The sequence below is a fragment of the Flavobacterium sp. WG21 genome (genome assembly GCF_000335775.1).
Lineage (GTDB): Bacteria > Bacteroidota > Bacteroidia > Flavobacteriales > Flavobacteriaceae > Flavobacterium > Flavobacterium tructae.
The window spans coordinates 1-57,671 of record NZ_AMYW01000027.1 but is presented as its reverse complement, the minus strand read 5'-3'; the positions used below and the strand labels follow the sequence as shown (position 1 = coordinate 57,671).

Sequence of the window (57,671 nt, the reverse complement as noted above, 5' to 3'; positions counted from 1 at the left end):
CGGAAAAGCACAGGAATCAGACGAGACCTATTACAAACGGGTAAGTGAACGTCTTCGCCACAAAAACAGAGCAATAACGCTATGGGATTATGAGCATCTTATCCTTCAGGAGTTTCCGGAAGTTTTCAGAGTAAAATGCCTGAACCATACCAATAATGAAAAGGAATCCTTTCTTTCACCCGGAGATATTACTCTTATAGTGGTCCCGGATATTATAAACAAAAATGTATTTGATCTTTATGAGCCGAGAGTAAATACGGCTACCTTAAATAAAATTCGAAATTACATCAGCAATCTCAACAGTATGCATGTCGAAGTCGCTGTAATTAATCCGGAATACGAGAAAGTGATCATCAAACTCAATGTGCGGTTTTATGCCCAGTACGATGAGAACTTTTATAAAAAACAGCTCAATGAAGATATCACCAAATTCTTGTCGCCGTGGGCATTTGACACCACTCAGGACATCCTTTTTGGGATTGAATTACACAGAAGCACCATCATTGACTATATCGAAAAATTATACTATGTCGATTATTTAGCAGAGTTAGAAATGGCGAAGCTCAAAGACAATACCGAATCAGAAAATCCGAACGATATTACTTATCAGGCAACACTGGATTTCTTGCCGGTACTGTCACCGTCTAATCCAAAACGCATACTGGTATCGGTAAAAAATCATATCATTTCTACAAAAATCAACAGTTGTAAAGAACCTAATTTCCAATCCGAAGAGTCATGTCAATACTAAATCCACATAATACAATTCCTAAAAAGGTTGCGACCGAAGATGACCTGGATTTTTTCTATCTCAGAAAAAAAGGCATTGAGTATATCGAACAGCTGGGTGGCAAATTATGGACTGATTTTAATTCGCATGATCCCGGTATCACGATGCTGGAAATGCTTTGTTATGCTATAACCGACCTCGGCATGAGAACCGATTTGCCGATCGAAAACCTCCTTGCTTCTGACGTAAAAGAAAAAGATATTCCCAACCAGTTTTTTAAGGCTTCGGAAGTATTGACTACAAGTCCCGTAACTGCACTGGATTACAGAAAACTGTTTATCGATATTGACGGCGTTAAAAATTGTTGGCCGGCCAAACACTACAAAACCGTTTACGTGAATTGTAAAGACGAGCAATTATCTTATAATTATCAGGATTTTAGCGAACTCCCAAGCCGCCTTAAAAAACAATTTCAGCTCAAAGGTTTATACGATCTTTATGTTGATTTTGAGAGCAATAAACTTTCTGACATTAACAGCGTCAAAGACCTCATCAGAAAAAAATTCCATGCCAACAGAAACCTGTGTGAAGATCTGATTAACATTATAAAAGTCGATGAATATCCTATAAAAATATGTGCCAGTATTGAGATCGATACTCAAGCCGACGAAGAAATGGTTCATGCCCTGGTGTTAACCGCATTGGATGGTTATTTATCGACCACCGTTAATTTTTATTCGGTTAAGCAAATGCTCGATAAGGGATACACCTCCTTAGAAATTTTTGACGGGCCGGTTTTGGAACATGGTTTTATTGATACCAAAGAATTAATCGAAGCCGAATTGACCAGTGAGGTGCGATTATCGGATATTATCAAACTGATTATGAATGTACCCGGAGTGCTGACCATCAAAGATATTTCTCTTGGGAATTGCGGCGATGATGAAGCGGTGGCGAATCAGTGGCTGCTTTGCCTCAAAGAATACCAAAAACCGGTAATCTGTAATAAAAGTGTTTTCAACTACAATAAAGGCGTACTACCTCTGAACATCAATAAAACTCAGGTGGATCTTTATCTGAAGGAAATTAATGACGTAAAAGACAAAGCGACCGAGTATTCCAGCCATCACAAAGAACTGAAAATACCAAAAGGCACTTATTTAAACCCAAACAGTTATACCACCATACAAAACGATTTTCCGGATACGTATGGTATCGGAGAAGTTGGTTTACCGTCAGGAGCCACAGTCGCCCGACAATCGCAGGCCAAACAGCTTAAAGCCTATCTATTATTCTTCGATCAGATTCTGGCCAGTTATTTTAAACATTTGGGAAAAGTCAACGAGATACTTTCGGTAAGCGGCAATCTCACTAAAACATTTTTTACCCAGGCGGTAAAAGACATTAAAGGCTTTAGCGAACTGGTAGAGGGCTATCCTGAAAACAATGATGATTATCTGACCGAAATTCTTTTTAAAGAGCTGGACAACAATATTGAAAGACGAAATTCTATTCTGGATCATCTTTTAGGGCGATTTGCAGAACGTTTCTCTGAATATGTTTTCATTAACAAAAGTATCTATGGCAGTGCTACGGATGAAGTGGTGCTGAAAAACAAAGAAGACTTTTTGAAAGATTATAAAATCGTAAGCAAAAACCGCGGCAGTTCTTTTAACTATTACCGACAACCCAACAGTAATCTGTGGGATACTGATAATGTCTCGGGGGTAAAAAAGAGAATTGCAAGGCTTTTGGGGATTAAAAACTACAACAGAAGACATCTTTCGGATTCCTTTGTTGATCTCTATCATTTTATTGATTCAGACAATCAACTGGTATACCGATGGAGAATCAGGGATGATAAAAACAAAATCGTACTCTCTGCCACAACAGAGTATTACGACACCTCTATTGCCAATCGGGAAATGTATTTTGCTATTTTACAAATCATTCAAACCCGCGAATACAATGTCGAAGAGGCTTTTAAAAAAGGCATCACAGATCCGCAGGTCATCGATAACATCCAGATACACCGGTCTCCTTCCGGAAAGTATTCGTATGACATCATTAATCCGTTAATTACGGATGTGAACAATAAGGACCGTATCATTGCCAAAAGGTACACTTACTACAGTTCTTTGGCTAAAGTAAAGCAGTCTATTCTTGATTTGATTCATTTTATGAAAGAAGTGTTTACCGAGGAAGGTTTATTTATTGTCGAACACATGATGCTTCGCCCGGATGTGAACCAAACTATTGTGGATTCGGCAACATTTTTACCGATCTGTACTGATGAGTGCAAGAGCTGTGAGCCTTTGGACCCTTACTCCTATCGCGTAAGTATTATTTTGCCCGGATATACTTTGCGTTTTGCCAACATCGATTTCAGAAATTATATCGAAAAAGTAATTAAGGAAGAATTACCGGCGCATGTTCTGGCAAAAATCTGCTGGATCGGACATCGGAAAAATGAAATTCAAAATCCGGCAGAAAACGAACTTTTGCGGTTTGAGAACTCTTACAAGGATTATTTATTTGCCAAAACCTTATTGAATCAGAATCAGCCGGAAACAGACCTGATAAAGCTTATCACATCTCTATCGAACCTCAGCAATTTATATCCTACAGGAAGATTATTTGACTGCAACGACGAAAACGAAAATCAATTCGAGAAAATAATACTGGGAAAAACAAATTTAGGATCACTATAAATACCATTCAAAATGTTAGTAAAACTTTCAACCATAACAACGCTGTACCGAAGATTCACTAAAAATCAGGTACTAACAGAAGGACATCTTAACGAGATTGTAGATTATTTTGATGATCAGGATCGTATTTCCAGAATTGGTCTTAGTGGTGTCGGCATCATTTGCGGATTTAAGGTTTCGTACAGCCCCGTTTCAAAAGACATTACCATAACACAAGGCAGCGGTATCACAACCGACGGTGACCTTATACAGTTGTACAAGTCTACTCCAAACGGCGGAAAAATTATTGATTTTGAAAGTAAACAATACACGCATTATAAAGTATACGACAACAAAAAAGCGGCTTACAAACCTTATTTTTACGATGGTTCAAAACAGCTTGATATCTTCGAACTTTTAACTGCCGAACAGCAGCTTACCGAAAGTGCCAATACTTATCCGATACATTATCTTAAAAAAAATACCGGATTAGAGGTAACCGATGCTGTCGTTCTTTTGTATATCGAATCTTATGAAAAAGATTCCGATCTCTGTGTCAGTCTCTCCTGCGACAATCAGGGACTGGAAATCATCGGCAATCACAAAGCCTTATTGGTAAGCAAAACCGTTGCGGCGCAGATAAACACTCATGATAAGATCATTAGCAAAATCAAATTCTCTAACCTGTATTACAAACTTCCGGAACTGGTTTCTAACCGCATTGTATTACAACCCGAAGATTTTAGCAGTTATTATGAAATCAAAAGAAAATTCACCAATGGTCTGTTCCGAAACAATGTAGTGGCCAGACTGCAAGACGGTTTTGAGATCCTATTGACCCCATTAAAAATGCCAACTATATTGGATTCTATAAAAAAGAATCTGGCTTCTCTGTACAGTTTTGATGAAAAAAATGTCCCACCTGATTTTCAGTATCGATACGATCTGCTCAACGATTTAATTGATACTTACAATGAAATCAGACTTTTATTGTCCAATATGGACTATGATTTTTGCTTTCCGGACATCAAATCATTTCCCAAACACTTAATGCTGGGAGAAGTGCAAAAAAGCGGCCCTTGTTTTGAATACCGACATTCTTTTTACAAATCACCGCTGCTCACGGGACAGAACCTTAGTACCTGTAACGATTGTCTGCCTTTCGATACGCTTAACGAACCTGGCAAGAAAGACACCATTAACGAATTTATTGTTGATTTAGAAGGTAAAGAAATTACAATCTGTTATGGGAAAAATACAGATTTACAGCAATTGTACAGTCTGATAAAACGCTGCGTACAATTATTAGCGAATTACAATGTAAACTATACTTATATCAAAATCACTCCTAGTTTTGAATTGGGTTCGCTTGGTAAAAAAGCAATTCCATTTTACAATAATGTGGGCGATCATCTTATTGAGCTTTGGGATTACGAAAAAACCACTATCGGACAACAACGCAATAACAGAAGTTATCACGATAACTTATTGAATACAAAATGGCCTAACGAAATGGTCTCAGATCACAACTTCTACAGAATCGAAGGCCATCAGGGTACAGACTATAAAAAAGCACTAAAAACGATTCAGGCCATCAGACGTCAGTACGGTTTAGGATTCAATGTTGTTGTACTTGGAGTAAAAGCCCATGACGCAAAAAAAATAGTTGAAAATTATACCTCCTACTATCTGAACAAAAATCACGGATACGAGCACAAATCAGGTGTGGCACCGGGCGGCACATTTGTCATGATTTATATTGAAGGTGAGTACAGTCAATATCCTTATTATTACGGCTATGGTTATCCGTACGAATATCCGCGAGGAAATTCTCTCGCAGGTGATTTTGAAAAAGAAGGCGATAAAAAAGAACCCGGAGAATCTATCGTGCTAAATCCGGTGATAGCCGACTTTACCTTGCCGTATTTATGCTGCGATGATAATTTCATCACCCTGTCTTTACCTGTAAACCATATCTGCTTTGATGAAACAACCCCTTACTTCCCCTTTCACGTAACACCAACCGGAGGTTTTGTAAAAGCCGATGTAGACGAAGATTTGAATGGCGGAGTAACCAAAAATCAGTATGGAGAATTTGTTTTTGATCCAAAATTGGTCAGTGAAGAACTCATCGGAAAACCGATAACTTTTACGGTGAATAATTTTGAAACCAACTGCCAAATAACCATTTTCAGAAAACCAAAATTTGATTTCACTTTTGTCTTCCCGAAATCGCTTAATAAGGATGGAGTTGTGGTTGATTTTAGTATTAGCGGTGAGAATCAGAAAGACATGAAATATGTTTGGGATTTTGGTGATGGCAGTGAACCTGTTGCCACTACTGAAGCAAAAATTCAACATATTTATGCCTATGAGGTACCCGCCAAAGAAAGCTATAGTTTTCAGGTAAAAGTTACAGGTGAAAACGGAAACTGTAATGCTCAGGCACAGCATCCGGTGACTTTTGAAGTGCCTGTAGTTGTAGGTATCGACACCAGAAACATCTGCAGAAACGACCTTAAACCACATGTTTTAACTATTGAACCAAATAGCAAAAAAACGGTCTTATCAGGCCCCGGAGTTTCCCAGAATGATGCCGGTCAATACATTTTTATCGGCAATAATGTTCCTAAAGATGTAGATCAGGTGGTTATACTAATAAACGGTAAACCTTCGAACCTTACCATTCTAATGCAAAATCCGCCTGTAGCTTTATTTAGCTATGCAATCAGAAATAATCAGATTGCCTTTAGCAATAAATCTACGGATGCTCTAAAATACATCTGGAACATCGAAGAAGAGGTAATCGAAACCGATGCTACAGAAGCCATCATACGACCAACTTCACTGTACAAAAACGACGTGATCAAAGTGTCGCTTTCTGCACTCAACAAAAGATGCGGCGAATCTGTCGACGGTCCGAGAGATATCCGAATTCGTGAAAAACCGACTGAAAACCCCTGTCTGACTAATGCAGTAGAATTCGTCAAAAAAACGAACCTGACTTTTGAAAAAATCAACCAACAGCCTGAATTACAAAAATTCAGTAAAGAGACTCTTTCGCTGATTACTGAAATTCAGAAACAATTTGCAAGTGTTGAAAAAGAAACCAGTGCTTATATCAATGGAGATTTTAATACTGCATTACCCGAGATGTATAATGAGCTTGTATACCACAATTTATTACTGGGTTCAAAAAATGCAAGAATGGAAGAGGAAAAAACAGTACTGAGTTTCCTTACCGAAAGTCATATCTCGCTTTTCTATACCATCATAAAATGTCAGCCCGCAGAACTCATAAATAAATTCGAAAAACCATTTACAACCATTACGGCACGTATAGACAGCTTGTTACAAGGTTTTGTAAAAAATCAGTATAAGACCGATCCTAAAGGAACCTTAAAAGCTTTCTTAACCGATCAGAAGATTCCGTTTAAGGACATCAAATTTATTCTGGAAGCCATCGAATCACAACTAAAAAGTTTAAACTAAGTGCAGCACCTTGGAAGCCATATCATCAACAAGCTGTTTCTGGAGGTCAATACCCAATCTAAAGAGAAGGCGTATTACCTCAAAGACCATCTGGATACGTTTCTAAAAGAAGAACTCCTTCCTCTTTTAGAAACCTATTTTGATACGCTCCATACCCAAATACCGCTGTACAGTATTCAGATCGAAAAATTAGACCTGAACCTTTCTGTCGCTTCTGAACTTAATTTTAATGCCCTAAAACTGGAAATTTTAAATCAGATTCAAAAACAAATTGACGATCAGATTCAAAAAGGTTTTCCCGATACGGAGCGTTACAAATTAATGAACCGCGAAGAAAAAAACAGTGATGAATTCTTCATTTTTCTGGAAACGGGAACCAGTCCCTGGTGGGTGATTACCAGTGACAATAACTATGGTAACGGCAATGGTAAGAGCAATGTTAATGGTAATACTCCCCTTGGTCCGGAAGAGGACCCTCAATTACAAAAAAATATTGGAGACAAAACTTTCGGTTCAAAATTGCGAAATGCATTGAAAAACTCCCAAATCAGAACCCGTTTCATCAAACAATTATCAGACGCACAGATTTATGATATCCTTAAAAAAACACTTCTTTTAGCCGCTGATGATAAAGAAACAGCTACCAAAATAATTGAGAAGATCCATCGCAATATGCGCAAACTTGTTTCGAAATCGAAACAGGGCTTACATCAGCGCAATTTAATTTGGGAGATCGTCTTTTCGGAATTATTACAGCATGATGAGGCTCTGACAAAAGAAAAATTAGTGCAGCTAATTGCTTCTTTTGTTTCTATAACTCAGGAAAACCTGAAAATCATATTGGAACAAATCAGGCAAAATGTATCCGATAAATCAGTACTCTCCGTACTAAGCAATCTTGCTCCCGAAATAGCCGCTATAAAAACTCTTTCTGAACAAATCGCTTCCGAAATTCTTCCGGAAAGCGCTAAAGAAGAATTCTTAAAATTAAAATTTTCAGAAACTGACAGATCTCCTGAAGTTGCTAACAAACCTCAGCCTGATACTAAAATGGAAGCTCAAAATAGGGAAGCTCGAGATTTAGAATCTGGAAATAAGGAAAAGGAAAAAATTCATAAAGTTGGTGATCCTGATAAAAAGAAGAAAACCGAAGAAAATCGAAATCCTTCTTCAAAATCCCCGGAAACCGATGCTAAAGAAACGGCAGAGATCAATGCTCTTTTGAATCGTAACAAGGAAATCGAAGGTAAAAATGAAAAAACCAAAGATCTGGAAGACTGGCATTCGGCATTATTCCCTGCTGACGGAGCAACTTCAGATGTTCCTTCTTCACACTATGTAAACAATGCGGGACTAATACTGGTGCATCCTTTTTTGAAACATCTTTTCGGAAATTGCGGTTTACTCCGTAAAGACAATACGATCAACGATCCCGAAACTGCCGCCCATCTGCTACATTATATCGCGACAGACCGGGAGCAGGATTACGAATCTCAAATGCTGTTCGAAAAAGTGTTGTGCAACACCCCCATAAACCGACCTATAAACCGAAACATTATACTCTCGGAAGAGTTAAAAGATCAAGGCAAAGAAATGCTGCAAGCCGTTTTAGACAACTGGCCGATTATGAAAAATTCTTCTATAGCCCTATTACAAAATGAGTATTTACAAAGACCCGGCAAAATAATTCTTAGCGAAGACAACCCCAAAGTCATTGTCGAAAGAAAAACACAGGACATTTTGTTAGATAAAATTAACTGGAATCTGGGAATTGTAAAACTCGCATGGAAAGACAAGATCATTTTTGTGGACTGGTAATACGATATAAAACATGGAAACCGAAAAAAACACATTTCTAAAAGAGGATGAACAAAATATTTTCTACGAGCAAAAACAAGCTCTCAAAAATATTTTTAAGAACCTCGATATTACAAAGATTGCCTTTGTAGGCGGAATTGCGGATTACATTAACCTCCGTGCTTATTATGATATGCCCATAAATGATATTGATATTATTTATGAAAATGAAGACGATTTATCACTCATTAAAGAAAGTGAAGTGATCACCCGTTTTTTCAACCGCTTTTATGATCTGCAGGGAGAAGTTTTGGTTTCAGAATACCAGATCAACGATAAAAATGTCCATACGGATTATTACAAAAGAGATTTCTCTAAAATAGGCTTGACACAGTCCTATTTATTAGGCGAAATGGTATGGCATGCCACCTTTGATGAAATGAAAACATTTCATAATGACCAGATTCCGAAATTGACCTCAGAAGCAACAGGTGAAAAATACGAATGGAAAAGACTCTATAAACACAGTAAAAAAGCTTCGTTATACAACAACGTCTGCTATCTGGATGAAAAACAACAGCTGCAAACCTTAAGCGATATTTTATGGAAGAACCAAGAATAATATACAGCCTGAACGCTTTTCCTCTAATCAATAATCGTTGGCAAATGGGCAATAAACTTAAGGAAACCGTTTACATGACCGCTCTGAGTATTTTGTACAGTCATCTTTGGTACAAGGACATTGAGCTTTATGCAGACGAAACTGCCTATAATTTTTTGTATATGCTGCCCTGCAGAATCACAAAAATGGATCAGGAACACAATAAAGAATTGTGGATGAAATCAAAAATTCATGCCATCGAAAAACAAACCAAACCATTTGTTCACCTCGATACGGATGTATTTATAAAAAAGAAAATCAATTTCAATTTCGACTCCATTATTCTCGAACGCAGAGAATGCGGTTATGAAGCGCACTATAAAAAGCAAATCGATTTTTTTAATCAATACACACAAAATTTACCTTACTGGCATCCTGATTTAGGACTTTCCTACAGCTGTGGCATACTGGGATTTAATGACCTCACACTGCGCGATAAATTTATAAATGCCTATTATGATCTGGAAAAAATCTATACCACAAACCGTAAGGAATTTGAACCATTAAAGCAACAAGGTTTTGAGCCTTGTATTGTTATAGAACAATACAATCTGGCTTCTGTATTAGACTATAACAATATTACGCCTACCCTGCTTCTTAAAGGAAAAAATATAACAGAACAGAGTAAATATGCCAGTGAAATAAGCTACAGTCATCTCTTTGGTATTAAAAAGTACAAAAAAGACATTACGGAAGAAATTGAATATCGATTGTTTAAAATATTTCCATACTGGTACGCACAAATAAAGATCGAGCTCGAAAAACATCAGATCATACCAAAAGAAGAAATCAGCTCTCCAACGATGCTCGCATCGTAGCACCCTTTATTCCGGAAAATTGATCCCGCAAAGGGTAAGAAATATTTTTTTATTTCAAATAACAAAACAATGAAGTGATGAGAACGCTAGAAAATAAAAAGCCAATTGCTCAATCCTCCTCTTCTGCTTTTTTTTGGACCTAAAATCCAGAAAAAACTGAAAACCGGAACAGTCGGTGACCAGTTTGAGGTTGAGGCAGACCGGGTTGCCGATAAAGTAGTGAATAATAATTCGTCCGGAGGAAGTCTTCTGCAGTCGAAAGAAAACGTACAGCAAAAACCAATTGCAGAGACCATCTCTTCTGTTCAGAGTAAGGAAATCAAACAAGAGGAACCTGTACAGAAAAAATCCGATAAGAAAGAAGAAGAAAAACCAGTACAAAAGAAATCGGATAAGAAAGAGGAAGAAAAACCGGTACAAAAAAAATCAGATAAAAAAGAAGAGGAAAAGCCAGTACAGAAGAAATCCGACAAGAAGGAAGAAGAAAAACCGGTACAAAAGAAATGTGCCGATTGTGAAAACGAAGAAAAAGTACAGTCTAAAGAGCAAAAAGAAGAAGACAAGGCTGTACAAAAGAAAGAACAAAATCCCAATGCCGAAATCGAGAATAACGAACTCGAAGGAAAACTGGACCACTCAAAAGGCAGTGGAAACGACTTAGACAAAAAAACTAAAAAAGAAATGGAATCCGGTTTTGGTGCGGATTTCAGTGATGTAAAAATTCACACTGATACTAATGCTGTCCAAATGAGTCAGGAATTGGGAGCTCAGGCTTTCACCAACGGCAACGATGTCTATTTTAACAAAGGAAAATACAACCCCGATTCCCGGGAAGGAAAACATTTGCTGGCACATGAATTAACCCATACCATTCAGCAAACCGGAGCTGTACAAAAATCCGTCGAACCTTCTGCAACTGCAGCTGAAGATTTAGAATCTCCTCGGTTTAAAGGAGATTACAAGTTAGAGCAAACACACGATGATTTAGATTATCTCGCTACCGGATGTAAGGGAGAACCTGTACAAAAAGTACAATCGGGTTTAATGGATTTAGGTTATCAGCTTCCTAAATTCGGTGCTGATGGTGATTTTGGCAGTGAAACACGAGCAGCTGTATTTAAATTTCAATCCGATAATGGTCTGAGCTACGATGGAGTTGTTGGCGTACAAACCATTGGCCGTTTAGATGATATTTATGTTGGAAAAGGCTCAGGCCCGGGCAAAGACAAAAAGAAAAAACCACCAAAGAAAAAAGACAAAAAGACCTGCGATATAACGAATATATTTCATTTCTCCTCAGATCCAGTTCATATTGAAACATTAGAAACAGATGGTGCTTGTAAATCGTTTTCTATCTCATTAACAACGACAAAAAATAAAGGTGAGAACCCGTGTTCAGGTTACATAGTCGAAATTACTGATTCCGCAGGGACAAGTTTAATGGGACCAACTTCGTTCAAAATTGGCGGTACAGTTCCGATTAATTTCACCGCCCCAACAGCAGGCAAGTTCAGGATGATCATTGGAACTCCGGCTTCCTGTGGAGAGAATGCTTTTAAAGGTGTGGGATCAAAACACAGACATTAATAAAATCAAGTACCGTTAACGACACATGGGAGCTTTTAACCAAAAATCAAAATCCAATCCTTCCGGACCATCCGCCTTTAATTCAAGGCAGGGTGAGGATTTTTTTGGCGTACAGACCAAACTCAGTATCGGAAAATCGAATGACAAATATGAAGTTGAAGCCGATAAAGCTGCCGACCAAATCGTTTCGCAAAAACAAAATGCCAAATCGGAATCTTTTTTTAGTCCGTCTCCTGTAGTTCAAAAAAAATCCTTAGCAGAACGAAGTACACCTGTCACGCAATTAAAAACAGAACAGGAAGAAACACTTCAAAACAAAACGGAAACTGTTGTAGCCGAAACGCCTAAGGCAGTCGAAAAAAATCCGATTTCAAAACCACTGATTCAGCAGAAAAAAACCGAGGAGGAAGTTCAAACCAAAGAAGAGGAACAAGAAATCCAAAAAAGTGCTGAAACTGAAACAAGTCCAACAAATACGGCATCGCTGGAAAGCAAACTTCAGAGCAGTAAAGGCGGTGGTTCTCCCATGGCCAATGCCACTCAAAACCAAATGGAATCCGGTTTTGGAGCCAATTTCAGCAAGGTGAGAATCCACAATGATTCTAATGCTGTTCAAATGAACAAGGAATTAGGTTCTCAGGCTTTTGCCAATGGTAATGACGTCTATTTTAACGAAGGAAAATACAATCCCGATTCTCAGGACGGAAAACACCTGTTAGCACACGAGCTTACGCACACGATACAGCAAGGCAATAAACCCAACATTCAAAAACAAGATACGCCAAGCAATTTAGACAGTCTAAACGAAATGCTCGACAGTTTTAATGTTCCTGAAGATGAAGTCATTTTAATGTGTGCTCAGCTTAACGATACTGAAAAAGCAACTGTTTTAGGTAATAGCAGTTACAAAACCAGAATGGCTGCAGCACTTGATGTAGCCGAAATGATCAGGGCAGTTAATAATTTAGGAGCTCCTCTGAATACAAAACTGGAATGGGTAAATGCCGCCGCTACCTTTGGAACATTTTTCATGGCGTACAGTGAAATCAAAGGAATGGTAACCGCCGCCGATCAACCGCAAAGAGATGTTTTAAAAACCGATGTATGGAAAAGCTTTTTTGTTGGCGTTTGTACGAATGCCAATATGATTGAAGCTCTCGACGACTTACAATTTGATTTAATAACAAAATTAGTATGGCTTAAAGCAGAGATCTATTCAGCCAGTTGGTCAATCGTCTATTCAGAGATAAAACCCTGGATTACAAGCACCACGACTAACCAAACCGAAAGAGATGCCCTAAAAGTACATTCCGAGGTGGGCATGAATTTCTTTGTAGGCGTTTGCGACAATATCACTATGATTGAAGCCTTAAACGATCTGCAGTTTGATTTAGCTACTAAATTGACCTGGCTGAACGACGAAATGTTCACAACGAGATTCGAACTCGATTATGCTACTATAAAACCATGGATCATAAATTCCAGTACAGATCAGGCACAAAAAGACGCTTTAAAAACGCCTCTTTGGAAAACATTCTTCAGCGTAGTCTGTGATAATACCACTATACTCGAAGCAGTAACCGATCTCAATTTCGACATTGCCACACAATTAGAATGGATTACCGGTGAAGGTGTTGATTTTGTTCCAAGACTTACCTGGCTTCTCAATCACAGCACCGATTATGATGCCATTAGAAATGAAATACTAAGCGTTTCTAACGGTGACAGACAAGCTGCACTGGCAGATGCAAGCATCAGAAGTTTAATCAATTCGAAACTGACAGCTCCGGTTTCTGTTGCCGTTTTCTCTCATCTGCTATTAGGCTCAATGTATTGGAGAAACCCTCCAAATAATGATTTCTTTGCTTATTTTGTAAGGAATGGAGGTACAGGAACACTTCCGGCTGCTGCTACTATGAATTGCTGGGAAAGTATCATGTACGCTGCTTATCTCTCTAACAAAATTAGTGCTTCCTGGATTCAGAATTTTTATAATACTGCCTTCGGTGCCTCTGATCCCAATGTATTAATATGGAGTCAATTAGGTTGGAACAGCGGCCTGCCTGTCTATCCGGGTACGACGCCAAAAGTCGGGCAGTTAATTTTTTATACTGCATCCGGCGACCCTTACCCGGGACACGTTGCAATGGCAATCGACGGAACTCATGCCATCAGCCTCTGGTCAAAACCTAATAATAACTTTTTTATACAACGTGTCAATATTAACGTGTTTCCGGGAGTAATTCAAATTTCTAATCCTCCATGGTAAATTATACAATCCAATATGAAAAAGGCTTTATCTTTATTATTATTTTTAGTATTTACCAATTGTCAAAACGTTTCTAAAATGAATCCGGAAAACAAACACGACCTTACTTTTAAAATTGTCTATAAACAATCGATAGATTCCGTACCCGCTTTATCAAAGTATCCTGCAATCAGTAAAAACGGACACGAATATTCTCGTATAGACATCCCAAACCCTGAACTTTCATTTCCCAGAAAATATATGGAATTGTATGGAACTTCAGAGGCATTAATTGGTCGATATGTTTCTGAGAATGGCACACGGGACAATCATTTCTTCTCTGTCCTCAATGATTCTTTTAACTACCATTCCGATTCTGATGTTATTGATGTAGCTATTACTGCAAACGGAGACTTTCTGAAGTTAACTTCTGACTTCCTGTATATCGTAAAAAAAGATGCTGTAAAAATTCAGCATCCTTTAAAAGGAATGAAAATTATTCTCTCAGAAAACAAAGACATTTGGGTAATAGGAATCAGTAATGCGTGGCTGATTGAGGGTGATTATACAAAAGTCAAAGTCCTTGAATGGTTCGGTGGTATTCATACTGTTTCTTATCAAAATGCGCTCCATTGCATCGATAATTCTAAAAGTGTAATTGTTTCTTTAGACACAAAAGGTACTGTTACAAATGAAAAAGCAAAAGAAAACTTTGGTCCCTTTGAAAAACTCGTCGGCTTCTGGGGCAGCAAATACATCACGCTGGAAGGTGCTACTTTCAGATGGTACGAGAAAGCTGTTTTGAAGGGAAAAATAGCACTTCAATCTGCCGGTGTTTTAAATAATGGAGAGGTATTTATTTCTTATACCGAAAACAAAAAACCTACCTAAAAACCAATACCATAGCCAAAGAATGGAATGTTCCCGAAGATTCTAAAAGTTACATTCTGCCCATTGTTTTCGAAAAAGGAGATTCCTACTTCGGTTATCATTTGAACAGCTTTGGTGAATTCAGTAAAAAAGATCAAAAGACACAAGAAACAAACCATATCGACGAAAAGGTATATGAAAAAACCGTATTGCCTTATCGATGGAAAATTGGACAAAGCCGTTATTTCAATATTCCGAACTACAATAAGTTACTGGTATCCCTGGTTGGACCTAAAGAAATTATTTTAATGGAAATCCATAGTTCTTTTTAAATTTTAAAACGATAAAATATGACTTAATTATGGGTGCTCTTGCTAAAAAAACAGCTCATTCCTCCAATCAGACTACCTCAACGAATGAGCGAGGCAGCAGCCCTTTTTTTGGTCTACAGGCAAAACTCAGCATTGGCAAATCAAATGATAAATATGAAGCGGAAGCCGACAAAGCAGCCGACAAAATAGTCACTAAGACTCCTGAAAATAATCCTGAACCGTTTTTCAGCCCATCACCCATAGTTCAAAATAAATTAGAGGAGGTACAAAAAAAGGATGTGACCGCTCCTCAAAAATCAATAGCAGAAAACCTCTCTCCTGTTGTTCAGTTAAAATCAGAAAAAGAAGAAAAGGAAACCGTTGTTACTGAAAAAACAACCGTAGAAGAAACCCCTCAGAATAAAACCGAAGTTCCTCAAAACGAAACGGTCAAAACCACCGAAACCATTTCTGTTCCAAAACCAATTGTTCAGCAAAAGAAAGCCGAAGAAGAAGTTCAAACTAAAGAAGAAGAGGAAATTCAATCCAAAGAAGACGAAAAAGAGCTTCAAATGAACGCTGGTGCCGATGCAAATCCTTCTGATGATTCTAATCTGGAAAGCAATTTAAACCATAGCAGAGGTGGTGGTTCTCCCCTTTCTAAAAACACTAAAACGGAGATGGAATCTGGTTTTGGAGCAGATTTTAGCAGTGTAAGAATCCATAACGATTCAAACGCCGTTCAAATGAACAAAGAACTGGGCTCCCAAGCCTTTGCCAGCGGCAACGACATCTACTTTAACGAAGGCAAATACAATCCGGGGTCACAGGGAGGAAAACACCTTCTGGCACATGAACTAACCCATACGGTTCAACAAGGAGCCAGTGCTGTTCAGCCCAAAATGATCCAGAAAACGACAACTCCATCTACCGCTGGCAGTGCTGTAACACCTCCAACCGGCGTGACACCCCGCGACGAAGCAAACGGTCAATTCAGTTATGAAAAAGATGGTCGTACCTATCGTATTAGTACAAGCTCATCACTGGCTCTGACACTTCCCCTGATAAGCATTTCTGATTTCAAGATTAGAAATACAAGCTTATTCACAAGACCTCTGGTCATGCCGCCTCCCGGACGTAATACGCAGCAGCCCCAGAACTGGGATACAGGAACCGCAGTACAGGCAAACCATAATTTAGACACTAAAATAACCGAAGCAACCCAAAGCGGAGGTTATAGCAGGGCCGAAAATGAAAACGAACGGGTCTATTTCTTTAAAGGGAAAAATAAACCTGAATTAAATATTTTCGGAACACGAGCAGAATTACTGCCACTGGCAAAATTACCCATATGGGATAGAGAGAAAAACGGAACTACTTTTCAAATCGACCATATTGTCGAACATCAATTAGGAGGTAATGACACTGTCGCCAATTACGAATTATTGGAAGCTTCAGCAAATGGAAGCTCAGGTTCTTCTATTGCCTGGGAAATGAACCGTAAAATAAAAGAGGCCTATGATGTGTTTATGTCTCCGTATTATCAGACTAAAACAGACAAACCCGTTTTACCCGCACGGCCAGGCAGAGGGAACCAATATGTCAATCTTTTCAAAGACATCGGCTATAACATTTCCTTTTTAGATTTTAATTTTGGACTACGCACACAATCCGGAATGCCCGATCGATACTGGTCTTTCGATGAGATTAATCGAGGACTTCATTTGGATAAAATTGAGTCGCTAACTGGAGATGAAATGAGGAGAATGGGTACTGAAGACGATCCTGCCCTGTTCATCTCTCCAAATGGAGGCGAGCGGCTAACAATTCCTCAAGGTAACCGATATCCTGTCGAAAGGTGGCTTCCAAGAGTCGATTTAAAAGAGCGTCCCGATTTTCAAAATCTGACTCTGAAAGTCGATGCCTACAAATCATCAGACATGAGAAATACCAACAAAATATCGGCTTCTTATCCGGATATGACCTGGAATTTAGTACGAATTCCAAATACCTATATCTTTTATGTCGACAAACAATCCACTATAAATAATGCCGTAACCGGTACAGGAGGTGTTTTCCAAAGTTTGCGTTTACCCGGAATGAGTCCGATTCAAATCGACCAGATGGACCTTACTCCTGCCGGATTTGCCGGAATCGGAAAAGTATTACCTACTGTTCCCTTAATAAGCGATGCTGATATTGATATTGTAATCGATGGAGACGGTGTTCGCTTAAGAAAACTATTTACCGCAGATGAATTTCATTTCCCTTCCCCATTCGTTATCGAAAATGCTTCACTTGAAGTCTCGTTCGGAACAAACGGATTGGGAGTTGCCGGAAGGGTCGATTTTGGAATCAATAACGTAGGAAGTGGACACATACAGGCAGCAGCTTCCATGGCCAACGGATTTGCCCTCGAAGGAGCCTTTAATTTTGACAGTACCTTATTTAATCCTGCCGAGATCAATGTGGAATACAAAGATAATATTTGGACGATAGGCGGAAGAATTGGCATTACGCAAGGGACTATCAGAGGGGTAAAAAGTGCCACAATAGAAGCCCGCTACAGCGAAAATACCTTTACGGCATCAGGAGAAGCTGAACTTGACATTCCGGGAATCAGAAACGGAACCATGCAGGCGACCTACGGCGATGACGGATTCTCAATTGGCGGTCAGTTTCAATTAAGAGATGACATTCCGGGAATTAGAGGAGGAAGTGTTTCGGCTTCCATTGCCAAACAAAACGGAGCGGAAGAGTACAACGTAAGCGTTTCGGGTACGGCACAGCCTAATATCCCGGGTATCAATTCTTCTTTAACCGTTACCTATGAAAATGGTGCGCTAACGCTTACCGGATCTGCGGATTACTCAAGAGGAATGCTGAGCGGTTCTGTGACCGTAGGAGCGACCAACCGAACGATCGGCGAAGATGGCCAACCCACTGGTGAACCTGATGATACCATGCGAGTTTATGGCGGAGGGACCTTAACGCTTCAGTTAACTCCATGGCTTGCCGCTACCGCAGGCGTTAAATTTTTACCAAATGGCGAAATGGAAGTGACTGCCAGATTAGCAACCGATACTTATGATGTATTCCCCCGCAAACAATTTGACCGAAATTTATTCACTGTTCCAACAATAGAAATTCCGTTGTTTGCCATTCCACTCGGACCAAGAAGTTTGGGATTAGTTGCCCAAGCCAGTGGTGGTTTAGACTTTACTGCAGGGTTTGGTCCGGGCCAATTGCGAAACCTGTCTGCCGAAATTACATACAATCCGGAACACGAAGAATTGACAACAGTGGCCGGACATGGCGAATTTGCGATTCCTGCCGATGCCGGTTTAACCCTACACGGAGATTTAGGATTAGGCCTAAGTATTGGAATTGCCAGTTTATCAGGTGGAATTGAACTAGCCGGAACATTAGGACTTGAAGGGGAAGCCGGGGCTTCTGTTGATGTCAACTGGAGTCCTCAAACCGGACTCGCACTAGACGCTGAAGGTCATATAACGGTAAATCCTAAATTTACATTTGACATCAACGCCTTTGCCCGTGCAAGTCTCGGAATCGGATGGTTCTCTATCTCTGAAACCTGGCGATATAACCTGGCATCTTTTAGTTGGGGCCCGGACATTCAGTTTGGTTTGGTATTCCCAATTCATTATAGAGAAGGCGAACCGTTTGACATCTCTTTTGATGATATTGAAGTAATTTATCCTGAACTGGACGTAATTGACATGGCTAAAGACCTGGCTTCCGATGTCAAAGATGATATTTTTGATTAACGCTTAAAATGATTTATTATGAAAACAGACCCTAAAGAAATCAACAATCAAGGAGTCGCATACTTTCTGAATCACAATTTTGCCGAGGCGAAAAATAAATATATGGAGGCACTTTCTTTAGATCCTGACAATACAACTGCTTTAAATAATTTAGGACTTTTATATCTTCATGAAAAAAAGAATAAAGAAGCGGAAGCCTTATTCAGAAAAGCATTTACTGTCTCAGAAAATGAAACCTATGCCTTAAATCTTGGACACAGTCTGACCAATCAAAATCAGTTTGAAGAAGCCGAGAAATACTATCTAAAAAGCATCGATATCAAAAAAAACAATTTACAATCCTGGGAAAGTTTGGTTTCGCTTTACGAATATACCGGGCAATTTCAAAAAGCGACAGATACTTTACAAACCATAATTCTTACCCTGAATCATCACGTCAGCTATAAAATAAAACTTTCAAAACTTTTGATCAAAACAGGAAAATACAATGAAGCTCTGGATCTATTACACAACTCACTGGATGAAAAAGGCACTGAGTCGGAAGTTTTATATTATATCGCATTTACACATTTCAAAAATCAAAATTTAGGTCTGGCAAAAACAGCTGTCGAAAGCAGTTTACGTTATAATCCTTTCCGGGAATTATCTCTTGAACTTGGAGCAACCATAGCCCTGAGTTTATCTGATAATGAAACAGCTATAAAATACTGGAATAAAATACTGGAAATCAACCCAATGAATCATATTATAAGAATCAACAAAAGCCTGCTTCTTATTAGTAAAAAAGAACTCGAACAAGCGGTAAACGAACTTGAATACGTACTCAATTTTGATTCAAAAAACTCAAAAGCACTCTATTACAAAGCATTGCTTTATCTGGAAGAAAAGAATACATCATCTGAAGGCGAAAAAATCCTGACCGATTTAACACAATCTGAAAATGACTATGCCGATATGGCTTTTCAAATGATAAATAGTTTAATTAAAAAGAAAGATCATGTGGATTAATGAATTTAAAGATTTGGATGAAATTAAAGCTTTTTTGATCGATCAAATTAATTACGATGAAAGTAATGGTTTTTCGTTCATGCAGATTGCCTTAAAAACCGATTTTAAAAAAGTAACGGATTTACTTGGTGAACCTGATACGCTCAATTCAGAAAGTGAACAACAGCAAACACTAATTTACAATGCCATGGTAGATCATCCTACGGAAGGAAAAAGAGACCATCATAAATTGAATGTACTTTTTTGGTTTTTTCATTATGAACCGTTAGAAACAATCCGTATTCATTTTGATTATTATAAAATGGGCCGATTTACTGTTTCCTATACTCATTTTATTCATGAACTGTTCTTATCTATTATTGAGAAATTAGGCAAACCCGACAAAAAATCACTCCGACAAGGAAATGAACAAGTCACCTACAACAGAGAAAAACACAAACTTTTTTTATGGTCAAATGTTGAAGGATTAAGAATTCAAATAATGCAACAATAAGAACCTGAATAAAAATGATATAACAAAATGGAAAATATATTCACTTACCTGAAAAGCCAATTTATCTTTCAGCTTGACAGACTTTTTCAAGCCGAAAAACCAACCGAAAAACCCGTTTTAAATCAACTGGATCCCAGCGGGTTTATCAATGAATTTATCATTGAAAACAACCTCACCGAAACAGATACTCTCTTATTAGGATTAGCTCTCGTACATCATATCAAACCTGACTTTTTAAGTTCGATTATTGCAGAATATTTACCCAACGGAGGAGAACTACCCGAATTTGGAGGTGTAAAATCAAAAAACCACCGTGGTATTTTACCAACAGGCGAAACGGCTCAATTTTTAGTTGCAGGGAATGATCTCGATAACCGGATTTCATTCTATAATTACCTGCACAATCAATCTTTTCTGTATCAAAAAAGAATCATTAAAATAGAATCTGTTCCAAATGGTGAACCCAAACTGAGTGGTTTACTAATTCTTGAAGACGAATACATTGAAAAATTCATCACCGGAAAAATCCTAAAACCTCAGCTAAGCAGCATTTTCCCTGCTCAGCTAATTGAAACCGCATTAGACTGGAACGATCTGGTACTCAATTCTTCAACTTTAAATCAGATTAAAGAAATAGAAACCTGGCTTAAATTTAATGAGATTCTACTCCACGAATGGGACATGAAAGCCAAAATTAAACCAGGTTTCAGAGTCATGTTTTATGGTGCACCGGGAACTGGGAAAACCCTTACGGCCTCACTTCTTGGGAAATATACGCAAAGAGATGTCTACCGAATTGACTTGTCTATGGTCATCTCAAAATACATTGGTGAAACCGAAAAAAATCTGTCCTCCCTTTTTGATAAAGCAGCCGATAAAGACTGGATTCTCTTTTTTGACGAAGCCGATGCCGTTTTCGGAAAAAGAACTAATGTAAGAGATGCTCATGATAAATACGCCAATCAGGAAGTGTCGTACCTGCTGCAGCGTATCGAGAATCATCCTGGTTTAGTTATTCTGGCTTCTAATTTTAAAACCAATATTGACACAGCCTTTACCCGAAGATTTCAATCCATAATCGAATTCGAGGTACCTTCTTCCCGTGAACGTTTACAACTTTGGGAGAACAACCTGCCTAAAGGAATCAAAATTGCTGAGGATGTAAACCTTAGTGAAATTTCAAAAAAATACGAGATTACCGGTGCTAATATTGTAAACATCATTCAGTATGCCTGTCTGCGAACATTAGAAGATCAAAACGAAAATATTAATCTTCATCATCTTCTTCAAGGGATTAAAAAAGAATATGTCAAAGAAGGCAAAATGATGTAGCCTCACCTCTCTATTTACAAAATAAACTAGTGAACACCAGCTTCTTTCAACCAGTTTTTTAATCCTTCATCTGATGGTCTTGGAGCATTTGGGTCGACAATATTGCCTTGCGGATCTATCAGGATGAATCGCGGAATACCACTTACTTCATAAGCATTCTCAAAAGAAGTATCACCATTAGCAAACAATTGTACCCCCTTTAATTGAAGATCTCCTACCATTTTTTTCCACTTGTCATGATCTTTTACACGATCGGTAGAAATACTAACAAAAGCAATATTTTTATCGTGAAATTCTTTTTCAACAGTTTTAAGAAAAGGAATTTCTTTTTTACATGGTCCACACCAGGTAGCCCATAGATCAATATAAACAAACTTACCTTTAAAATCGTCCAAAGAAGTTTTGGAGCCGTCAAAATTCTCGTAATTAAAGAATTTAGGCGAAACTTTTCCTTTTGGAAGAATTTCCTCCTGATGTTTTTTTAGGTTGGTAGTTTTGTTATATCTGGCGACACAACTTTTTCTAAATTCTTCGGAATCCTTTTTTTCAAACGCGATGAAAGAAGCATCCAGTCCTTTGGTCTCTGCAATAAGTTTTTGATAACCCGCTACAATTTCATCTATTTTGGTGATAAATTCATCTTTCTCTAATTTAAAAATAGATTTATCAGCAGTCGCTTTTTCAGTATACAAGGCTTTCTTAAATAGATAATTATTAGGTATCTCACCATCACCTTTAAAAGTCATTGTTTCATCCCATTGTTTGGTGTCAAAAGTAATTTTCAGATTGTAACCATTTTTAAGATAAAAGAAACCTTGTTCTTTACCATCAAATAGTCCATAGTAACCTTCTTTTACGCTAAGTGTATCAGAAAAAGTCCCATCTTTCTTAACGTTAATTTTTTTAAGTGGAGTTCTGTTCTTAAAAACAAGCAAAGAATCTGAATTTTTATCTGTAATTTTTCCGGACAAAGTCACATAGTCTTTTGTGCTTTTCTGTGCAAAACAATTTAAACTAAGAATAAGAACTATAATTCTTAAACAATACCATTTCTTCATTAAATTTTTCTTTTAAACTTTATTATACATTACTTTTTTCAAGAAGTTCCGGAAAATTATTCTTTCTTATAAATAATTCCGGATTTCACGGTCATAAAACCATCTTTTAGATTTTCAATATTTTGCACAGGATCTGAATTGGTTACATAAAGATCTGAGCGTTTACCAATAGCTATAACACCTCTGTCTTCTACTCCTATACTTTCTGCACCTATTTTAGTAGCACTTACAAGAACATCTTTATTGCTAAAACCACAGCTGTCGGTCAATATTTTTATCTCTTTGAACAATGGAACAACATTATCTTTTTCGAATAAATAAGGCCAATCTGTTCCTGTAGCCACTTTAACTCCTAGTTCATGAGCTCTCTTGGTTACTTTCATTCCGTCAAAAAACTTATTGTTGTTTCCAATATAATTCGTCGGATCCAGTATCACATTGTTTGCTTTCATCAGGAGTAATAGCTTGTCCATTTTAATAATATCAATAGCTGGTGGTCTTTTTAGGTGGTTCATTTTTCCTGAAGAAAAATCATATGGGATATCAAAGGCATGCGACATCGAATTTACTTTGGCAGTGGCAACATCTGTTGGCGTAGCAGGAAATACTGCCGCATGACTCCAACTCTGCAGTCCCTGCTTCTTTGCTTCTTTTACAATCTTTCTAATCATGCGTGCACTTAAATCAGCATATATTTTTACTCCGGTTACACCTGCTCCTTTTGCTTCGGCCACAACCATTTTAATATTTGTCGTATCAGTGATCGTACGTTGCCATGGAGTATCTTTTTCTGTAGTATACTTTCTCATCGAATTAAAATAATCTGGTCCCGCAAACTGAGCTGCATAAAAAATGGAAGGCGCCGGCAATTGATTCAGGGTACTAGCACGCTTGTAATCGGCAAGGACAATAGCATTTCCTGTCATATCCCTGACCGACGTTATGCCGGCATAAATCATTTTAGAAAGCTGATCCTCCATATATTTAGTACTCTTTTCTCTATTGAGATTGGGGGCAGTTGCCAGATGAACGTGTGCATCTATTAATCCGGGCATAACATATTTTCCGGTAATGTCAATTATTGTTGCTTCCGGATATGCACTAAAATTATCCGTAAACAAGATATCAGCAATTTGATTACCCTTAATGATGATACTGCCTGTCTTTAAGTCAAATTTATCGTCAAAAATAAATCCGTTCTTCAGTATTGTTACTTTTATGTTTACCTTCTTTTGTGAGTACCCGGTTATTAGATTAAATGCCGAAAACAAAAAGATTAGAATCAGTTTTTTTTGCATGCAAGAGAGTTTTTATAATATTGATAATAGATTAATACCCTGGATTTTGTGCGATGCCGGAACGATCAATTTCAGTCTGCGGGATAGGCAATGCAAATCGATTAGCATTCGCTGATAAACCAGTACCGTCTGCTCTTTTAAAACCTAACCCAAGTCTTTTAAGATCGGTAAATCTGAACCCTTCAAAGGCTAATTCTCTTCTTCTCTCGTTTAGAATTTCTTTACCCAGATCAGCTCCAGAGTAATCTCCTAACCCTCTGGCATTTCTCAATTTATTGAGATTAATTAATGCTGATGCATTATCACTACCCTGTAGGTACGATTCTGCCAATATTAAGTATAGTTCAGGTACTCTCATTAGTTTTAAGTCTATATTACCGGGATCTGATGCTCCAGCATTTGTTGTTCGGGTTCCTGCTTGTTTTTTAGGATAATAACTGTTTGCGATAGTAGGATGATTTTTAAAATATACTGTAAATCGTAAATCTTTAGTTTTATCGTAAAGATTGATTAAATCGGTCGATACTAAATAGGGATAACTTGAAAGAACCGGTATGGCAAGAAGTGCCGCATTTTGTCCCATTTCAGTATTTTCAAAACGTATTCTGAAAATAATTTCACCGGAATCATCCTTATCCCATTCCTTTTGCAAAGCAGCCAGTGTGTTATCTAATTTATATCTGGCATCTGTTAATGCCAGATTACTGTATACAATTGCATTTTTGTAATCAGCTGTCTCATGACATACGCGGGCTGACAATGCATAAATAGCCGTCTTAGAAATTCTGTAGGAGTTAGCTGTATTGGTAGCTAAAGCTGCCGCTTCATTCAAATCGGCCTGAATAAACTGAATCACTTCGGCTGTAGTGTTTCTGGGTTTTACATCTAATAATTTATCTGTTTCAAATCGATAAGGTACTGACAAAGCCTTTTTATCAATAGTATAGGCAGGAGAATAAAAGCGGTATAAATTGTAATACAATAGGGCTCTAATACCTAACGCTTCTCCCAAAAAAGCATTTTTATTGGGTAGCGAACTGGCTCTTGCCATTTTTATAATCGTATTTACACTATTAATGGCCTGATAGGAAATTCTCCAAAATCCCTCCACATTACCGGTTGTACTATTGTATGCCAGTGGATAGATGTTCCCTGAACTATTATCAAAACTAAAGTCTTTTGAATTTGAAGAACCTAAAAGATCGTCACTAATAGCTTCCGGAATAGTATAAATTCCAAAATAATACCCATAAAAATCTTGTTTCATAACGGCATAAACGCCGTCTAAGGCACTTCTGAAACCGCCTTCTGTCTGAAAAAGTGTTTCCGGAGCCAACTGATCCAGAGGTTCTTTGTTGATAATATCATTAGAGCAGCTGCTAAAAAAAGTAACTATCACTGCCGAAAAAAATAATTTTATATTTGTCTTCATATGTTGTTCTTCATTTTTTTTCTGTTGAATAAAAATTCTTTTATCATTATTGTTAGCAGATAAGCTTTTATAACAATATATTTTGTGTGTTATTTTATTAGAAACTAGCATTAAGTCCAAGAGAATATGCTCTCACAATGGATGAAGAAAGTCCAATGCCTCCAGCCGCAGTGGCATATTCCGGATCAATATAGGTTACAGCCGTTTTGGTTAAAAGATTTTGTCCCTGAACATAAATTCTAAGGCTTTCGATTCCCGTTTTCTCTAAAACACTTTTCTCAAGTGTATATCCCAGAGCAACGTTTTTCAATTTAATGTAACTGGCATTCTCTAAAAATTGAGTAGAGTTTTTGTAATCTGACTCCAGAAATGCATTGGGGTTGGCAGTATTCACCTGTCTGACAGCTAAATTTGACTGATCACCTGGATTTTTCCACGCTCCAAGTACAGCTGTACTTTGATTATACCCCGGATTGTTATATAAGTTATAGATTCCTTCATTCAAAACATAATGACCTCCTGCATAAGAGATCAAAACCGACAGGTCAAGTTGTTTGTATCTGAACGTATTGGTTAAACCTCCATAATATTTAGGCATAGCAGTTTTGTTGCTAACCTGTCTCATATTAGTAATTGCTGTTAGGTTGCTTGTTGTTTTATTGGTATTGTAATCCACTAGCGTTCCATCCTGAGTTCTGTACTGATTAAAACCTGTCACCGGATTTACACCGGCCCAATCTGCAATATAAAAAGATCGTATAGCACTTCCTTCCTGGAATACCGTATATCCCGAATTAGAAAGAATATCCTTTTTGTCTGATAAGGCTATAATTGTTCCCTTATTAAAGGCAATATTAAAGTCGGTAGTCCAGTTAAAATCTTTATTTTTAAAGTTTACAAAATGAAGACTAACCTCAACTCCCTCATTTCTAAATTTTCCGATGTTAGAAATCAGCTCTGAAAAACCGGAAGTTAAAGGAATCGGTTTATTGTTCAGTAAATCTTTAGTATCTCTAATGTAATAATCAACAGTTCCTGAAATACGATTATTAAAAAATCCGTAATCTATCCCAAAATTTTTATTATAATTCTTCTCCCACGTTAAATTTGGATTTTCTCCTCTCGTCAGATAAGGCACTGTACTCCCTGCATAAGTCATTTGACTCTTGTACCCATATAAGGATTGAGAAGCAAAATCTCCTATAAAGTCATTTCCGGAAGTACCAATACTGGCTCGTAATTTTAAAGAACTTATCGTTTTATTATCTTTAAACAAATCTTTATGAGCATTCCATGAAGTTCCTACAGACCAGAAATTAGCATATTTGTTATTATCTCCAAAACGGGAAGAACCGTCTCTTCTAAAGGATAATGACAGGTTATAAGTGTTATCAAAGTTATAATTCAATCGTGAGAAATAGGACAATGAACCCGCCTGCGATTTTTGTTGTGTAACTGAAGTGACGGTTTTTGCCGCACTTACTATTTGTATGGCATCGGAGTTAAAAGTATTAGCCAAAATATTAAGACTATTGGTTTCGTATTCATTAACTTCATTGCCCAGTACCAAATCAAAACTATGTTTTTGAAACTTCTTAGCTATAGTAGCCGTTAGTGTTCCCGTATAATTATTATTATCACCATTAGTAATACTTAATGTTCCTCCTTTTACAATTACATTTTCATAATTGCTGTTCTTTGAGTTGTTATAGTTAGCCCCTAAAATCCCATTTAGAATCAGCCATTTGAAAGGTGTATAAGTTAAATTTACACTTCCGCCAATATTTTTTCGATTGGCGTTTACATTTGTATTGTCTCTTATAAATAAAGGGTTGTACGGATTTCCCGCAGAACTGGCAATATCCAAAAGTCTTAACGGATTTCCTTTATCATCACGGACAGCTAACCAAGGATTTAATAAAAATGCATTTAAAAAAGGAGAGCCAACGGTGCGCCCGTCCTGCTCATTTACATTACTAAAGTTTCCTGAAAATCCTACTTTTATTTTTTTCCCTAAATCAAAATCAACACGAGTTGATGCAGTATATCTTTTATACTGACCGTCAAAAATATTATTGACATTATTATACGTTACAGAAGTATAATAATTGGCTTTATCTGAACCTCCGGAAAAAGAGATATTATTTTCCCTATTTATTTCATTCTTTAAAAGCAAATTTGCCCAATTTACGTTATTACCCAATGCTCTTCTGCTTTGAAGTAATGCCGGATTTGCTTTGTAATAACCCATTGACTCTTCAAAATCTAATTTTTGGGATCCATTCATTAAACTGTTCGTAAAGGATTCGTCAGCTCTTTTAATACCAAGTCTTGTGTTAAAAGTTACCTGCAGCCTGGTATTCCTATTTCCTCTTTTTGTAGTAATCATTATCACTCCATTGGTTCCTTTAGATCCGTAAATAGAGGTTGATGCCGCATCTTTTAAAACACTAATCTCCTGTATGTCTGCAGCATTTAAGGCGAAAGCACCTAATCCTGATCTGGGCATCTGCACACCATCTACAACTATCAAAGGGTCTGTACTCGAACTTATCGAACCAATACCTCTTAATAAAATAGAAGGCGGAGCGTCCGGAGACAAAAAACTCTCCTGAACAAATAATCCGGGAACGACTCCAATCAGAGCATCTGCAAAAGATACATTTTGTGTATTCTTTAATACTTTGGTATCCAATTTTGTTACAGCACCGGTAATTTTATCCCGGGAAATCTTTCCATAACCTACCAGAACAAGCTCATCCAGTTTATTAGTACTGGGTTCGAGAGTAACATTAAGTAAAACCTCATTGGTAATCTTAATCGTTTTAGTTTCAAAACCTACAAAACTAAAACTTACTACATCACCTTCATTTACAGCAATTTCATATTTACCATCAAAATTAGTAACTGTTCCCTGTTTACTGCCGTTTACTGAAACTGTTACTCCGGTCAAAGGCATGCCTTTATTGTCTTTTACGACACCCTGAACCTTCTTCTGGTCTGTACTTTTTCCCATAAGGCCATAAAGGGGAAGCTCTTTTGAAATTTTAGTATTCCGATCATAGTTTTCGGATTGAGCATCACATATTGAAGCAATAATTAAAAATGCGGTTAGTTTAACCTTCAAAGTTCGTTTTAAATAAAATAGAGGTGCCGTTCGGGCTCTCATTATTTTCATTTTCTTCATACTATCTACAATTAATGGTTTTGGTTAGTCAGGTAAATTGATCGTATAAGAATAAAAGAATCATTTAAGTTCTTTCTTCTTATTATTTTAAAACAAAAGTTGTGGTATTTAAATAGCAAATGCCATTGTGCAATTCGAACAAATACTGTAAATAAATTGCATTTTTGGTTTCTAATGTATCAACAAAAAAATGGGGTATAGTTTCCTGCTAAAGTGGTATTTTCAGGGTGCTGTGGCAACAATTGCTATTCTTCGCAAAGAAAAAAAATTGATGGCGTACAAAGATTTTGTTTTTATGACTTTTTCTCTTCGTAATTATACCAAATGTATAGGATAAAATCCTGAGATTAATTTCAAAAGAAACAACTGGTATTTCCCAAGAAACATTCGGTATATTCCTATAGATAAAAGCATAAAAAAACCTGTGAGTTTGATTCACAGGTTTTGAAATTAATTTAGTAAGGGCAATCAATTTGTATCAGATAAATCAACTACAATTTTTAAACACTTAACTCAGCCAGTCACTCACCAGTTTTCGGTAAGTTTCACCAATAGGAAGCTGTTCCCCACTGGTCAATTGTATCTGATTGCCTTCGATTACTTTTATTTTACTTTTTGGAATAATGTACGAACGATGAATACGAACAAATTGATTTAGGGGAAGTTTTTCGAGTATATCTTTCATGTTTTCCAAAACCATAATTTTTTCGCCTTTGGTGTGAATCCTGATGTAGTCTTTAAGTCCTTCAATATAAAGAATATTTTCGGTGGCTATTTTATGGTGCTTTCTATCAGCTTTTACAAACAGAAAATCATCGGTTTGCTGGTTTTGCATGGTTTCTTGCCAACGGATAAATTTCTCAACACTCTGATAAAAACGATTAAAAACAATTGGCTTGAGTAAATAATCTATAACATGAAACTGAAAAACATCTAAAGCATAATCCGGATACGCAGAGGTGATGATGAAATTGTGCTTCTGATTGAACATCTGCATCAATTCAATTCCAGTTAATTGTGGCATCTGAATGTCAATAAACACCAAATCAACAACTTCATTATTTAAGATTTCAATGGCTTTAAAAACATCTGAATCAGCATATAAAACATTTAATCTCGGAACCTTAGAAGCGTAGTCGGCCATTAGTTTTACTGCAAAAGGTTCGTCGTCTAATATAATACAATTTATTTTTTTCATTTTAATTCTATTTCAAGTTCAGCTGTAAACTGGTTGTTTTGATTGACTACTTTTATTTGATGTTTCTGCGGATAATGAATTTCCAGCCTCTTTCTCAAATTATTTAATCCAATACCTCCTAACTTGTCTTTCTTTTGCACAGCAATATCATTGACTACTTTAAAATTAAGCTTCTTATCTTCTAAGCGTAACTCGATTAAAATTGGTTTTTCGTTGGATGTTATGCCATGTTTCAAAGCATTTTCAATTAACGGCGACAAAATATATGGCGGAATTTCTTCGGAACTATTTTCAGTTTCAATTCTGAAATCAATAAAAGCACTGTCCTGATGTCTTAACTCTTCGAGCTCAATATAGGCTTTTATATAATCGATTTCATCGGCCAGTTTTATCTTTTCTTTTTGAGATTCATAAGTGGTAAAACGCATAATCTGACTTAATTTTTCGATGGCCATCAACGATTTATCGGATTGAAAATACACCATCGAATAGATATTGTTCAGGGTATTAAAGATAAAATGCGGATTGATTTGCGCTTTCAAAAATTTGATTTCGGTGTTTTTGCTTTCTTCCAAAATAACCTGGTTGTACTCCAGCAAACGAATAAAATAAATTACAAACCAAAGCAATGAACTTAAAATGACGGACATACTGCTGTAGTGCAGATTGTCTTCCATATAATTAAAAAAGGTTGGATTGATATAATTGATTCTATGAAATAAAACTTTACTTATCTCCTGCTCCAACAGCCATCGTAAGGCTGTAAAAAACAAGTACGAAACCAATACTCCGGCAAAAAACCTCTTCCACTGAAAGGATTTAAAAACCAATTTCATTACCACAAAATAATGAAAGTAGAAGGTTAATACAAACACAATCATATACGTAGACAGGAACAAATCCGGGGTGTAGTTTTGGGCCTGGATCAGATTTCTAACAAAAGTGAAATACCCCATCAAAAGCCAATATATGATATGAATGAATACTTCTACTTTTTTTGATAATGTTCCTTTATACATCTTTTCGTTTTTTTTTCAAAGATATGCATTCATCAAAAAGTCCAAAGCCGGGTTTGTAGATTAATCACGGGGGTTTGTCGATAAAAGTTCTTTTAGGTCTTTTTTCAGCGCAGTTTTGCAGCGTAATTAATCTAAAAACCATGAAAAATAGTAGTCTTTTAATACTTGCCTTTTTATTTCAAACATATTCTTTTGCTCAGCAATATGAACTTAAGGGAAAAGTGATCAATCAAAATAAATCAGCAGTTGAGTTTATCATCGGCAGTTTGTTCAATCCTCAAAAAACTTTAACTGCTCAGGCTTCAACTGACAGTTTGGGAAATTTTGTTCTGAAAATTCCGAAAGGAGATTACCGTTTGATATTGGAACAATTTGGCACAGAATATATGAACCGCGAAATTACAATTGATCACAATACGGATCTGGGTATTATTGAAATTAAAGAATCGGTACAGCTGGAGGGTGTAACACTGAAATCAAGAAAAAAACTGATTGAACAAAAAGTGGACCGACTTGTTTTTAACGTCGAAAATTCTGTAACAGCCACAGGAGGAACCGCTTTAGATGCTTTAAAAGCAACACCTACCGTAAGGGTTCAAAACGAGGTTGTTTCGATTGTGGGCAAAGGTGAGATCCTAGTAATGATTGACGATCGTTTGCAGAGAATGCCTCAGGAAGATCTGGCGGCGTTTCTGAAATCAATTCCGTCTGATAATATTAAAAGTATTGAAGTAATTACAACTCCGCCTGCAAAATATGATGCGGAAGGCAATAGCGGTCTTATTAATATTAAACTGAAAACGGCAAAAGCAAATTCGTGGAATGCTAATCTTGGAACTTCTTACACCCAAAAAACATACGCAGGCGGTAATATGAACGGGTTATTTACGTACAATCATGATAAACTCTCTGCTCAGGCTTCGGTAAGCAAAGGAAAACAAAAATTACTGACGACTTCTGAAAGTACTATTTTTTACAAAGACGAAACCTGGAAACAGGAAGTGAAAAACAAATCGACAGCCGATGTTTTAAGTTTAGGCCTTGGTCTTGATTATAAAGTAACCAAAAAATGGAGCACCGGACTTAAATACCTTGGCAGTTTTACAGATAAAGTAAATGCAAACAATCCTTTTACTACTATTTATGATAATGCAAACGGAATGGCAGACTCCTATATCACTTCGAATGCCAATGCTAAAAATAACCCGAAAATGAATGCCGTTAACTTTCATAATTCAATTGCATTAGACAGTTTAGGAAAAAACATTTCGATGGATTTGGATTATTTTGATTACAACAAGAAAGATTATCGTTTCTTTTCAGGGAATGAATTGGACAGCAGTAAAAATAATATCCCCGGAGGTTTCTTTTCTTCGACAAATTCAAATGTCAATACCATCAAAAATTATTCGGCCAATATTGACGTTTCTTTACCATACGACTGGGCAAATCTTAGCTTTGGAGCGAAAACTTTCCACACGAATACAAACAACAATCTGATCGTGTACGATAACGAAACCGGAACGTCAGTTTTCAACACCAATCAGTCCAATGTTTTCAATTATAAAGAGTACAATCAGGCTTTATATTTCTCGGGAAGTAAAAAAATAAATTCAAAATGGGAAACTCAAATTGGTTTACGAATCGAAGCAACACAAACCAAAGGGTATTCTGAAAATTTGAATCAAACGAACACCAACAATTACATCAAATTATTTCCAACAGCTTACCTGACTTATGTTCCAAACGAAAACAATTCTTTTTCCTTAAACTACAGCCGAAGAATCCGCAGACCAGATTTTGATTATTTGAATCCTTTTGTAATTAAAACAAGTCCGTATTATTATTCCGAAGGCAATCCGTATTTAAAGCCTTCATTGATTGATAATTTTGAGTTCTCGTTTATCCGAAATCAAAAATGGGTAAACTCTGTTTATTTCTCTCAGGTTTCCGATTTTGGACAGGAGTTATCGATAATCGATCCGAATACAAATGTTACCAGAAACACGCCCTTAAACTATGCTAACACTTACCAAATTGGACTTTCGACTTCTTATAATTTCAACAAATGGTCGTGGTGGAACAGCTTTACCGGATTCAATTTAAACTATCAGAATGTAAAATCAAAAACCGCTTTTATTCAGTCAATCGATGGGTACAACGGATACCTTTACAGCAATAATGATTTTACCATCAACAGCAACAAAACCTTATTTCTTGGCTTAAATTATGGTTTACAGCTGCCTGGCCGTTATCAGATCTTTAATATTTCGACTTTGAATATTCTTGACATCTCTGTTAAGCTGTTAACTTTCAATAAAAATCTTTCGGTTACTATCATTGGCGAGGATTTACTGAACGCACAAAAACCATTAATTTCTTATGATTCCAACCATATTAAAACCAATGTAAAAAGCTATTCAGACACGAGAGGTTTCAGAATTTCATTGAGTTATAAATTCGGAAACCAAAATATCAAATCAAAACAACGTGATTTTGGTAATGAAGAAGAAAGAAGCAGAGCCAACTAATCGGTCTTTTTAATGGAACACAAAGCTTCGGAGAAATCTGAGGCTTTGCTTGTTAGTTTAAATTTCGATTATCGAATTATACTTCCATACCATAAAATTTAATCCCCTTTCGCTTTAAAGGATTGGTACTCCACTCCGACCATTTATTGCTGTAAGGATCATAACCACACTTTAAAGGTTTTGAGTACATATCATTAGGTTCTTCGATATAGGCACGACAATCTGTACAGATATGCCTAAACTCACAATCTTTACAAACTGCTATTTGGTCTTTGGTAATATTCCAGTATTTTTTAAAGTTTTCATGATTTAATGCTTTCTCTAACATTGTGTCCTTTATATTACCAAAGCTTAATGACATTGAGGGACAATTTTTTATGTTACCCTCTTTATCGATAGAAAGCTTTTTGTTTAAGCAGGTATTATAATGTTGTGATTCGCTAAAAAGTTTAATATTTGAATAGAAGTATTCTTTATTTATTATTCCGCAATGTTTTTCATTTATCACATTTCTTTTTACCAGCGTTAAGTACCCCATTTTTTGACGCAAGGCATTATAACTTTTATTATATGGTGAATTAAAAATGATAATAGAATGTATTCTTCTATTTTCTAATAGTATTTTGTTTACTTCATCGAAATCAAAACTTTCATAATATGGCAATATGAAGTCAATTGAAACAATTCGGGATTTTTCCTTTTTTAAAATCTCGGCGGTGCTTTTTATATACGCAAGACTTATATTTTTATAGAATCGCAGCTGAATATAAGAACATTTTAAGGTTTCAAATTGAGGAACCAGAGCATAAAAATTATGAAGAATGTCATCATAATCTATAATGATATTTGTTATGAGAGAGGGAGAATCCCAACGGGTACTCATTTTAGGAAACAAGTCCGGGTTTGAACTAAAAAACACAAGTTTATTATCAATTAAAAAATCAAAATAATCGTTAATTATCTCATCATACTGATACTTAAAATCTTTTTTTATTTCTTCAATGGTTTTACCATTATAGGCTTCCAAAATATCATATAAACCATTTGGAATAAAATAAAAATTGTTATTCTTAGTGTCACAAATAATGCTCCTGCTTATCCCTTTGACCGGAATACAATCTGCAAAAAGAACAAAATTAGAGGGTTTCAAATTAAATTATTTTAGAGATCGGTTTGACAAAAGGTTTAGAGATGTTCTTGGAGTTTTGGTAAGCCTGAATAGTAATCAGATTGTTTTTAGGCAAAGGTTGAGTCTCTCTTTCAACTTTCAATTTTAAACCATTAAAAATATTGATAGGTTTCTTACTTTCCATTTTTTAAAATATCTGCTAGTTTGTTTTCTAAGTAATAATTGCAGGCATTATTGATAAAACTAACCTGTCCCGTTGGATTTATTTCAAGAAAATAGTATTCGTCTTTACAATGCATCAAATCAGCCGAACCATAATTTAGATTGAATTTTTTAAAAACCTTTGCAAGTTTTTCTTCAATGTCCGCAGGCAATTTAAACGGAACCATTCTAATATTATCCATTTCTACAAATTTAGTTCTGATGTCTATGGCGTGATCAAAATTGTAAATTGCTGTGGAATAAAAGTTGCCATCTATGTAAATAACTCTAATTTCAAAATCGGCTATGATCCTTTCCTGAAAAAATGAGATCGCAAATTCATCAGGCGTTTTGTCCAGAATTTCAGCTGTTATTTGAAAAGTTACATTAAAATTATACAAAAACTCTTCGTCCTGATAATAAAGTATATCCTGGATTCTTTTTGAAATTATACCATTTTTAGGATCAAATGCAGCATAAAAATCTTTTAGTTTTTCTTTGCTTCCGCTAATTAAGGTATGCGGAATTTTGAGCCCTTGTCCTTTTGCTTCGAGCATCATATCAAGGCGATTGGTTTCAAAATCAGCTATTCTTTTTCCAATTTTTTTAACCGGTTTGTGCAATACAAAAGCATCATTGAGAACTTCATAACATTTATTTTCGTAGTCGCTCTCCCCTGAATTGATGCCCCCACCATTAAACCAGATACTTTGAACTTCTTCTACTTCTATATTTTCTAAATAAGACGTCTTTAAAGTATAAGAACTTTTTTCATTACTAAAATTCATACTTTCAATCACAACTTTATCAGATTCTCCTATTCTTACAAAATCCTGATCCAAACAATCCATCACATTGTTTACAAAATCGTCTACATCTTTACTGTATATCAAAATCATAAAAAAATTATTTTTCATAAAACTCCCAGTCATCTGTGAGTTTCATGATTAAATTGTAATTCTGTTCGTAATCATCATCTACCTCTTTAGGGTACTTGGAATCATGTGCTTCAATTATAAAATTCCCGTAATCCATAATAAAGTTATTAGGGTTACTAAATTTAAAACTTATTTTTCGAACCTCTAAATCGTTTCGCCCGCATGATTTCGAACTGTATAAATTGCCTTTATAAATACGAAAACAGGAGCTATATGCTAAAGCATTATTGAAATTTCGTTTACCATCATACTCTAAAGCCTTACTACTCTTATCCAGTATTTCATTTAAAACAGCCAGATTTTCAGGCTTTTTTTGTGTAGCATGAATAATTAAAGCATTAAAACCAGGAAAAGGTATCAAAACAGTATCCCTTACTACAAGACTCCCTATTTTTTCTTCGGAGGGGTAGCCTTCTTTTTTCAGTAAATCGATCAGTTTACCGGTAACTTTTTCTGTTGTTTCATATAATACTTTTGGACTCTTTCGGTTTTCTAGTCCATACTCCGCCTGATCTTCGTTAAGTAAATTTGTTAATTCCTTTTTTAGATTTAAGTTCCATTTATGCTGCGCATTTTTAGAAACGGAATCGTATTTGACACTAAAACTTGTCCATTCCGGATTTTTCCGCAGGCCGTTAAAAATTTTAGTATTAAAATACGACAATTCAATACCTTTTAAGGCTAATTTTTCACCCCACCAAAAGGCATTTTTATAATCTCTTGACAGTATGGCGCAACGAATAGCATTATGAATGTCTCTTGCAAATAATATGGGATATTTTTGAGCGAGTAAATTGTACTGTTCCTTCGCTTTACCGTACTGTCTGGCCAGAATATAATTCTCGGCATTCTGTGTATAAGTATAATAGTTAATTTCTTGCTTTTGAGCTTTTTCTTTCTCAATATCTGCAACCCTTTTATTGCCACTAAGTATAGGTCTACAATCCAGTTCCTGCTTTTTGATTGCTTTTCTTCGCTCATTCTTTTTTGGATCAAAAATCATAGCTCCCAGATCAAAAATCTCAGAATAAGTTTCACCTGAACCAAAAACGAGCAGTGTCTTGGATGTAACTTTCCCACTTATTATAAAAGGAAGTCTGCTTCCGAGAATCGTTCGATAATGTGAATATTTTTTAAAATAAAAAGCGGGAAACTTGTCCAGAACTGTAAATTCATTCGTTTCTTTGTTGTTCAATTTTACTTCTATAGAATCCTTGTTTACAATTTTTCCTAAATAACAGTTTCTTAAAGTATCTGTTTTTTCGCCAAGAAATATATCGACATACTTTTTTTCTTTTTTCCCTTTTAGGAACACATTCCAACCCCAATTGTCATTCCCACTGACAAAACCTTCAATACTTAATACATTATCTTTTGGGTTATAGTCACACTTCGTCACCTCCACCTTTAAGAAACACATGGACAAATGTTCCACAAAATTAAAATTTCTATAATTCTTGCTTCGAAAGCTTACCCCATAATTAATAATTCCTTTATAATTTCGATCGTCAACAAAATATGATATACTATCCTTTAAGACTGAAAACCAATTACTCTTACCAATCCATAAATTATATATCTCATCAGACACCTTATTTTTTTCAAAATCATCTTGATTATATGTTTTATACTTTATCTGGTTTTGTCCCAATGTTGCATTGATAAAAACAATATTTATTAGAATAATTAAGGACGTTACAACTACTTTTCTCAAAATAATATTTTAGTGAATTAAACCATTTTTCACGTATCAAAACAAGCCTGAATTGCACTTTAACAATTCAGAATCATTTAGATATAGTATTCATTTTATCTAAAGAAAATCATGGCAAAGCATAAAAATCCTCTGCGTTCTTTGTAAGAACAGGATCACATTCACGTACATTACTTCTGTCATGAAATGTAATATTTCCTTCTCCTCCTCTATCAATATCATAACCATAATCGTATTTCTTCTTTTGATAGCCAGCGTGTGGACCACAAACAGTCCCGGAATCTGTTCTTATTCCTCCTCCATTTAGCACAAACAACTGTTCTCTTTTTAAAGTACAGTCTTTAAACTTGTCTAGTTTCAAACTTTCCAGTTCCATAATTAATAGCATTTAAGTTTATAAATAATTGATTGATGCAAGTTAATTAATTTGTAGGTATAATCTTAGTCTATTATCGGTTAATTATGTTCTATTTTAGAAGAATTCTGATGGAATAAATCTTACTATACAATCGACATATTAATATTTCTCATAAAACTCCCAGTCATCCGTAAGTTTCATGATTAAATTGTAATTCTGTTTGTAATAATCATCTACTTCCTTTGGATATTTGGAATCGTGTGCTTCAATTACAAAATTTCCATAATCCATGATAAAACCCTTTGGGTTACTAAACATGAAACTTATTTTTCTAATTTCCAATTCATTACCTCCACATGATTTCGAATTATAAAGATTGCCTTTGTAGATGCGAAGGCAAGACCCCTCTCCAAGCATATTCTTAACACGCCTCGTACCATCATATTCAAGAGCATTACTGCTTTTATCAAGGAGTTCATTTAAGATGGAAAGATTATCCGGCTTTTGTTGTAAAGCATGTATAATCAAAACATTAAAAGAAGGAAAAGGGACTAAAACAGTATCCCTTACTACAAGACTGCCAATCTTTTCTTCGGAAGGGTAGCCCTCTTTTTTTAATAAATCGATCAACTTACCGGTAACCCTTTCAGTGATTTCATGTAATATTCTTGCACTTTTTCGGTTCTCCAATCCATACTCCGCCTGATCTTCGTTAAGTAAATTTGTTAATTCCTTTTTTAGATTTAAGTTCCATTTATGCTGCGCATTTTTAGAAACGGAATCGTATTTGACACTAAAACTTTTCCATTCCGGATTTTTCCTCATAACAGCAAAAATTTTAGAATTAAAATACGGCAGTTCAATACCTTTTAAAGCCAGTTTTTCACCCCACCAAAAGGCATTTTTATAATCTCTTGACAGTATGGCACAACGCATAGCATTATGAATGTCTCTCGCAAATAGTAGGGGATATTTTTGAGCGAGCAAATTGTACTGTTCTTTAGCTCTGCCATACTGCCTAGCCAAAATATAGTTCTCTGCATTCTGCGTATAAGTATAATAGTTAATTTCTTGCTTTTGGACTTTTTCCCTCTCGATGTCAGCTATTAATTTATTAGCATAGATTAAAGGTCTGCAGTCCAATTCTTGTTTTTTAGCTATTTTTTTTCGGTCATTCTTTTTCGGATCAAAAATCATAGCTCCCAGATCAAAAATCTCAGAATAAGTTGCACCTGAACCAAAAACAAGCAGTGTTTTTGGGGTAACTTTTCCACTTATTTTAAAAGGAAGCCTGTTTCCGAGAATCGTTCGATAATGCGAATAGTTTTTAAAATAAAAAGCGGGAAACTTGTCCAGAACTGTAAATTCATTCGTTTCTTTGTTATTCAATTTTACTTCTATAGAGTCCTTATTAACCAGTTTTCCCAAATAACGGGTATTTATGGTATCTGTTTTTTCTCCAAGAAATATATCGACATACTTTTTTTCTTTTTTCCCTTTTAGGAGTACATTCCAACCCCAATCGTCATTCCCACTAACAAAACCTTCAATACTTAATACATTATCTTTTGGATTATAATCACACTTCGTCACCTCCGCCTTTAAAAAACACATGGATAAATGTTCTACAAAATTAAAATTTCTATAATTCTTACTGCGAAAGGTTACTCCATAATTGATAATCCCTTTATAATTTCGGTCATCTACAAAATAAGTGACAGTATCTTTTACGTTTGAAAAACATCTATAATCTTTATAATTACATAAATTATAGACTTCCTCAAATACTTTATTTTTTTCAAAATTGCCTTGATTATACGTTTTATATTTTATCTGGTTTTGTCCCAACGTCACATTGATAAAAACAATATTTATTAGAATAATTAAGGGTGTTACAACTACTTTTCTCAAAATAATATTTTACTAAATTAAACCATTTTGCACGTGTCAAAACGAGCCTGAATGGCACTTTAAAGGTTCAGACTCCCTCAAATACGGTATTCATTTTGTCGAGGAAAAATCATGGTAATGCATAAAAATCCTCGTCGGTCTTTGTAAGAACTGGATCACATTCACGTACATTACTTCTGTTATGAAACGTAAGACGTCCTCCTCTCTCACTATCATAACCATAATCGAATTTTTGCAGCTTACCACCATGCCAGTCACAAATAGTTCCTGCAGGGCTTTTAATACCATCACCATTTAACACAAACAATTGTTCTCTTTTTAAAGTACAGTTTTTAAATTTGTCTAGTTTCAAACTTTCCAGTTTCATAATTAATAGATTTTAGTTCATAATAATTCATTAGTGCAAGTTAATCGATTTGTAAGTATAATCTTAATCTATTATCGGTTAATTATGTTCTATTTTAGAAGAATTCTAATGAAACAAATCTTACCACAAAACCCAAAATAAGCTTATATTAGCTTTAATTTTAAACTATTACCAAAAACGACCGCTCCAAAACCAAAAACCACCATGACCAGAAAAACTGCCATTCTACTCGGGTTTATCGCTTTAAAATTTATACTGCAATACCTTTTAATAAGCCCCGAATATGATTTGCAGCGCGACGAATACCTGCATCTGGATCAGGCGCATCATTTGGCATGGGGATATTTATCGGTCCCTCCGGTTACTTCCTGGATTTCTTACCTTATCCTTTTACTTGGAAATTCCGTTTTCTGGGTAAAGTTTTTCCCAGCCCTTTTTGGAGCCCTAACGCTCTTGATGGTTTGGAAAACGATTGAAACTTTAAAAGGAAATCTATACGCCTTGATTTTAGGCGCCACCTGCATTACGTTCTCGACCTTGTTAAGAATCAATATCTTGTACCAGCCCAACTCATTGGACATCTTATGCTGGACCTCTTTTTATTATGTGATTGTTCAGTACATGACCACCGAAAATAAAAAATGGTTTTACATTGGCGCTGTTGTCTTTGCTTTTGGTTTTCTGAACAAATACAACATTCTTTTCCTAATCATTGGGCTCCTGCCTTCTCTTCTCCTATCGGGTCAAAGAAAGATATTTACAGAAAAAAAACTCTATGGGGCATTGCTTTTAGGGCTAGTTCTGATTTTACCCAATATTCTATGGCAATACAACAACCATTTCCCCATTGTACATCACATGAAAGAATTGGCCGAAACGCAGCTCGTTAATGTAGATCGAATGGAATTTTTGAAAAAGCAATTGTTATTTTTCATCGGTTCTTTCTTTGTTCTTCTTGCGGCTTTGTATGCTTTGTTATTCTACAAACCATTCGAAAAATACCGATTCTTTTTTGCTTCGATGATTTTTACACTGGCAGTGTTTCTGTATTTCAAAGCCAAAGCTTATTATGCTATCGGTTTGTACCCTGTTTATATTGCTTTTGGAGCTGTTTTTCTTTCTCAGGTACTGCAAACAGGCTGGAAACGTTATCTAAAATCTGTTTTCATCATCCTTCCATTGTTATTTTTTATTCCCATGTACAACTTAGCCTTTCCTAATAAAAGTCCGGAATACATCGTAAAAAATCCGGAGGCCTATAAAAAACTTGGTATGCTGCGTTGGGAAGATGGAAAAGACCACGAACTGCCACAGGATTTTGCCGATATGCTGGGCTGGAAAGAACTCGCCCGAAAAACAGATTCTGTTTATGCCCTAATTCCAAATCCAAAAACAACTCTGGTACTCTGTGATAATTACGGACAAGCCGGAGCCATAAACTATTACTCTAAAAAAGGAATCAAAGCGGTGTCTTTTAATGCCGATTATCTCAATTGGTTTGTTCTTGATGTACCCTACAAAAATGTCATTAGAGTTAAAAACTCTTGGGAAAGAACTGCTGAACTTGAGGAAACCAGTCCTTTCTTTCAATCTTCCCGTATTGCAGGTGAGATCACCAACAAATATGCAAGAGAGTATGGAGCTACCATTTTTGTTTTTACCAATGCCAAAATCGACGTCAACAAAAGACTTAAAGCTGAAATTAAAGAAGAAACGGATTATAGTAAATGATCGATTTTACCACTATTGACTATTTAAAAACAGGAAACAACAGACAAATTCAGGCTTATGAAATCCTGACTCAGCATCATATTTTGTCTGATATTGCCGAATTCGAACCTATTTTAGCAGGCACCATCCCCATTGCGATCGATATCGAAAGTAGTGATTTGGACATCATTTGTTACTGGAAAAACAAAACTGAATTTATCGCGAAACTCCATGTCACTTTCGGAGACAAAGACAATTATACCATTCGGGAAACAGTAATTGATAACAGAGAATCAATTATAGCGAATTTTAAAATAAACCTTTTTGAATTTGAAATCTTTGGACAAAATATTCCAACTCAACAACAGAATGCCTATCTGCACATGCTCATAGAACATGAAATTCTGCAATCGAAAGACGAAAATTTCAGATCAAAGATCATCCAACTGAAACAAAAGGGATACAAAACCGAGCCTGCTTTTGCATTTTTATTAGGTCTAAATGGAGATCCGTATGCTGAATTACTGAAATATAAAATTTAAACTTTTTCAAACAAAACATAACCGATTGCAAACCAATAATTTACACCAAAAAATAAGATATTTAAAAATATTTTCATTTTTTGCTTGCATAACCGTATTTACTGTGTATCTTTGCACCCGAAACATCGCGGGATAGAGCAGTAGGCAGCTCGTCGGGCTCATAACCCGAAGGTCACAGGTTCGAGTCCTGTTCCCGCTACTAAGACAAAGCTTCAGAGAAATCTGAAGCTTTTTTTTTACGATAGTATTAATCTAGTAAAGATTACGGATGCGAAGTCAGGAGACATTTGCACAGCTTTCCATAATTACACTTCGAAGAGCGGATTTTCAAAGCACAATTTTCAATAAACTGCAAATGTGAATTAGAACTACTAATGTTTAAATTTAGCACTTGTGCCCCAATTTTACAAACCCCTCTTTAGCAATCCTTTGCTCTTCATTTCCTTATCATACTTGTTTGTATAACACAGGACGTGAAAGCGCTATAAGCAATAATATTTCAATTATTATCATCAAAATTGGTCTGTGCCACGAAACTGCTATCCAAAGATTAGTTTGCTTTTGAAAGTCAATATTGTCTGTCATATTTTTAAATATTTCCAATTTTTTCGCAAAGAATATGCTTATTATTGTGATATACATGTAGCAGATGAATGCTGACAGGACTAATTTTTTTCGAGTTGGGGTTTTCCAATTAAAAATTAATGATAACACCATTGTAAGTAAGATCAGAAGATGAACGGGTATCCAAAATTTTACAGCTTGTCCCAATTGGTTATTACTTTTGGTTATCATTGTTGACGGATTTTTTAGCATTTCCGGAATACCAAATAAATGTTCATAAAGCCCTGCTGATGCACTTATACTTAAAAAGATAATACAGGCAATTAAAATCGGATTTGTCAATTTCGTTTTCATACTATTTTGTGTTTGATAATTTATTGATTAAAGATTTCGCTGTTGCTTTTTGCCCATCAATTGTAAGATGTATACCATCATACTGAACAAATTCAGTATTTACAGGATTCCCAAATTCTTCTGTTAAATTAATTACAGGTTCTGGTTGGGCTTTCAAATATTTACTAATTTCATTTAAATCTGAATTTTTCAAACTCAATTGTTGAGTTTTGAATGGCTGAAAATTTTCTGCTTTTTTCTCGTCAATTGATACTGGTGTAAGCCAAACAATATTTGCTTTTGCGTCTTTATTAATTAACTCTTTTATAGCATTTAGGTTTGCAATCGTCTCTGTTAAAGAAACGGTTGTTTTTTGGTTTCCATAACGCATACAATCATTTGTGCCCAAATGACAAATTACCCAATCGGGACTTAATTTTACTTGTGTCGTTATTTTACGAAGTGCTTCTGTTGTAGTTTGTCCTGAAATCGCAGCATTAATTACACGAATATTGTCTTGTGGTCGTCTTTGATTTAAAAGATATTTCAGAATATAAACCCAGGAATTTAAAGCATCTGCTGTACTTTCGCCAATTACTAAAACAGTCTGATTTTTCTTGAAAGGGAGTTTATCAATTTTAAATGCAAAGTCTGAATTTGTTAAAAGTTCCGATGCTGCATTTTGGGCCTGGTCATCATAAACTTTTTTAGCTAATTGATATTCTTCTATCGACATACCGTATAGGTGTGCAATTTGCTCATCATTTAAGTTTGGCAAAAAATTCAAGAACTTTTCCGGGTGCATATGAAGCAATATCTTGTCTGCGTATGCTATTTTTTTTGTTTCCATTTTGTTAGTTGTTTTTTCTTGTGCGTTTACGTTTCCTATGTTATTTAATAAAACTAGCGTGAGAAATACTTTGTTTATTGTTTTCATAATAGCTAAATAATTTTAGTTTGTAAATAATTCTAGTTTGTATAGCAAACCAAAAAAGCAAAAAAATTAGAGGTGCAAATATTTTTTTATTGTTTCTACATAACTTTCAAAGGCAATTTTCCCCGTTTTTGTTAGTTTACAAATTGTTTGCGGATAGTTTCCTTTAAATGTTTTTTCTATTTCAATATATTTTGCTTCATTTAGTTTTTTTATCTGATGACTTAAATTGCCTTGTGTTGTTTTGGTTATCTCTTGTAAATAACCAAAATCAGCTTGTTTCATTTTAACAAGTGCAGAAACAATAGCCAAACGAACTGGTGCATTCAAAACAGGGTCTAGTTCCTCAAAAGTCTCCGCCATTCTATTATAATTTTGAATTTTTAAGTATGTATCCCGGAATTAAATAACCTACAGCAATTGCAAAACCGTGAAGCAAAACTTTGAATTCATCTGTAATAAAAACACAACAAATAGATGCAATAAGAAAACAAACACCACCAAACATCAACGGTTTAAATTTCATTGCCATTCCCGAAACTGTTGTGCCAATCGCAGCTAATATCAATGTATAAGTAAAGGGTTCAATTTTTTGATAAACACTTACAAATACTATCGCAATAAATCCAAAAGCCAAAGCCATCCAAAGTTTTTTAAGAAAAAAATTCAAATGAGTTTCTGATGTTTTATTTCGATTGTAATTAATTGTGATTATCAATGCAATAGCTACCAAAATAGGGAATGGCAAAAAATAGTATTTAAAATCAGTTTTTGTTCGAATCAAAAATTGAAAAATACTTGCCATAGCCAAAATCCAACCCCAAAGCAAAAATATAAAGCTATGTGATTTGATATTTTCTTTTGTTTGATTAATTACTTCTGTAATAAGCTTCAAACTCTGTTCCGGTGTCAATTTGATTTCTTTTTCCATAAAGAAGATTTTAATTTACTCTGTAAATGTAAAGTAGTTTGCAATACAAACCAAATTTTTAGCAAAATTTTAAACTCGTTTGTATGTATGTTTCAGAGTGTAGTAGTTCTGCAATAACTGCTAACTTGCATATATCTCTGAGAAATGTTGGTGTTTATTTGTTTTCAAAAACAGAATTTTATTTGATAAATCATCAAATACTTTTATTTATTGAATACTTTTCGCATTAACAAGGGGGAAATTTCAGCGGTCTTACTACTTTAATTACTTAATGAAACCTATCTTTGTTTTCAGCCGTGTCCGGAAGATCCCAAAGTATCAAAGTTTGGCTCCATGCAGAACCCTTCAGTTTTTTTTTATTCTAGCGATCAACTCGGGATTTTTTTCAAACATACTGTCGCGATCTTTCATAACCAACAATAAAACTCTCATTATAAACTCCATAACAATCCTCAATAAACTGGTTAGATATTTGAAAGTTTCTCGCTACTAAGTAAAAACACCACTTCAACAAGTGTTTTTTTACCCCTATTTATTAACATTTCGTTGCGTTCAGGAACGAGGAATTTTACACTTTGAAAAAGATCGAAAAAACAATAGCTTAAATTTTATTTGTCCAATATAACCGTACATATTAAATACCTTTGATACAATAAAACCAATAAAATTATGACAGACAATTTTGTGCTTTTAGCATTTGACACTTATTATTTTGACGGAAAGGCTAAAACCGTTTGTATTGAATTCAATCAATGGAATCAAGACAAAGATTATAAAGTACATTCAGAAATAATTGACAATATTGAAGACTATATCCCAGGAGAATTTTATCGAAGAGAATTACCTTGTATCTTAAGTCTTTTACAAAAGATGGATCTGAGAAATATTGACACTATTATTGTCGATGGGTATATTTATCTGGATGATGATAAAAAATATGGTTTAGGGGGCTATCTGTACGAAAAATTAAATCAGAGAATTCCAATAATTGGTGTTGCCAAAACTAACTTTGCCTCACTAAACAAAGACAAAAAAAGCTTATTTAGAGGCGATAGTAAAAAACCTCTTTTTATTACTTCAATCGGTATTGATTTGGACGATGCATTTACAAAAGTCGAAAGTATGGCGGGAGAATTTAGATTCCCTACCTTATTAAAAGAATTAGACAGACTGACAAAAGAAATATAGGTTATTCACAAATAATTTTACAAAAATCATTCATAAGTTCGTCAAACATTTGAATGCTTCTAAGTACTAAGACAAAAGCTTCAGATTTCTCTGAAGCTTTTTTTTCTTAAATAAAAAAGTCACAACAAAGCGTAAATTTTGAATGTCTTTCGTAATTTATTTACTAGCAACCATCTTTAGGAATTACACGTTTATAAACTACCTTACCATCACGTTCTACATAATCACCCGATAGTATTGGGTAGGAATACTTGGGAGAATGCGATACGCTATGGCTTTTTACAATTATTCTGTCGTTAACTTTTAAGCCATGTAATTGCCAAAATTGATCCTCATTAAAGTTTTCTGGTCCAAAACTAAGTATATAATCATCCCCTTTAATCCTTACCATTACCCCGAAACCTAATCTCGAGTCAGGCGGAAGAGAAAGTGAGGTTATAATTCCATCCATGTTGGTAAAATCACTAATGGACTTTCTTATTTTTGCTTCACTGGCATATACTTTTTTACCTGCCGGAGACTCTTCCCATTTTTTGTACACAATACCATCCGGCGTAGTCTTCCATTTCTTCAATTTGACTTCCCTCTCAGCAATAGAGATTGGTTTTTGAGTTAATTTTTTAGGAGTTTCAGTTTTGATTTCACGATTCGCAAATACCAGTCCGCTTACCGCAACCAGCGATAAGATCAGCGCATAAATGATTTTTTTCATGTTCTTTTTGGTTTAATTAATAACATCCTTATATCTCTCTTTAAAGTTTATACGGCTAAATTACTTTGACATTTTTTGGTTTATTCGATTTGAATTGTAAATAAAAATGTAAACTTTGTAAATAAAACATTGACAATATGCTTAATAGCCAAAAACTTCTTTATGGAAAACGCAGATACCTGTTTACACTAATAGTATTCTTGTCTATCTCTGTAATCTGTGTGGCTTTGGATATGGGAGATGATAATGATTTTGATATTTCGAGAAGAGAAGTTTTACTCCGCAGGATCGGACACGAACTACTTTTACAGTCGGGTGACAGTACATCGAGAGTACTTCCTGTAAAAAAGATTGCCGAAAATGAATATCAAATCAATTTTGAGAATGACTTTACTTTTCAGCCAGATTCTCTACTAAATATTACCAGCCGTTTTTTGGACAAAGCTCCCGGCGCAAGTAATTATATTGTTAATGTTCTTAATTGTGACAATGGCAGCGTAACTTATGGATACGCTATCTCAAAAAATAAGAAAGATGCTATTGTAGCTTGTATCGGGAGAAAACAGCCCAAAACATGTTACAGGATTAATATTAAATTTAAACCAACGGGCATTATTACGGCAAAAAACGGCTATCTTCTTGGAGGGCTTTCATTCTTAGCATTTGTTGGATTTATTTTTTTGAAATCAGTTAAACTACAAAAACATTTACCCGAAAGTCAGCACGCTACTATATTCACTTTGGGCTCAGTATTGTTCAATGCGAATGATCGTACGCTTATCATGAATGAAACGACAACAGACCTGACCGTTACAGAAACCCGTGTATTGCTCATTTTTGCATTGTCTCCTAACAAGACCATAGAGAGAAGCCGACTGCAAAAAGAAATATGGGAAGATGAAGGCGTTATTGTGGGCCGTAGTCTGGATATGTTCATATCAAAACTTAGAAAAAAACTGGAAAATGATCCGAACATCAAAATTGTTGTTGTACGCGGCAAAGGATATAAACTTGATATCCCCTCCTAATTTGAGTATAATATCTGACAAAAAAGACATTTCTATGAGATGTTTTTTTATCTTTGAAATTAAGACATTTTAGTGCAGATAACTTTATCTTTGAACCTTCAGAAAAATAATATTCATTATGGAACAGAAAATTCATCAGGGAAGAAACGTTAAACGTTTTAGAGAAATGCTTGGTATCAAACAGGAAGCACTGGCTTATGATCTGGGAGAAGACTGGAACCAGAAGAAAATTTCAATGCTGGAGCAGAAAGATGTTATTGAGGATAACCTCTTGAAGCAAATCTCAAACTCATTAAGAATTCCTGTTGAAGCCTTTCAGAATTTTGATGAGGAACAGGCAATAAATTTTATATCTAATACTTTTAATGATCAATCTAACGGATACAATTATTATCCAACTTTTAATGTAAACCCAATAGAAAAATGGATAGAAGCTTTGGAAGAAATTAAGAGGTTAAATTTAGAACTTTTGAAAGCCAAAGATGATCAGATTAAGGTTTTAGAAAAATTAATCAATAAGTAATTTCAAAACTATTTTCTCAATTCAATTCTGAAAGCCGTAAGCATAAACTTCACTCCTTCAAATAAATACATTTAAAGACATCTCGAAAAAAGTCAGAGACTTTTGAGGTGTTTTGTATTTAAAATTATAAAAAAATACGCAAAGTCAGAGACATTTGCGTAGCTTTTCATGAGGAACTCTTATGGAGCGGAGCATATTTTCTTTAACACTTTGCAATAATGGGCAAATTCGAAATAAGTGTAAAAAAATCATTACTTTTGTTAAAAACAACTGAGATGAAAGATGTTATAGAAATTAAAAATGGTAAAATTACCGCTCGCCTTTCAGTGACTGTAAAAAAAATAGATTCTTCTTATATAGGATATATCCCTTCTTTCGATATCCCTTTTACTTCTCCAACTGAAGAAAAAGTCAGTGAGATAGCTAAAGGCCTTATTAATATATTATTTAAAAGATGGTTAGAAAAGGGAAAAATAGATTTTTTTAAAGAAAAGTTAGAAAAACACGAATTCTCTCCTCACGATAGATTCCACCAAGTTCGTTTTGAGCACTCAACCCCTTCAAAATCAATTCAATTCAAAGAAGAGTTATATGTTGTTTGAACCTAGTTGTTTCATTAAATTTATCGAAGATCATGATGTTGGTGTAATTGAATATACAGACAACTGGACAGATGGCGCTGTGGTAAAATACCATTTTTTTAATGATGATTTAGTTATAGATATGCAACATTGTATTCATATTGAAGTTGCTAAACACTATTTAAAAAAAATCAACGCCGCTTTTCTTATTAATAAATTAGAAAACATAGATTGTCCTTGTTCCGATAAGTAGAACCCAAAAAAATGCGCAAAGTTCACAGGAACATTTGCGCATCTTTTCATAGAAATACTTTTGAGATGAAGGTATTACCAAATCGTTATTCTGTCCTTCTTCGGTAAAAACATTTTATCTTTAGGCTGTACATTAAAGGCATCGTAAAAAGGTGTAGTATTCATTAAAGGACCATTCACACGCCAGTTTGGTGGAGAATGCGGATTATTGTTAATCCACAAACGCAGGAACTCGTCTTTCATTTTTACTCTCCATATTTTGGCTATAGAAATAAAGAAGCGTTGATCTGGAGTAAAACCGTCTATTTTTGTGTTCCCTTTTCCTTGTTCGGTCATTTTAAAAGCATCATAAGCAACTGCTATTCCGGCAATATCTGCCGTATTTTCGCCAACTGTCATGGCACCATTAATGTGCAGATCGCCTAAAACCGTATAGGTACTGTACAAATTGATCACCTGTTGTATTCTTGACTTAAACTCTGCGTAATCCTCTTTTGTCCACCAGTTTTTCAGGTTACCATCCTTGTCATATTGAGCACCCTGATCGTCAAAAGTATGGGTTATTTCATGACCAATCACCATTCCGATACCTCCATAATTAAGGGCATCATCTGCGTTATTATCAAAATAAGGCGCTTGTAAAATACCTGCAGGAAAAACAATTTCATTTGCAGTAGGGTTATTATAGGCCGTAACCGTTGGAACTGTAGTATACCATTCTGATCTATCAACCGGTTTACCCAATTTTGCCAATTGAAATTGATAGGCAGCTGTAGAAGCCGAAACCATATTCTCAAAATAAGCATCTCTGGCAATATGTACCTTGCTGTAGTCTCGCCATTTATCCGGATAGCCTATTTTCTTAGTCATGGCTGCCAATTTTTCTTTCGCCTTTTGTTTTGTAGCCGGACTCATCCATTCCAATTTATCAATTCTTACGGCATAGGCTTTTTGCAAATTATTCACGAGGACTAGCATGCGTTTTTTAGCATCTTCCGAAAAATATTTCTTTACATACAATTCCCCTAATGCTTCACCCAAGTAAGCATCCAAAACACTGGCCATTTTTTCGCCACGTGATTTCTGAACCGCCTGACCTGAAAGTACTTTGGTATATTCAAATGAAGCATCTACAAAAGGTTTACTTAAATCATCGGCATATCTTTCTAAAGAATTTGCTTTCAGGTAAATTTTCCAATTACTAATAGGAATGGTTTTTAAAAGCTTATTAAGAGCATCATAATAGGCAGGTTGGCCCACATTAATAAAATCGGTTTTAGCACCTAAATTATTTAAAAAAGTAGTCCAGTTTATGTTAGGATGCCTTTTTACAAGATCTGCCACTGCCGTTTTATTGTAATTGGCCTGCACATCGCGAAGTTCAACTTTTGTTTTATGCGAACCTGCTAGCTGTTTGTCGATATCATAAACCAAATCAGCATTCTTTTTAGCCTCACTGGCATTACTGCCTGTTTGTTGAAATAATGCAACAAGGTATTTTTTGTACGCTTCCTGTATGGCAACAGTAGGTGCATCCGATTTGAAATAATAATCTCTATCTGGTAAACCAATACCCGTTTGATAGATTTGAGCAATGTTCATACTGCTGTTTTTTTCATCAGGTCCAACTCCAAAAGCTATAATAGACGAATTACCTACTTTTACTTCGTTCGCCACAAAGTTCATTAAGGACGGTAAATCGCTAATGGTTTCAATTTTGGCAAGCAGGGGTTTGATAGGCGTATAACCGCGTTTGTCAATGGTTACCGTATCCATACCTGACGCATAAAAATCTCCTACTTTTTGCGCTATACTTCCAGCTGAATTCTCGCTTTTCGAAATACTGTCCAATATACCTTGCAGACGCATTCGCTGTGGATAATTCATAAACATATAAACACCAACTCCGGCTTGAGATTTTGGTATTGATACCGAATCATACCACTTACCATTTACATATTTAAAAAAGTCATCTCCAGGCCGTAATGTGGAATCTATTCCAGTGATCGCAATGTTTTTTTCCTTTTGATGTTTGGAGCACGCTGTTAAAGCTAAGAATGCAACGAAAAGCGCTAATGATTTTTTCATAGTCTAAATAATTTCTATTAAAATGAACTGAAAAACGTTTGAAAGCAGGTATTCTAAAATGTATAAGACTGGCATATTTGATTTTAGCAGAACAATATACGAATTCAGTTTTTAATTCTAATGTTCTTGTTAGAATTACCACTTAAAAAAGTCTGAATTATAAGTAGCTCTTTATCGTTAATACATAATCATTCATTTATGATTTACCGGCAGCAATCATAATGAAAATAGGCCTTCTTAATTCGTCTGTCATTTCCGGATATTTTTCAATGATTTCCTCTGACGGCTTAGGCTCGGATATTTGTGTGATATTAAAACCTGAATTAACTACAGCATTTAGAACACTTGCTACAGTTCGATGGTATTTTACTACTTTATGACCTAAGAAATTGGTTTGGCGCACTCCTTCGTTCTGGTAATGATCAACTGGCCAATGCAGTCGGTTTTCATTTTCATCTTTATACCAATCCTGCTCCGCTTTTGCAGTAAAAACAGGATGTTCCATAGAGAAAACAAAGCTCCCTCCTCTCTTTAAATATTGATTTATTTTAGAGAAAAGAGCCTCCAAATCTTGTATGTAATGAAACGTAAGCGAACTGAAAATAATATCAAACTGCTCGTTTTCAAATTCAACATCTTCAATTGGCTTTTGATAGTATTCTATTGATAATCCTTTTGAATTTTCCTTTGCTTTATCAATCATTTTTTTTGACAAATCAACTCCAATTACATTCTCTGCTCCTTGTTCTTTTGCGTAAATGCAATGCCATCCATAACCACAGCCCAGATCAAGAACATTTTTGCCTCGAAAATCAGGCAGCATATTTTTTAAAACATGCCACTCTCCTGCTGCGTTTAGACCTTTTATCGAACGTGGCATTTTACCATAGTTCTCAAAAAAATCAATATCATCGTAAATATTTTGTTTCATCTCTTACTCTTTTTTATTAAACCTAAATAATACAACAACGAATATCTTATCGCTATCAATCTCATCATTTTGTACTAAAAGTGGAATACACAAAAGTACAAAACTTAAGAAAATTATGTATACCCGCTCAAAATCCCCACACCGCTTAACAATTAAATAATATGTTTTCTTAATAACTGGGTTTGTATTCGTAATTGTTTTTATAAATTTGCGTCCTAAAATATTTAGTAGTTTTTTAGCTCGCTGTATTTCAGGCCTGATAAACAATTACCCATTAATTTAGTCATTTACACCTTAACAATTATGAAGTCCTTTTTACTTTTTAAAGTGATTCCAAAAACCTCTTAATCACTCTTAAAAATTCATTTTTCGGTTTTTTTATATCAAAAACCGTTATTTACAACCTAACTCTTTAATTTTCAACAACAACAACAACAACAACAACAACAACAACAACAACCTACAGTCTTTATCAACAATAAATTATATTACAATCATAACTAAATACAATGCTTAAAAAACACAGCCCCAAAGTTCTAATTTTCATACTTTTCAGTTTATTTTTCTCCATTAGTTCTCTTGCTCAAAAAAATATTTACGCCGGAATTGAAATCGGCCGCAGAACGATAAAAGTTTCTGTTCTCGATGTAAGCAATATTAAAAAAGCAGATTACAAAATTATCTATTATTCGAATGACGAAGGTCTGAGTTTCGCCAAACATATTACTGCTACTGGTGAACTTACTCAGGAAGATATCAATAAAGCCGGTCTTATCGTTTTTACTCAATTGACAAAAATAAGAGCACAATTTAAGATTCCGGAAGAAAACATCTTTTTAGTAGCTTCTTCTGTTTTTGGATCTGCCCGTAATGTTGATGCTTTAAAAAATAAAATAAGTACGCTAACCAACAAAGAGCTTGATATTATCAATGTTGATGAAGAAGCCAAAATACTCGTTAAAGGTTCTATACCACCTGTTGATTATGCTAACGCTCTGCATCTTGATATTGGTGCTGCAAGTACTAAAGGTGGATACATTGACGAACTTCAGGATGGTAAATTAGAGTTTATTCCTTTAGAACTTGATTTTGGTACAATGTCACTTACCGATGCCGTAAAAAAAACGGTTGCAAACCAAAGCCAGGCCAGCGATATGACTGTATATCAGGAAAAATCTTTTGATTTTAATCCGATTGTTCGTAAAAAGATAAAGGATATGCTTGATGCAAATCCACTTTTATTAAAAAGGAAAAAATTTATCTATCCGGTGGAGCTGTATGGGCTTTCACAACATTATATTACAATGAGAATACGAAAGACCATTATCTGCCAATAAAACTGGAAGATGTTATCGATTACGATGCAATTTTAAAGAATAATTTCAACAAGTTTAACACTCTTGCCAAAACCAACACCGAAGCTGCAAGAGTATTAAATATATACGACCAAAAATACCTTATTTCGGCAAATAACATCCTACAGGCCTGTGTGGAGAGTATTCCTAATTTAGAGAAGAAAAAAATATACTTTGTAAAAGAAGGCCCAATAACCTGGTTGATCTCTTACATTGCAGACCGTTCTAAAAAGGTAAATACCAATTTTTAAGAACCTCATCATCAAGACAAAGCTTCAGAGAAATCTGAAGCTTTTTTTATATTTCATAACCAAAAAAATTGCACCAGACTAAAAAGACTTTGTGCAATTTTAAATCGAACTCTCTACCAAGTTCAGTAATCAACTAAAATATCTTAATTCCTTAAAATCTAACTTTCCGGCTTCTTTCGCAACCAGATCTTTTGCGTGTTTTAAAAATAAGATGCATCTGTTTTCTATCAATTTATCATAATCGTTATTGCAGTCTTGCGCTTCTTTATTTATAGATACTACCGCCGTTTCAAACAGGTAATGCAAAATCTTAGCTTCTTTTTCATTTTCAGGATCAAAAGGCAGCTCGATTTCCTTAATGTATTTTAATAATGCAAACAAACTGTTCATGGACAATTTATTTGAAAAATACCCTAAATGCAAATAGATGAGTCCTGAACTAATTTGCTCAATTGCTCTCCTAAAAAGTACCTTTTTAACGGTAACATGACTATCACTCAAATAATACTCTGCCTCATTAAAAAGCTGTTTTGCCTTTAAAACTTTTTCTTTCTCATATTTTTCTTTGAATTCAGGCTCCCAGCTCGGAAGATGTTTTTTTAAATAAACAGAATAATAAGGAGCATTGTAAATTAAAATACCATGTGTTTTGACATAATCGAAAAAATACTTCTGGCATGTCTTTTCCTTACGGATCAATTCTGCTGAATGACTAACAATGGTTACCTGATGCCTGCCCTCGAATTTTTCCAAAATAAGTTCTTCCATTGGAGCGATTTCATTTTGAGTTTGATCCAGATTGATGATCAGCAAATAAAAATGATACCCGGGAAGTTTATTAGAAAATTTTTTGGGCTTATTTTCCTGATTGTGAAGTATGGTATAACCAAAACAGTAGACACATCTTATGTTTGAATTAACAATCATCAAATCGTTAATACTTTTTAAAGCATTTTCAACAAAATAATTGGATGGGATCTTTTCATTAAAAATATACTTTCCCGTACATTCCTGCCTGCTCAGTTTCTGCATCTTTTCCTTGCATAATGCTTTATACTCCAAAAACAATCTGTTCAATTCTTTCTGCATTAACTCCACTTTTGTTTTTGCCTTAATCATCAGCTCCGGATCTATGTCACCCATCTCTGTATTTTGCATGGCACAGGAATAAGCCTTATTAAGCATTATAACTATCTCATTGTGAAGTGCTCTATTCTTATTGAGTATTCTTTTAAAGGAAGGCGCATATTTAATGATGTAATCATATTGTTGAAACAAACAAGTATGACTAATAAATACAGCAGTGAAAAATTCTGAGGCACAGATATAAATATACCTTAAGGTCTGATACAAGGCAAATACGGCTTCTTCATTTTTATTTTTTCCGCTGTAAACCGACACATTTCTAAAAGATACTACTGCAGCTTCCATATCAAGTGAGAATCTTTTTTTTGCTTTTTTAAGCAGCTTTTTAGAGGTGTCTTCCCGAGGGTAAAAAACTTTGGCTCCCGGTTCAAAATAAATTAATTCTTTTAACGTACAATGCTGAACAAAGTAAGGCTTTCCATTTTTAAAGCCCTTTTTAGCACAATCAGAATCCATAAATTTAAAAATAAACTCAGGATAGATATTTATTACTTTCTCCTGTAACTCCTCTAAAATCTCCTCCTTCTTATCCGTCTCTTTTTTTAGGATAAAAGTGACGACTGTTACTTTATTGCTTTTATTAAAAGACAGATAAACGGCTTCTGCACCAACAAACGGAAGTAAGTTTACAATGGCCATTTCTAATCGTTCTTTATACGGGTTTTTCGGATCTATTCTGAGTATATAATTCATCTTTTATTCTTTTTATGTTAAACCTCACTGACCTATCTTTCCTTTACTTTCATTTTATAACTTAAAGAACACCTGAGAATAATAGCTTTATTTTTCTTCTGAAATTTTGACTACATCACCCTTTAGTAGTGTATTTTATGTTTTTTTTCGTACGTTTGTTCAAAACATGCTTTTTGTGCTTTTTTACTTACAAATATATAGATTTTATCCTATAAATAGCAACAAAAATATGTTATAATCTAAAAATAACTACAATGATCGTAAACAGAATCTTACAAATTATTGAGTATAAAGGAATTAATAGAAGAAAATTTTATATCGAAACGGGGCTTTCTAACGGCTTTTTGGATAAGGTTAAAGATGTTGGTGTCTCAAAAATAGAACAGATACTTCGCATTTATCCTGAAATTAATCCGGAGTGGCTCCTGACAGGAAAAGGTCATATGCTTGAAAATGCAGCCTTTTTTGAGTATGAATGGGGAATTAAAATGAGTGAAATTGAAGAACCTTCTACTGTTTACGAAATCACTACTACAAAAACACTTAAAAAACAATTTGTACCGGTCTATGATGTTGAAACAGCAGACGGAGTGGTTTCACTGTTTAAAGAATCTGAGGAAAAACCAATTGATTATGTCTCGGTTCCTAACTTACCCAAATGCGATGGTGCTATTTATGTAAGTGGAGATCGAATGTATCCTTTTTTAAAGAGCGGTGATCTTATCATTTATAAAAAAATGAGCAGCAGGATTGAACATATTATTTGGGGAGAAATGTATTTGGTTTCTGTTGTAACCGATGAACCGGAAGAATTTCTCCTGATCCGATGGGTACAAAAATCAGACAAAGGAGAGGAATGGATTAAACTGGTCAGTGAAAACAGTCGATACGAATCGGCTGATGTTCTCCTTAAAAATGTTGAAGGATTAGCTTTAATAAAAGCAACGATTCGGATCAATTCCAACTTTTAAGATTAAACACTAGCAATCAAAAACTTAACTAAAATCTCCTAAAATTGTGAATATCTATTTCACAATTTTAGGAGATTTTTTTTCGGTAAAATCTATCTTTGGCATCCTTAAAAAATAATAAAGATGAGCGCAACTTGGTACGAATGCAAGGTAAAATATAGAAAAACGGACGAAACCGGAGGGCAAAAAGTTTTAACAGAGCCTTATTTGGTAGATGCTTTGTCTTATACAGAAGCTGAAAGAAGAATTAATGAAGAGATGTCGGCTTATATCAGTGAAGAATTTAAAATCACCAATATAAAAGTGGCCAATTACGCCGAAATTCACCCTTTTGAAAATACAGACCGTTGGTTTAAATCTAAAGTATCTTTGCTGGCTTATGATGAAGAAAGCGGTAAAGAAAGAAAGTCAAATATGTACATGTTGGTTCAGGCCAATGATGTAAGAGAGGCTTACGACAACACACTGCATGTAATGCAAAGCACCATGGGAGAATATTCTATCCCGGCCGTTTCTGAATCGCCTATTATGGATGTTTTTCCTTATTTCAGCGGTGAAGAAGGAGAAGCGGAACAATTGGAAAGATTCAATAGACTAAAAGCATCTAAACCGGCACAGGCAGCTGTAGAAACCATTGACCATATGGAGTTTGAAACTGCAATGGAGGAATAGACTCAAAAGAGCCGCAAATAGTGTACACGGATGAGACGGATTCGCTAAAGCGAAAACGCTGATTTAGACGGATTTCTTTTTTAAATTATAAAAAGCAAAA

At 35.3% G+C, this 57,671-nt stretch carries 45 protein-coding genes and 1 tRNA gene (1 of these 46 running past the window's edge); 25 read left to right on the top strand and 21 right to left on the bottom strand.

Annotated features, from left to right (window positions below; translation table 11 throughout):
• The 14 genes from C245_RS0117260 to C245_RS0117190 form a co-directional block, all read left to right on the top strand.
• Positions 1-751: the end of a baseplate J/gp47 family protein gene (locus C245_RS0117260; protein ID WP_017497861.1), read on the top strand. 2,588 nt of this gene lie to the left of the window's left edge; 751 of the gene's 3,339 nt are visible here — the last part of the coding sequence; its start codon lies off the left edge, out of view; its stop codon occupies positions 749-751.
• Positions 739-3,441 (top strand): hypothetical protein, encoded by a 2,703-nt coding sequence (locus tag C245_RS0117255; protein WP_017497860.1) that lies wholly within the window; start codon positions 739-741, stop codon positions 3,439-3,441. The genes C245_RS0117260 and C245_RS0117255 overlap by 13 nt, the downstream gene beginning before the upstream one ends.
• Before the next feature lie 12 nt (positions 3,442-3,453).
• A complete protein-coding gene (locus tag C245_RS0117250) occupies positions 3,454-6,912 on the top strand; it encodes a PKD domain-containing protein (protein ID WP_017497859.1) in 3,459 nt (1,152 codons plus the stop codon).
• Positions 6,913-8,730, top strand: coding sequence for a contractile injection system tape measure protein (locus tag C245_RS0117245; protein ID WP_017497858.1), 1,818 nt, complete (start codon positions 6,913-6,915; stop codon positions 8,728-8,730).
• Between the two features lie 13 nt (positions 8,731-8,743).
• The gene (locus tag C245_RS0117240) at positions 8,744-9,331 is read left to right on the top strand and encodes a hypothetical protein (protein WP_017497857.1); all 588 of its coding nucleotides are present in this window, start codon (positions 8,744-8,746) and stop codon (positions 9,329-9,331) included.
• A complete protein-coding gene (locus tag C245_RS0117235; protein ID WP_017497856.1) occupies positions 9,313-10,188 on the top strand; it encodes a DUF6734 family protein in 876 nt (291 codons plus the stop codon). Before C245_RS0117240 ends, C245_RS0117235 begins: the two co-directional genes overlap by 19 nt.
• 105 nt (positions 10,189-10,293) lie before the next feature.
• Positions 10,294-11,775 (top strand): DUF4157 domain-containing protein, encoded by a 1,482-nt coding sequence (locus C245_RS0117230; protein WP_020480218.1) that lies wholly within the window; start codon positions 10,294-10,296, stop codon positions 11,773-11,775.
• 25 nt (positions 11,776-11,800) lie between these two features.
• Positions 11,801-14,044, top strand: a complete 2,244-nt coding sequence (locus C245_RS23775) for a DUF4157 domain-containing protein (protein ID WP_017497853.1) — start codon at positions 11,801-11,803, stop codon at positions 14,042-14,044.
• A gap of 15 nt (positions 14,045-14,059) precedes the next feature.
• Positions 14,060-14,914: a hypothetical protein gene (locus C245_RS0117220; RefSeq protein ID WP_017497852.1), complete on the top strand. Its 855-nt coding sequence runs from the start codon at positions 14,060-14,062 to the stop codon at positions 14,912-14,914.
• 101 nt (positions 14,915-15,015) lie between these two features.
• Positions 15,016-15,225 (top strand): hypothetical protein, encoded by a 210-nt coding sequence (locus C245_RS0117210; RefSeq protein ID WP_017497850.1) that lies wholly within the window; start codon positions 15,016-15,018, stop codon positions 15,223-15,225.
• A gap of 29 nt (positions 15,226-15,254) precedes the next feature.
• Entirely contained in the window at positions 15,255-18,992 is a 3,738-nt protein-coding gene (locus C245_RS0117205) for a DUF4157 domain-containing protein (RefSeq protein WP_017497849.1), read from the top strand.
• Positions 18,993-19,010: 18 nt separating this feature from the next.
• Positions 19,011-20,000, top strand: a complete 990-nt coding sequence (locus tag C245_RS0117200) for a lipopolysaccharide assembly protein LapB (RefSeq protein WP_017497848.1) — start codon at positions 19,011-19,013, stop codon at positions 19,998-20,000.
• Complete coding sequence (locus tag C245_RS0117195) at positions 19,990-20,493, top strand: hypothetical protein (protein ID WP_017497847.1); 504 nt, start codon at positions 19,990-19,992, stop codon at positions 20,491-20,493. Before C245_RS0117200 ends, C245_RS0117195 begins: the two co-directional genes overlap by 11 nt.
• Positions 20,494-20,520: 27 nt before the next feature.
• Entirely contained in the window at positions 20,521-21,825 is a 1,305-nt protein-coding gene (locus C245_RS0117190) for an ATP-binding protein (RefSeq protein ID WP_017497846.1), read from the top strand.
• A gap of 26 nt (positions 21,826-21,851) precedes the next feature.
• On the opposite strand, the gene C245_RS0117185 is transcribed toward C245_RS0117190, so the two are convergent.
• The 6 genes from C245_RS0117185 to C245_RS0117155 all read right to left on the bottom strand — a co-directional run bounded on the left by C245_RS0117185 (position 21,852) and on the right by C245_RS0117155 (position 31,017).
• Positions 21,852-22,883 carry a redoxin family protein gene (locus C245_RS0117185; protein ID WP_017497845.1) on the bottom strand — a complete coding sequence of 344 codons (1,032 nt, stop codon included), beginning with the start codon at positions 22,881-22,883 and terminating at the stop codon, positions 21,852-21,854.
• Between the two features lie 56 nt (positions 22,884-22,939).
• A complete protein-coding gene (locus C245_RS0117180) occupies positions 22,940-24,181 on the bottom strand; it encodes an amidohydrolase family protein (protein ID WP_017497844.1) in 1,242 nt (413 codons plus the stop codon).
• Positions 24,182-24,212: 31 nt separating this feature from the next.
• Complete coding sequence (locus C245_RS0117175; RefSeq protein WP_157495897.1) at positions 24,213-25,613, bottom strand: RagB/SusD family nutrient uptake outer membrane protein; 1,401 nt, start codon at positions 25,611-25,613, stop codon at positions 24,213-24,215.
• Positions 25,614-25,710: 97 nt separating this feature from the next.
• On the bottom strand, positions 25,711-28,800 hold the full coding sequence (locus C245_RS0117170; protein ID WP_157495896.1) for a SusC/RagA family TonB-linked outer membrane protein: 3,090 nt from the start codon (positions 28,798-28,800) through the stop codon (positions 25,711-25,713).
• 508 nt (positions 28,801-29,308) lie between these two features.
• Positions 29,309-29,998: a LytTR family DNA-binding domain-containing protein gene (locus tag C245_RS0117160; protein WP_017497840.1), complete on the bottom strand. Its 690-nt coding sequence runs from the start codon at positions 29,996-29,998 to the stop codon at positions 29,309-29,311.
• On the bottom strand, positions 29,995-31,017 hold the full coding sequence (locus C245_RS0117155) for a sensor histidine kinase (protein WP_017497839.1): 1,023 nt from the start codon (positions 31,015-31,017) through the stop codon (positions 29,995-29,997). Before C245_RS0117155 ends, C245_RS0117160 begins: the two co-directional genes overlap by 4 nt.
• Positions 31,018-31,157: 140 nt before the next feature.
• On the opposite strand from C245_RS0117155, the gene C245_RS0117150 reads away from it, so the two are divergent.
• Positions 31,158-33,548, top strand: coding sequence for an outer membrane beta-barrel family protein (locus tag C245_RS0117150; protein WP_017497838.1), 2,391 nt, complete (start codon positions 31,158-31,160; stop codon positions 33,546-33,548).
• A gap of 76 nt (positions 33,549-33,624) precedes the next feature.
• Here the strand turns inward: C245_RS0117150 and gwsS are convergent, their stop codons facing one another.
• The 7 genes from gwsS to C245_RS0117115 all read right to left on the bottom strand — a co-directional run bounded on the left by gwsS (position 33,625) and on the right by C245_RS0117115 (position 40,166).
• A complete protein-coding gene (gwsS, locus tag C245_RS23770; RefSeq protein ID WP_017497837.1) occupies positions 33,625-34,698 on the bottom strand; it encodes a grasp-with-spasm system SPASM domain peptide maturase in 1,074 nt (357 codons plus the stop codon).
• 1 nt (position 34,699) lies between these two features.
• On the bottom strand, positions 34,700-34,861 hold the full coding sequence (locus C245_RS24280) for a hypothetical protein (RefSeq protein ID WP_017497836.1): 162 nt from the start codon (positions 34,859-34,861) through the stop codon (positions 34,700-34,702).
• A complete protein-coding gene (locus tag C245_RS23765; protein WP_157495895.1) occupies positions 34,851-35,777 on the bottom strand; it encodes a hypothetical protein in 927 nt (308 codons plus the stop codon). The genes C245_RS24280 and C245_RS23765 overlap by 11 nt, the downstream gene beginning before the upstream one ends.
• 7 nt (positions 35,778-35,784) lie before the next feature.
• Positions 35,785-37,530, bottom strand: coding sequence for a hypothetical protein (locus C245_RS0117130; protein ID WP_017497834.1), 1,746 nt, complete (start codon positions 37,528-37,530; stop codon positions 35,785-35,787).
• A 109-nt stretch (positions 37,531-37,639) separates the two neighbouring features.
• Positions 37,640-37,906 (bottom strand): hypothetical protein, encoded by a 267-nt coding sequence (locus C245_RS0117125; protein WP_017497833.1) that lies wholly within the window; start codon positions 37,904-37,906, stop codon positions 37,640-37,642.
• A gap of 141 nt (positions 37,907-38,047) precedes the next feature.
• Entirely contained in the window at positions 38,048-39,799 is a 1,752-nt protein-coding gene (locus tag C245_RS0117120; protein ID WP_157495894.1) for a hypothetical protein, read from the bottom strand.
• Between the two features lie 109 nt (positions 39,800-39,908).
• A complete protein-coding gene (locus C245_RS0117115; protein WP_017497831.1) occupies positions 39,909-40,166 on the bottom strand; it encodes a hypothetical protein in 258 nt (85 codons plus the stop codon).
• A gap of 204 nt (positions 40,167-40,370) precedes the next feature.
• On the opposite strand from C245_RS0117115, the gene C245_RS0117110 reads away from it, so the two are divergent.
• From C245_RS0117110 to C245_RS0117100, 3 genes are all read left to right on the top strand, one after another.
• Entirely contained in the window at positions 40,371-41,897 is a 1,527-nt protein-coding gene (locus C245_RS0117110; RefSeq protein ID WP_017497830.1) for a glycosyltransferase family 39 protein, read from the top strand.
• On the top strand, positions 41,894-42,418 hold the full coding sequence (locus tag C245_RS0117105; RefSeq protein ID WP_017497829.1) for a DUF4269 domain-containing protein: 525 nt from the start codon (positions 41,894-41,896) through the stop codon (positions 42,416-42,418). Before C245_RS0117110 ends, C245_RS0117105 begins: the two co-directional genes overlap by 4 nt.
• A 126-nt stretch (positions 42,419-42,544) precedes the next feature.
• Positions 42,545-42,617 (top strand) — tRNA-Met (locus C245_RS0117100).
• Positions 42,618-42,865: 248 nt separating this feature from the next.
• On the opposite strand, the gene C245_RS0117095 is transcribed toward C245_RS0117100, so the two are convergent.
• From C245_RS0117095 to C245_RS0117080, 4 genes are all read right to left on the bottom strand, one after another.
• Positions 42,866-43,336, bottom strand: a complete 471-nt coding sequence (locus tag C245_RS0117095) for a hypothetical protein (RefSeq protein ID WP_017497828.1) — start codon at positions 43,334-43,336, stop codon at positions 42,866-42,868.
• Position 43,337: 1 nt separating this feature from the next.
• Entirely contained in the window at positions 43,338-44,252 is a 915-nt protein-coding gene (locus C245_RS0117090; protein ID WP_017497827.1) for a GDSL-type esterase/lipase family protein, read from the bottom strand.
• Positions 44,253-44,318: 66 nt separating this feature from the next.
• Positions 44,319-44,612: a transcriptional regulator gene (locus C245_RS0117085; RefSeq protein WP_017497826.1), complete on the bottom strand. Its 294-nt coding sequence runs from the start codon at positions 44,610-44,612 to the stop codon at positions 44,319-44,321.
• A 4-nt stretch (positions 44,613-44,616) separates the two neighbouring features.
• Entirely contained in the window at positions 44,617-45,180 is a 564-nt protein-coding gene (locus tag C245_RS0117080; RefSeq protein WP_017497825.1) for a hypothetical protein, read from the bottom strand.
• A 669-nt stretch (positions 45,181-45,849) separates the two neighbouring features.
• On the opposite strand from C245_RS0117080, the gene C245_RS0117075 reads away from it, so the two are divergent.
• A complete protein-coding gene (locus tag C245_RS0117075) occupies positions 45,850-46,368 on the top strand; it encodes an endonuclease V (protein WP_017497824.1) in 519 nt (172 codons plus the stop codon).
• Positions 46,369-46,531: 163 nt separating this feature from the next.
• Here the strand turns inward: C245_RS0117075 and C245_RS0117070 are convergent, their stop codons facing one another.
• On the bottom strand, positions 46,532-47,080 hold the full coding sequence (locus C245_RS0117070; RefSeq protein ID WP_017497823.1) for a hypothetical protein: 549 nt from the start codon (positions 47,078-47,080) through the stop codon (positions 46,532-46,534).
• A gap of 137 nt (positions 47,081-47,217) precedes the next feature.
• On the opposite strand from C245_RS0117070, the gene C245_RS0117065 reads away from it, so the two are divergent.
• The 3 genes from C245_RS0117065 (at position 47,218) to C245_RS0117055 (ending at position 49,233) form a co-directional block, all read left to right on the top strand.
• Positions 47,218-48,108: a helix-turn-helix domain-containing protein gene (locus C245_RS0117065; protein ID WP_026110126.1), complete on the top strand. Its 891-nt coding sequence runs from the start codon at positions 47,218-47,220 to the stop codon at positions 48,106-48,108.
• Between the two features lie 118 nt (positions 48,109-48,226).
• Positions 48,227-48,631, top strand: a complete 405-nt coding sequence (locus C245_RS0117060) for a helix-turn-helix transcriptional regulator (RefSeq protein WP_017497821.1) — start codon at positions 48,227-48,229, stop codon at positions 48,629-48,631.
• A gap of 275 nt (positions 48,632-48,906) precedes the next feature.
• On the top strand, positions 48,907-49,233 hold the full coding sequence (locus C245_RS0117055) for a hypothetical protein (RefSeq protein ID WP_157495893.1): 327 nt from the start codon (positions 48,907-48,909) through the stop codon (positions 49,231-49,233).
• 306 nt (positions 49,234-49,539) lie between these two features.
• Here the strand turns inward: C245_RS0117055 and C245_RS0117045 are convergent, their stop codons facing one another.
• Together C245_RS0117045 and C245_RS0117040 are read right to left on the bottom strand one after the other, a co-directional pair.
• On the bottom strand, positions 49,540-51,552 hold the full coding sequence (locus C245_RS0117045) for a M13 family metallopeptidase (RefSeq protein ID WP_017497818.1): 2,013 nt from the start codon (positions 51,550-51,552) through the stop codon (positions 49,540-49,542).
• Positions 51,553-51,748: 196 nt separating this feature from the next.
• Entirely contained in the window at positions 51,749-52,483 is a 735-nt protein-coding gene (locus tag C245_RS0117040; protein ID WP_017497817.1) for a bifunctional 2-polyprenyl-6-hydroxyphenol methylase/3-demethylubiquinol 3-O-methyltransferase UbiG, read from the bottom strand.
• Positions 52,484-52,992: 509 nt separating this feature from the next.
• On the opposite strand from C245_RS0117040, the gene C245_RS23220 reads away from it, so the two are divergent.
• The gene (locus C245_RS23220; RefSeq protein WP_232424378.1) at positions 52,993-53,820 is read left to right on the top strand and encodes an exopolyphosphatase; all 828 of its coding nucleotides are present in this window, start codon (positions 52,993-52,995) and stop codon (positions 53,818-53,820) included.
• Positions 53,821-54,218: 398 nt separating this feature from the next.
• Here the strand turns inward: C245_RS23220 and C245_RS0117030 are convergent, their stop codons facing one another.
• Entirely contained in the window at positions 54,219-55,928 is a 1,710-nt protein-coding gene (locus tag C245_RS0117030; protein ID WP_017497815.1) for a hypothetical protein, read from the bottom strand.
• Between the two features lie 254 nt (positions 55,929-56,182).
• On the opposite strand from C245_RS0117030, the gene C245_RS0117025 reads away from it, so the two are divergent.
• Entirely contained in the window at positions 56,183-56,899 is a 717-nt protein-coding gene (locus tag C245_RS0117025) for a S24 family peptidase (RefSeq protein ID WP_017497814.1), read from the top strand.
• Between the two features lie 123 nt (positions 56,900-57,022).
• Positions 57,023-57,571, top strand: a complete 549-nt coding sequence (locus tag C245_RS0117020; protein WP_017497813.1) for a DUF4494 domain-containing protein — start codon at positions 57,023-57,025, stop codon at positions 57,569-57,571.
• The last annotated feature ends 100 nt before the right edge of the window (positions 57,572-57,671 follow it).

Excerpts from the sequence above, each read along its gene's own strand:
- C245_RS23220 (WP_232424378.1), top strand. The coding sequence starts at position 52,993 with ATGCTTAAAAAACACAGCCCCAAAGTTCTAATTTTCATACTTTTCAGT.
- C245_RS0117205 (WP_017497849.1), top strand. The coding sequence starts at position 15,255 with ATGGGTGCTCTTGCTAAAAAAACAGCTCATTCCTCCAATCAGACTACC.
- C245_RS0117080 (WP_017497825.1), bottom strand. The coding sequence starts at position 45,180 with ATGGAAAAAGAAATCAAATTGACACCGGAACAGAGTTTGAAGCTTATT.
- C245_RS0117075 (WP_017497824.1), top strand. The coding sequence starts at position 45,850 with ATGACAGACAATTTTGTGCTTTTAGCATTTGACACTTATTATTTTGAC.
- C245_RS0117175 (WP_157495897.1), bottom strand. The coding sequence starts at position 25,613 with ATGAAGACAAATATAAAATTATTTTTTTCGGCAGTGATAGTTACTTTT.
- C245_RS0117070 (WP_017497823.1), bottom strand. The coding sequence starts at position 47,080 with ATGAAAAAAATCATTTATGCGCTGATCTTATCGCTGGTTGCGGTAAGC.
- C245_RS0117160 (WP_017497840.1), bottom strand. The coding sequence starts at position 29,998 with ATGAAAAAAATAAATTGTATTATATTAGACGACGAACCTTTTGCAGTA.
- C245_RS0117190 (WP_017497846.1), top strand. The coding sequence starts at position 20,521 with ATGGAAAATATATTCACTTACCTGAAAAGCCAATTTATCTTTCAGCTT.
- C245_RS0117085 (WP_017497826.1), bottom strand. The coding sequence starts at position 44,612 with ATGGCGGAGACTTTTGAGGAACTAGACCCTGTTTTGAATGCACCAGTT.
- C245_RS0117115 (WP_017497831.1), bottom strand. The coding sequence starts at position 40,166 with ATGAAACTGGAAAGTTTGAAACTAGACAAATTTAAAAACTGTACTTTA.
- C245_RS0117250 (WP_017497859.1), top strand. The coding sequence starts at position 3,454 with ATGTTAGTAAAACTTTCAACCATAACAACGCTGTACCGAAGATTCACT.
- C245_RS0117030 (WP_017497815.1), bottom strand. The coding sequence starts at position 55,928 with ATGAATTATATACTCAGAATAGATCCGAAAAACCCGTATAAAGAACGA.
- C245_RS0117055 (WP_157495893.1), top strand. The coding sequence starts at position 48,907 with ATGAAAGATGTTATAGAAATTAAAAATGGTAAAATTACCGCTCGCCTT.
- C245_RS0117025 (WP_017497814.1), top strand. The coding sequence starts at position 56,183 with ATGATCGTAAACAGAATCTTACAAATTATTGAGTATAAAGGAATTAAT.
- C245_RS0117255 (WP_017497860.1), top strand. The coding sequence starts at position 739 with ATGTCAATACTAAATCCACATAATACAATTCCTAAAAAGGTTGCGACC.
- C245_RS0117170 (WP_157495896.1), bottom strand. The coding sequence starts at position 28,800 with ATGAAGAAAATGAAAATAATGAGAGCCCGAACGGCACCTCTATTTTAT.
- C245_RS0117040 (WP_017497817.1), bottom strand. The coding sequence starts at position 52,483 with ATGAAACAAAATATTTACGATGATATTGATTTTTTTGAGAACTATGGT.
- C245_RS0117060 (WP_017497821.1), top strand. The coding sequence starts at position 48,227 with ATGGAACAGAAAATTCATCAGGGAAGAAACGTTAAACGTTTTAGAGAA.
- C245_RS0117020 (WP_017497813.1), top strand. The coding sequence starts at position 57,023 with ATGAGCGCAACTTGGTACGAATGCAAGGTAAAATATAGAAAAACGGAC.
- C245_RS0117125 (WP_017497833.1), bottom strand. The coding sequence starts at position 37,906 with ATGGAACTGGAAAGTTTGAAACTAGACAAGTTTAAAGACTGTACTTTA.
- C245_RS0117220 (WP_017497852.1), top strand. The coding sequence starts at position 14,060 with ATGAAAAAGGCTTTATCTTTATTATTATTTTTAGTATTTACCAATTGT.
- C245_RS0117195 (WP_017497847.1), top strand. The coding sequence starts at position 19,990 with ATGTGGATTAATGAATTTAAAGATTTGGATGAAATTAAAGCTTTTTTG.
- C245_RS0117200 (WP_017497848.1), top strand. The coding sequence starts at position 19,011 with ATGAAAACAGACCCTAAAGAAATCAACAATCAAGGAGTCGCATACTTT.
- C245_RS0117240 (WP_017497857.1), top strand. The coding sequence starts at position 8,744 with ATGGAAACCGAAAAAAACACATTTCTAAAAGAGGATGAACAAAATATT.
- C245_RS24280 (WP_017497836.1), bottom strand. The coding sequence starts at position 34,861 with ATGGAAAGTAAGAAACCTATCAATATTTTTAATGGTTTAAAATTGAAA.
- C245_RS0117065 (WP_026110126.1), top strand. The coding sequence starts at position 47,218 with ATGCTTAATAGCCAAAAACTTCTTTATGGAAAACGCAGATACCTGTTT.
- C245_RS23765 (WP_157495895.1), bottom strand. The coding sequence starts at position 35,777 with ATGATTTTGATATACAGTAAAGATGTAGACGATTTTGTAAACAATGTG.
- C245_RS23775 (WP_017497853.1), top strand. The coding sequence starts at position 11,801 with ATGGGAGCTTTTAACCAAAAATCAAAATCCAATCCTTCCGGACCATCC.
- C245_RS0117110 (WP_017497830.1), top strand. The coding sequence starts at position 40,371 with ATGACCAGAAAAACTGCCATTCTACTCGGGTTTATCGCTTTAAAATTT.
- C245_RS0117235 (WP_017497856.1), top strand. The coding sequence starts at position 9,313 with ATGGAAGAACCAAGAATAATATACAGCCTGAACGCTTTTCCTCTAATC.
- C245_RS0117185 (WP_017497845.1), bottom strand. The coding sequence starts at position 22,883 with ATGAAGAAATGGTATTGTTTAAGAATTATAGTTCTTATTCTTAGTTTA.
- C245_RS0117150 (WP_017497838.1), top strand. The coding sequence starts at position 31,158 with ATGAAAAATAGTAGTCTTTTAATACTTGCCTTTTTATTTCAAACATAT.
- C245_RS0117095 (WP_017497828.1), bottom strand. The coding sequence starts at position 43,336 with ATGAAAACGAAATTGACAAATCCGATTTTAATTGCCTGTATTATCTTT.
- C245_RS0117090 (WP_017497827.1), bottom strand. The coding sequence starts at position 44,252 with ATGAAAACAATAAACAAAGTATTTCTCACGCTAGTTTTATTAAATAAC.
- C245_RS0117105 (WP_017497829.1), top strand. The coding sequence starts at position 41,894 with ATGATCGATTTTACCACTATTGACTATTTAAAAACAGGAAACAACAGA.
- C245_RS0117045 (WP_017497818.1), bottom strand. The coding sequence starts at position 51,552 with ATGAAAAAATCATTAGCGCTTTTCGTTGCATTCTTAGCTTTAACAGCG.
- C245_RS0117155 (WP_017497839.1), bottom strand. The coding sequence starts at position 31,017 with ATGTATAAAGGAACATTATCAAAAAAAGTAGAAGTATTCATTCATATC.
- C245_RS0117180 (WP_017497844.1), bottom strand. The coding sequence starts at position 24,181 with ATGCAAAAAAAACTGATTCTAATCTTTTTGTTTTCGGCATTTAATCTA.